Below are 57,671 nucleotides of genomic sequence, written 5' to 3' on the forward strand. Positions count from 1 at the left end.
GTCGAACGCCGCGGGGACCAGCGACCGGTCGGCGCGCACCTCGGCCGCGACGCCCGGGTGCCGGTCCAGGCACTCCACCGTGTTGGTGATCATCATGGTGGTGGTGATGAGCGCGGCCTCCAGCAGTACGCGGCCGAAGTTCATCGCCTCCCGATCGGTCAGCCGGTGCCCGTCCACGTCTGCCGTCACCAGCCGGCTCAGCAGGTCCCCGGCCGGTTCGGCGCGCCGCCGCCGGCAGTGCTCCAGCAGGTAGGCGTTCACCTCGCCGGACCCGGCCCCGACCCGCTTCATCGCGTCGGGGTCGGTGACCGGGTCCAGGACGAGGGCGGCCACCATCCGCGCGGCCCACATCTCGAACCGGCCGCGGTCGGACGTGGGGATGCCGAGGATCTCGGCGATGACGGTGATGGGCAGCGGCAGCGCCAGGTCCCGCACCAGCTCCAGTTCCGTGCGTCCCGCGGCCGCGTCCAGCAGCTCCACCGCGGTGCGGCGCACGCGCGGCTCCAGCTCGGCCACCGCCTTCGGGGTGAAGATCCTGCTGATCACGCGCCGCACCTTCTGGTGTTCGGGCGGGTCCAGCCACAGCATGCTGCCTCGGAACCGGGCCGTGCCCGGCAGCACCGGGGCCGGGTCGCTGGAGAACACGGCGTGGTCGGACACGACCCGCTGCACGTCGGCGTAGCGCAGCACGTGCCAGATGCCGTCCGGATCGCGCGCCACAGGCCGCTCGTCGCGCATCCGGCGCGCCCAGCCGAACAAGTCCGCACCCCCGTCCGACAGCCGGGGCGGTGCGACGGGCAAGGTCCGCGGGTCGGTGGTCACTGTGCCTCCTCACGGGCCGGCGCCGGACGCCGGCGACCACGGGACGGGTGGTCCTAGGCGGGCAGGTGGGCGGTCACGACGAGGTAGCCCCCGTAGCCGCCTTGGGCGACGATCTCGTCCCGGAAGGGCAGCACGTCGCGCTGCGCCTGCATGACCCGGGCCAGGTCAGGCGGGAACTCGGGGTCCTCGTCCAGGCCGGCGCGCATGCGCTCCATCAAGTGCGCCTGGGTCTTCTGGATGTTGACGCTGACATCGACGACCTCGTCGAGTTCCAGGCCCGCGCCGCGGACCAGCGGAGGGTAGTCCTCGATCGGGATGAGCGGCGAGCCGCCCATCCAGGCATCGAACACGGCGCGCGCGGCCCGCTCCGCCTCGGGGGACAGGGTCGCCTTGCGAAACGCCTCGCAGAAGGCGAGCCGGCCCCCCGGCCTCAGCACCCGCGCGATCTCGGCGAGCACCCGGGCCCGGTCGGGCATGTGCCCCATGGATTCCAGCGCGAGCACCGCGTCGAAGGAGTCCGTCGGAAACGGCGGGGCCATCGCGTCGGCGACCTCGAACCGGACCCGTTCGGCGAGCCCGGCCGCCGCCGCGCGCGCGGTGGCCGTCCGCACGTCCTCGGCGCTGACCGAGATGCCGATCACCTCGGCGCCGGTCGTCCGGGCCACCCGGATGGCGGGCTCGCCGGTACCGCATCCGAGGTCGAGGATCCGTCCCCCCGCCACGCCGAGCTTCTCGGCCATCAGGTCGGTGAAGCGCTCGGACGCCTCCTCCAGGCTGCTGTCGTCGTCGGGCCCGGTCCAGTAGCCGTAGTGCATGGCGCCGCCGAAGAAGCGGGTGAGGTGGCGTCCGGTCCGGTCGTAGAAGTGGCCGATCTCGCCCGGCGAGGGGAAGGCGGTGCTCGTCGTCTCTCCAGAGGCCATGGTGTCTCCATTGGGTCGCGGCGGGTTGCCGGTGGCGGGTGGTCAGTCGAGGTTGCGGCCGAGTTCCTTGTCGATGAAGTCCATGACCTCGTCGGCCGTGGTGGCCGCCTGCACTCCGGCGCCGTCCGGGGTCCCGGCGGTCCCGGCGTCCCTGGCCCAGCGGCCCAGCAGCGACTGCATCCGCAGCATCACGCGGGCGCGGTCGCCGTCCGGCAGGCCGGCCACGGACTCCTCCAGCCGGTCCAGGTCGCCGAAGACCGTCTCTGCCGGTTCGGGTTGCGGGCCGGTGAGCTGCTCGCGCACGTGGTCGGCGAGGGCGAGCGGGGTCGGGTAGTCGAACAGGACGGTCGCGGGCAGTTGCAGGCCGGTGGCGCCGTTCAACCGGTTGCGCAGCTCGATGCTGGTCAGAGAGTCGAACCCGAGCTCGTTGAACGGCCGGGCGGCGCCGACGCCGTCGGGGTCGGAATGCCCGAGGACGGTGGCGGCCTGCGCCTGTACCAGCTCCACGAGCCGCTGCCGCTGCTCGGGCTCGTCCAGCCCGTCCAACTGCGGCGCCACGGCCGTCCCGGCGTCGGGTCCGGCCGCGGCGGCCGGTCCCGCGTCCGGCAGGAGCCGGCGCAGCAGCGGCGAGGACGCCCCCGCGTTGCGCAGGGCGGCCAGGTCCAGACGGGCGGGCACCAGGTGGGCGTGCGGCAGGCCGAGCGCCATGTCGAGCATGTCCATCCCGTCCTCGGTGGAGATCGGGAGGGTGCCCGAGCGCGCCACCCGGGCCCGGTCCTGCCGGCCGAGCCCGCCGGTCATCCCCGTCTCCACCTCCCACAGCCCCCACGCGAGGCTGACCGCGGCCAAGCCCCGGGCGCGCCGGTGCTGCGCCAGGGCGTCGAGGAAGGCGTTGGCGGCGGCATAGTTCCCTTGGCCGAGGCCGCCGAGGCTGCCCGCCGACGAGGAGAACATCACGAGGGCCGCGCCGGTGTCCTCGGTGAGCCTGTGCAGGTTCCATGCGGCCGTCACCTTCGGCGCGAACACCTCGTCGATGTGCAGGCCGCTTTGCGAGGTGAGCACGGCGTCGTCGAGGACGCCCGCGGCGTGCACGACCGCCGTGAGAGGACTGTCGGCGGGCAGGTCCGCCACGAGCCGCCCCAGCGCGTCCGCGTCGGAGACGTCGCAGGACTCGATTCGGGGGTGCGCGCCCAGCTCGGTCAGCCGGGCGGCGAGGCCGTCGGCGCCCGGGGCGCCGGGACCACGGCGGCTGACCAGAACCAGGTCCCGGACGCCGTGCCGGGCCGCGAGGTGCTCCGCCACCAGACCGCCGAGGGTGCCGGTGCCGCCGGTCACCAGGACGGTCCCGCGGCCGTAGGGGGCGGGAGGCGCGTCCGCCGCGGCGCCGGTCGCCGTCCGCACCAGACGGGGCGCGCGGGCCGTGCCGGCGCGGAGCGCGAGCTGGGGTTCGTCCAGGGCGAGAGCGGTGGGCACCGCGTGCAGGGAGGCCGCGTGCCCGTCGAGGTCGATCAGCCCGAACCGTCCCGGGTGCTCGGCCCCGGCGGTGCGGACCAGGCCCCACAGCGTGCTGTGCGGGAGGTCGGCCACGGACTCTCCGGGTACCGCGGACACCGTCCCGGACGTGACGAAGGTGAGGCGCCCCTCGCCGCCGTCGGCGATCCGGCGCTGCATCGCCGACAGGGCACGATAGGCGGCGGCATGGGCGAGCGCCGCCGCGTCCTCGTTCTCCGGAGAGGTGACGGGGACAGAGGTGACGGGTACCAGGACATGGCCCTCGTTCTCGGAGCCGGGCAGCCCCAGGTCGTCGAGGTCCTCGACGGAGTCGCAGGGCAGGCCGGTCTCACGCAGGGCGTCCAGGACCGCAGCCGCGAGAGCGGGGGAGTGGCCGGTGACCACGGTGCACCGCCCGGCGGGCGGGGCGTCCGGCAGCGGCACCGGGTCCCACTCCAGGTGGAACAGGGCGTTGTGGTGGCGGCCGGCGGCCACGACGGCCGGGTCGAGGGGCCGCGACACCAGGCCGCCGACGGTGAGCAGCGGGGTCCCGTCCTCGGTGGTGATCCGGATCGTCACCGGGCCACCGTCCTCGGCCGACAGCACCACCCGCGCCGCCGCCCCGTCCGCCGGGTGCGGAAGACCCGCGTGGACCACGACATCGGTCCACGCGAACGGCACTCGCACGGACTCGCCGGGCTCCGCGTTCTCGCCGGTCTCGCCGCCGGTCGCGCCGGCGAGCATCAGCGGATGCAGGGCCGCGTCCAGGAAGGCCGGGTGCACCGTGTGGCCGGAGGCGTCGAGCCCTGCGGGCGGCCGGAGTTCGCCGTACAGGGTGCCCGAGGCGGTGTCGCGCCACGCGGCGGTGAGCGCCTGGAAGCGCGGGCCGTAGGTGATCCCCTCCTCCTCCAATCGGCTGTAGAGGTTCTCGGTGGGGAGCGGTTCGGCCTCGGGCGGCGGCCACGGCGCACCGGGACCGGCATCGGCTGCCCCGGCGCCGGCGGTCCCGGAGTCCGCCGTCAGCTCCCCGGTCGCATGGGTGGTCCACGGTTCGCCGGGTGCCGCCGGCTCCGGACGGGCGTGGATGCCGAACCCGCGCCGCCCCCGCTCGTCCGGCGCCTGGATCGAGACCTGGATCTCCATGGCGCCGTCGGAGGGCAGGCGAAGTGGCGCGACGATGGTCAACTCGTGCACGGCGGGCAGGCCGACGTGACGGCCGGCATGCAGCGCCAGGTCGGCGAATGCCGCGCCCGGCAGGAGGACGGCGCCGCCCACGGTGTGCTCGGCCAGCCACGGATGCGCGGCGGCATCGAGGCGTCCGGTGAGCAGCGGCGCGTCTCGGTCGGCGGGCGTGACGGCGGCGGTGAGCAGCGGGTGGCCCGTGGACGCGAGCCCGGTGCCGGTGAGCGCGGCGCGCGCCGGCCGGCGCTCCAGCCAGTAGCGGCGGTGCTGGAAGGCGTAGGTCGGCAGCGGCACCGTCGCGCCGTCCGGCACTAGCGCGGCCCAATCGGCGGTGTGCCCGCGGACGTGCAGGTGCGCGAGGGCGGTGAGGACCGCGTGCACCTCGGGCTCGCCGTCGCGCAGCGTCGGAACCGCCGCGGCCGCGGCGCCGTCGGGCAGTTCGCCGAGGACGCCGCGCGCGGCCGTGGTCAAGGCCGGGTGCGGTCCGATTTCGAGGTAGGTGGTGGTTCCGTGTTCATGGAGTGTGGCGATGGTGTCGGCGAAGTGGACGGTGTGGCGGATGTGCTGGGTCCAGTGCTGGGCTGTGGTGAGGGTGTCGGGGTCGGCGGTGGCGCCGGTGAGGTTGGTGATGAGTGGTGTGGTGGGGGGCCGGTAGTCCAGGTGGGCGATGGCCTGGTGGAAGTCGTCCAGGATCGGGTCCATGCGGGGTGAGTGGAATGCATGGCTCACCTTCAGCCGCTTGACCCGACGCCCCTCGGACCGCCACTGCTCGGCGCAGGTGGTCACCGCCTCCTCGTCGCCGGAGATGACGATCTGGTCGGGGGAGTTGACCGCCGCGACGACGACACCGGAGGCACCGTCGAGGCGGTCGCGGGCCTCCCCGGCGGTCGCCTGCACGGAGTACATGGCTCCGCCCGGCGGGAGGCTTTGCATCAGGGTGCCGCGGGCGGCGACCAGGGTGCAGGCGTGGGCCAGGGACAGCACCCCGGCCACGTGCGCGGCGGTGACCTCGCCGACCGAGTGGCCGGCGACGAAGTCGGGGCGCAGGCCCAGCCATTCCAGCAGCCGAAACAGTGCCGCCTCGACCGCGAACAGCCCCGCCTGGGCGAACACCGTCCGCTCCAGGACCTGCGCGTCCCCCTCGAACACCACCTCCCGCAGCGAGCACCCCAGCAGCGGATCCAGCAGCCCGCACACCTCGTCGAACACGCCCGCGAACACCGGGAACGCCTCGTACAGCTCCCGGCCCATCCCCACCCGCTGCGACCCCTGACCCGAGAACAGCACCGCCACCTTGCCCTCGGTCGCGGTGCCGACGACGGTGCCGGAGTGGTCCTCGCCGCGGGCGAGAGCGCGCAGCGCGTCCTGGAAGTCCTCGGGGGTGGAGCCGAGGACGACGGCGCGGTCCTCCAGGGAGCCGCGCGTCTTGACGAGTGATGCGGCCACGTCCGTGACCGATATGGGGGAGGAGTCCGCGATGTGGTTGCGGAGCCGCTCGGCCTGGGCGCGCAGCGCGCGATCGCCGCGCGCGGACAAGGCCCAGGCGGCGGTGCCGCCGACGGGGCGGCCGGTGGTGCCCCCGGCTTGCGCGGACGGCGTGTCCGCGGGCTCGGGCTCGGGTTCGGGTGCCTGTTCGAGGATGACGTGGGCGTTGGTGCCACTGATCCCGAACGAGGACACCCCCGCACGCCGCGCACGCCCCGTCTCCGGCCACGCCACCGCCTCGGTCAGCAACTCCACCCCACCCGAGGACCAATCCACATGCGGCGAGGGCTCATCGGCATGCAACGTCGGCGGCAACACCCCCTCCCGCAACGCCATCACCATCTTGATCACACCCGCCACCCCCGCCGCGGCCTGCGCATGCCCGATATTGGACTTCACCGACCCCAACCACAACGGACGACCCGCCACCCGATCCCGCCCATACGTCGCCAGCAACGCCTGCGCCTCGATCGGATCACCCAGCGCCGTCCCCGTCCCATGCGCCTCCACCGCATCCACATCCGAGGCCGCCAACCCCGCCGCACCCAGCGCCTGCCCGATCACCCGCCGCTGCGAGGGACCATTCGGAGCCGTCAGACCATTACTGGCACCGTCCTGATTCACCGCCGAACCACGCACCACCGCCAACACCCGCCGACCATGACGAACCGCATCCGACAACCGCTCCACCAACACCAGACCCACCCCCTCCGACCACCCCGTCCCATCCGCCGACGCCCCGAACGCCTTACACCGCCCATCCACCGCCAACCCCCGCTGACGACTGAAGACCACGAACGGCGACGGCGCGGCCATCACCGCCACGCCGCCCGCCAGGGCGAGCGAGCATTCGCCCGACCGCAGCGCCTGGCAGGCGAGGTGCAGAGCCACCAGGGAGGAGGAGCAGGCGGTGTCGACGGTGACGGCGGGGCCTTCCAGGCCGAAGGTGTAGGCGACCCGCCCGGACACGACGGCGCCTGAGCTGCCGGTGGTGAAGAAGCCTTCGAGCTCGTCGGGGGCCTCGGAGAGGTACTCGCCGGGTGAGGCGCCGGTGAACACCGCGGTCTGGGTGCCGCGCAGGGAGGCGGGGTCGATGCCGGCGCGTTCGAACGCCTCCCATGCCGCCTCCAGCAGCAGTCGCTGCTGCGGGTCGGTCGCCAGGGCCTCGCGCGGGCTCATGTTGAACAGCGCGGGGTCGAAGTCGCCCGCGTCGTAGACGAAGCCGCCCTCGCGGGCGTAACTGGTGCCGGCGTCGTCGGCCGTGCCGAACAGGCGGTCCAGGTCCCAGCCGCGGTCCTGCGGGAACGTGGAGATGGCGTCGGTGCCGTCGGCGACGAGCCGCCACAGGGCCTCGGGGGTCCGCGCGCCGCCCGGGTAGCGGCAGCTCATCGCCACGATGGCGATCGGCTCGTCGGCCGGGGCGGCGGCCGTGCCGCCGCTGGCCTGTGCCGGTTCCTCGGCTTCGCCGAGCAGGAGGGTGTGCAGGTGTCCGGCGAGGATCTCCGGGGTCGGGTGGTCGAACAGCAGCGTGGCCGGGAGCTGGAGCCCCGTGGCCGTGTTCAGCCGGTTGCGCAGCTCGATGCTGGTGAGGGAGTCGAACCCGGTCTCGTTGAACGGCCGGGCGGCGCTGATCGCGTCGGGGCCGTCATGGCCGAGGACGGTGGCGGCGTGCGCGCGGACGAGGACGAGGAGCCGTTCGAGGCGCTCGGCTCGCCCGAGCGAGGCCAGTTCCCCGGCCGGCCCGCCGGCCGGCGCGGGCCCGCGTGCCGCGGTGGCCGCGGCACGGCGGGAAGCCGGCAGCAGGCGCTTGAGCAGCGGCGGGGTCGGACGCATCTCCCGTAGCGCCGCCAGGTCGAGCCGGGCGGGCACCAGGTGCGGGTAGGGGTGGACGAGCGTGGCGTCCAGGAGCGCCAGGCCCTCCTCGGTACTGATCGGGATCATCCCCGCGCGGGCGAAGCGGGCCCGGTCGCCGTCGGTGAGGCCCCCGGTCAGGCCGCTCTCCTCGGCCCAGTAACCCCAGGCCAGGCTGGTGGCGGGCAGGCCGTCCGCGCGGCGCCGGTGGGCGAGGGCGTCCAGGTAGGCGTTGGCGGCGGCGTAGTTGGCCTGGCCGAGGCCGCCGAGCGTGCCGGCGGCGGAGGAGAACAGGACGAACGCGGCCAGGTCCATCCCGGCGGTGAGACGGTGCAGATTCCAGGCGGCGTCGGCCTTGGCGGCGAAGACGGCGTCGATCCGCTCGGCCGACTGCGCCGCGAGCGTCGCGTCGTCCAATGTCCCGGCGGCGTGCAGGACGGCGGTCAGCGGACGATCCTGGGGAATCGAGGCCACCAGGTCCCGCAGCGCCCCCTCGTCGGAGACGTCGCACGCGGCGATGACCGGTTCGGCGCCCAGCTCCGCCAGCTCGGCGGCCAGTTCGGCGGCGCCGGGGGCGTCCGGGCCGCGCCGGCCGGCCAGCAGCAGGTGCCGGACCCCGTGCCGGGCGGCCAGGTGCCGCGCCGCCAGGCCGCCCAGCGTGCCGGTGCCGCCGGTGATCAGGACGGTGCCGTCCGGGTCGAGTGGCGCCGGCAGTGTCAGCACGACCTTTCCGATGTTGTGGCCCTGGCTCAGGTGCCGGAACGCCTCGGGGGAGCGGCGCACGTCCCAGGCGGCGAGCGGCAGGGGGCGCAGCGTGCCCTGCTCGAAGAGTGCCAGCAGTTCGGTGAGGATTTCGTGGATGCGGTCCGGCCCGGCCTCTTCCAGGTCGAACGCCCGGTACAGCACGCCCGGGTGCAGCGCGGCCACCTCGTCAGGGTCGCGACGATCGGTCTTGCCCATCTCCAGGAACCGCCCGCCTCCCGGCAGCAGCCGCAGAGAGGCGTCGACGAACTCGTGTGCGAGCGCGTTGAGGACGATGTCGACGCCGCGGCCTCCGGTGGCGTCCAGGAACTTCTCCTCGAATCCCAGGGTCCGGGAGGAGGCGATGCGTTCTTCGGGCAGGCCCGCGGCACGCAGCGTCGCGTGCTTGCCGGGGCCGGCCGTCCCGTAGACCTCCAGGCCGAGGTGCCGGGCGAGCTGCAGCGCGGCGGAGCCGACGCCGCCGGCGGCCGCGTGCACCAGCAGCCGTTCGCCGGCCCTGGCCCCGGCGAGGTCCACCAGACCGAAGTAGGCGGTGAGGAACACGCTGGGCACGGACGCGGCCTCGGCGAAGGTCCAGCCGTCGGGCACCCGCGCGACCAGCCGCCGGTCGGCGGTGGTGACGGGTCCGGTCCCGGCGGTGAACAGGCCCATGACGCGGTCTCCGGGGGCCAGGTCGGTGACGGCGGAGCCCACGGCGGTGACGATGCCCGCTCCCTCTCCGCCGATCGGCCGCGGGTCGTCGAGCATCCCGAGGGCGACGACGACGTCCCGGAAGTTGACGCCGCCGGCGCGCAGGTCGACCTGGACGTCGCCAGGTGCCAGGCCGGAGGGCGCGGGAACCTCGGCCAGCGTCAGGTCCTCCAGTGTGCCGGTGGCCGCGGCGGCGAGCCGCCATGCGCCGCCCGCGGGTTCCGGCAGCAGCGTGTCGTCGCCCGCGGTGCGGGTCAGCCGCGGCGCGAGCGCCGTGCCCGCGCGGAAGGCGATCTGCGGTTCGCCCGCGGCGAGGGCCGCCGGGAGCGCGCGTCCGGACGCCGGATCGCCGTCCAGGTCGACGAGGGTGAACCGGGCGGGATGCTCGGACTGCGCGGACCGCACCAGACCCCAGACGGCGCTGTGCGCCGGCCCGGAGAGCGGATCGCCGGGCCCGGTCGCGATCGCACCGCACGTGACGACGGTGAGGTGGCTCGTCCCGTCGGGATCAGCGGTCAGATGCTCCTGGAGGAAGTGCAGGGCCTCCGCCGCGGCGGCACGAGCCTCCGCGGGCGTGTTCCGCTCGGGTGGAGCGAGGACGACGACGTTCTGTGCTCCTGGGGACCCCGTGATGAGCGCGCCGCCGGTCTGCACGAAGTGACCGGCGTCTTGCAGCGCGTCGGCCAGGAGCGGGTCCCCGGCGCCCAGGATGGAGAAGTCACCTGACGGCACGTCCTCGGGCAGGGCGATCGGTGCCCAGTCCACGTGGAAGAGCGAGTCGCGATGAGGCGCGCCAGGTGCCGCGAAGTCCGTGGACAGCGGGCGCGACACCAGGCCGTCGGCGGTCAGGACCGGTTCGCCGGCCGGATCGGTCAACACCACCGAGGCATGGTCGCCGTCGACGGTGAGGGTGGCGCGGACCTCGGTGGCGCCCGTCGCGTGGAGCGTGACGCCCGTCCACGCGAAGGGGAGCCGCACCGGCGCGTCGGGCTCGGTGTCCTCCATCGCCGTCAGCAGCAGCGGGTGGAGTGCGGCGTCCAGCAACGCCGGGTGGATGCCGTACCCGTCGGCCCCGATGTCCTCTGGGAGCCGGATGTCGCCGTGCACCTGGCCGCTGGCCCCTCGCCAGGCGCCGGCGAGGCCCTGGAAGGTAGGACCGTACAGGTAGCCGTGCTCGGCCAACTGCTCGTACAGGCCGCTGATGGCGAGTGGCTCCGAGCCCTCGGGCGGCCAGGCCGCCGGGTCGGCCGCGGCGGGTGCGGCCTGCGGCGCCTCGGTCAACTCCCCGGTCGCGTGCCGGGTCCACGGCGGCTCGTGCTCGTCGGTGTCCGGACGTGAGTGCACCGTGACCTGGCGGCTGCCCCGCTCGTCCGGCGGCTGCACCGCCACCTGCAGTTGGACGGCGTGGCCGTCGTCCAGGACGAGCGGCGTGTGCAGGGTCAGCTCGCGCACGTGCGACAGGCCGGTGTAATGCCCGGCGTGCAACGCCAGGTCCAGGAACGCGGTGCCGGGGAGCAGCACCGTCCCGGTGACGGTGTGCTCGGCCGTCCACGGATGGGTGCGCGCCGACAGCCGCCCGGTGAGCAGCACGGTGTCCTGGTCGGCGACGGTGACCGCCGCGGTCAGGACGGGGTGACCCCCCGGCGCCAGGCCACCGGCTCGCGCCCCGGCTGTGCCGGGGCCGGGCGCCAGCCAGTAGCGGCGGCGCTGGAACGCGTACGTCGGCAGGTCGACGGGCCGTCCGCCCGGAATCGCCGCCCCCCAGTCCACGGCTCGCCCATGGATCCATGCTTGCGCCGCCGACGTCAGGAACCGCGCCTGCCCGCCGTCGTCGCGGCGCAGGGTGCCGAGGGCCAGGGCGCCGCGGAAGCGGTCCGCGCCCGCGTCGAGGGTCTGCTGTACCGCGACGGTCAGCACCGGATGCGGGCTGACCTCGATGAAGGTACGGTGGCCGTCCTCGTGCAGCGCCGCGGTCGACCGTTCGAGCTCGACAGTGTGGCGCAGGTTGCGGTACCAGTACGAGGCGTCCAGTTCCGAACCGTCGATCCGGGCGCCGGTGACCGTCGAATAGAAGGCGGTATCGCAGGAGCGGGGGACGATGCCCGACAAGGCGGCGACCAGGTCGTCGCGGATCGACTCCACCTGGGCCGTGTGCGAGGCGTAGTCCACCGCGATCCGGCGTGCCTGCACGCCGTCGGCGGCGCAGGCGGCGAGCAGCTCCTCCAGCGCGCCGGGCTCTCCGGCGACGACGGTGGCCTCGGGCCCGTTGACCGCCGCGACGTCGACGCGTCCCGGCCAGTCCGTGATGCGCTCCCGGACGCGCGCGGCCGGAAGGGGCACCGACACCATCCCGCCGGCGCCGGCGAGAGCGCGGAGTGCGCGGCTGCGCAGGGCGACGACCATGGCGGCGTTGTCGAGTGTGAGTGCGCCGGCCGCCCAGGCCGCGACGATCTCGCCCTGGGAGTGGCCGAGCACCGCATCAGGGGCGACGCCCAAGGATCGCCACTGCTCGGTCAGGGCGACCATGACGGAGAACAGCGCCGGCTGGACGACGTCCACCTGGTCCAGGCCGGTGCCGGACCTCAGTGTCTCGGACAGGGACCAGTCCACGTGCGGAGCGAGCGCCTGCCCGCACCGTTCGATGGCCCGCGCGAACACCGGTGAGGCGTCCATCAACTCCACGCCCATGCCCGTCCACTGCGAGCCCTGGCCGGGATAGACGAAGACCGTCCGTCCCGGGTCGCCCGGCGTTCCGGTCACCACCGAGGGCGACGGAGCGCCCTCAGTGAGCGCCGCCAGGCCGGTCAGCGCGCTTGGCCGGTCCTCCGCGACCACCACCGCGCGGACGGGGAGCTGTGCCCGCGTGTTCGCGAGCGAGAACGCAGCGTCCGCAGGGGCCAGATCCGGTTGCTCTTCGGCGAACTCATGGAGCCGGGCGGCTTGAGCCCGTAGTGCGGTGTCCGTTGCTCCGGACAGGATCCATGGGATCGGGGTGGTGTCTGTGTTGTGGTCTTGGGTGGGTTCGGGTTCGGGTTCGGGGTCGGTTGGGGGTGCTTGTTCGAGGATGAGGTGGGCGTTGGTGCCGCTGATGCCGAAGGAGGACACTCCGGCGCGGCGGGGTCTGCCTGTCTCGGGCCATTGGACGGGTCCGGTCAGGAGCCGGACGGTGCCGGTGGACCAGTCGACGTGGGGGGAGGGTTCGTCGGCGTGCAGGGTCGGGGGCAGTACGCCGTGGCGGAGCGCTTGGACGGTTTTGATGACGCCGGCGATCCCGGCGGCGGCGGCGGGGTGCCCGATGTTGGATTTGATGGATCCGATCCAGAGGGGGTGTGCGGGGTCGCGGTGGTGTCCGTAGGTGGTGTGGAGGGCTTGGGCTTCGATGGGGTCGCCGAGGGTGGTGCCGGTGCCGTGGGTTTCGACGGTGTCGATGTCGTGGGGGGTGAGGTGGGCGTTGGTGAGGGCTTGGTGGATGACGCGTTGCTGGGAGGGTCCGTTGGGGGCCGACAGGCCGTTGCTGGCGCCGTCTTGGTTGGTGGCGGTGCCGCGGATGGTGGCCAGGATGGGGTGGTGGTTTTGTTGGGCTTGGGTGAGGGGTTCGATGAGGACGAGGCCGGCGCCTTCGGCCAGGCCGATGCCGTCGGCACCGGCCCCGAACGCCTTGCACCGCCCGTCGCGCGCGAGGCCGCGCTGGCGGCTGAACCCGAGGAACGGGTCCGCCGTCGCGAGGATCCCGACACCGCCGGCGAGGGCGAGCGTGCATTCGCCGTTGCGGATGGCCTGGGCGGCCAGGTGGAGGGCGACGAGGGAGGAGGAGCAGGCGGTGTCCACGGTCACGGCCGGGCCTTCCAGCCCGAAGGTGTAGGCCACCCGCCCCGACACCACGCTCGCGTTCGTTCCGGTGAGGAGGTGTCCTTCCAAGCCCGGAGGCACTCGGTCCAGGCCGCCTCCGTACTGCGGCTGGTTGCAGCCGACGAAGGTCCCGGTCGCGCTGCCGCGCAGCGACGCGGGATCGATCCGCGCGTTCTCGATCGCCTCCCAGGCGGTCTCCAGCAGGATCCGCTGCTGCGGGTCCATCGCGAGCGCCTCACGCGGCGAGATGCCGAAGAACCCCGCATCGAAGTCGCCCACGTCGTACAGGAACCCGCCGTGCTGGACGTAGCTCGTGCCGGGCCGGTCAGGATCCGGATCGAAGAGGCCCTCAAGGTCCCAGCCGCGGTCGGTGGGGAAGTCGGCGATGGCGTCGGTGCCGGACAGCACCAGCTCCCACAGCTCTTCCGGAGAACGGACCCCGCCCGGGAACCGGCACGCCATGCCGATGATCGCGAGCGGTTCGTCCGGTGCGGCCACGTGGGTGACCGTTGCCGTTGCGCCACCGGTGTCCGGGGCGTCCTCCAGCTCGGCGGCCAGCAGCCGTGCGATGCGCGTCGCCGTCGGGTGGTCGAACACCAGCGTCGCCGGCAGCCTCAACCCCGTCAGCGCGGCGAGCCGGTTTCGGAGTTCGACCGCCGTCAGCGAGTCGAAGCCGAGGTCGGTCAGGGCCCGTCCGGCGTCGATGGTGTCCGCCGATTGATGACCCAGCACGCCCGCGATGTTCGTGCGGACCAGCTCGGTCAGGGCGTCCGTCCGCTCCTGGCCGGCCAGCCCGCCCAGCCGCCGGCGGAGGCTGCTCGCTTCGTCGTCCGGTCGCTCGGCTCGCGCCTCGGCCAGCTTCCTGATCTCGGGAAGATCCTGCAGCAGCGCGCTCGGCCGCTCGGACGCGAAGATCGGTGAGAAGCGGTCCCACCTGATGTCGGCGATGAGCCGGAACGTCTCGTCGTGGTCGAGTACCTGCTGGAGCGCGGCGGTCGCCTCATCCGGGGCCATCTCGAACAGGCCGTGCGAGCGGGCGCGTTCGCCGACGCGCCCCTCGGCCATCCCGCCGCCCGCCCAGCTTCCCCACGCGATCGACGTGGCGGGCAGCCCTGCCGCGCGCCGCCGCGCCGCCAGCGCGTCCAGGAAGGCGTTGCCGGGCGCGTAGTTCGCGAGCCCGGGCGACCCGAACGTCGCGGAGAACGACGAGAACAGCACGAACGCCGACAGCTCCAGGCCCTCGGTCAGCTCGTGCAGATTCAGCGCGCCCTGCGCCTTCACCGCCAGCACGGGATCCATCCGCTCCGGCGACAGCGCGTCCACGACGCAGTCGTCCAGCACGGCCGCCGTGTGCACCACGGCGGACAGCGGATGCCCGTCCGGGATGGCCCGCAGCACCTCCGCCAGGGCCTCCCGGTCGGAGATGTCACACCGTGCGAAGGTCACGTCCGCGCCGTGGGCGGCCAATTCGTCCCGTAGGTCTTCGGCGCCTGGCGCCTCGCCACCCCGGCGGCTCACCAGCAGAAGGTGCGGAGCGCCGTGGGAGGCGAGGTACCGGGCCACGTGCGCGCCGAGCGTCCCGGTCCCGCCGGTGATGAGAACCGTGCCCTCCGGCCGCCATGTTCGTGAGGCTGGACGGCCGTGAAGTGGGGCATGCGACAGCCGGCGCACCCGGACCCCGGTCGGCCGGATGGCGAGCTGGTCCTCCGGCCCCGGATCGGCGAGGATGCCGCACAGCCGTTCCCAGGTCCGGTCGTCCGGTTCGCCTTCGCCGGGCAGGTCGATCAGCCCGCCCCACATGCCCGGGTGCTCCAACGCGGCCACCAGGCCCAATCCCCAGGTCACGGCCTGGAACGGGTCCGGCGGAGCGTCGTCCTCGCCGGTGCGGACGGCCCCGCGGGTGAGCGTCCAGAGCCTTCCCGTGAAGCCCGTGTCAAGGGCCGCCTGCACGAGGGCCGCCGATCCCGCCGCACCGGCCGGAACATGAGGTTCGCCGGGCACCCTGTCGCCGTCCAGCGAGAGCAGGGAGACGATCCCGTCGAACTCGCCGTCCTCCACCGCTTGCCGCAGCGCCTCGGCGAGGTCCGACCTGCCGTAGGCGGCGGCCTCCGCCACTCGTACTTCGGCGCCGTGTCCCGCTAGCGCGTCCGCGACCGCCCGCACCTCCGTGCTCTCGGGGCGGGTCAGGACGAGCCAGCGTCCCGGCACCCGGTCCGAACCCGGGGTGTACGGCTTCCAAACGATCTTGTAGCGCCGCTCGTCCAGGGCGCCGTCGCGCCGCAGGTTCTTGCGCCAGGTTGCCAGCGCGGGGACGACGTCGGTCAGCGCCTCCTGGCCCAGGTTCAGGGTCGCCGCGAGGGCCTGGAGATCGCCCTCGTCCACCGCATTCCAGAGACGGGTCTCCCCGGGTGCGTGCCTGTGCCCGTTCCCGTTTCCGTTGCCCGTGTGCGTGGGCGTGTCGAGCCAGTAGTGGTGGTGTTGGAAGGGGTAGGTGGGCAGGTGGGTGGCGGTGTGGTCGGGTTCGGGTGGTTCGGGGGGTTCGGGTTGGTTGGGTTGGGTGGGTGTGTAGGTGATGGGGTGGTGGGTGTGGGTGTGTAGGTGGGCGAGGTTGTGGAGGTAGTGGGTGTAGGTGTGGTGGTCGCGGGTGAGGGTGTGGTGGACGAGGGGTTCTGCGGGCGGGTTGTTTGTGGTGTCTGGGGTGTGGGTGTGGGTGTGGGTGTGGGTGAGGGTGTGGGTGAGGTCGGTGGTGAGGATGGGGTGGGGGCTGATTTCGAGGTAGGTGGTGTGGCCGGTGTGGTGGAGGTGTGTGGTGGTTTGGTGGAGTTGGACGGTGTGGCGGAGGTTGGTGTGCCAGTAGGCGGGGTCGGGGTGGGGGTTGGTTTGGCCGGTGCAGGTGGAGATCCAGGTGATGGTGGGTGGTTGGGGGGTGATGCCGGTCAGGGCGGTGAGGATGTGGGTTTGGAGGGTGTCGATGGCGGGGTGGTGGGAGGGGTAGTTGACGGGGAGGCGTTTGCTGCGGATGCCGTTGCGGGTGCAGTGCTCCAGGAGGCGGGTCAGGGCGGTGTCGGGTCCTGAGACGGTGGTGGAGTCGGGTCCGTTGACCGCGGCGATCGATATCTCTTCCAGGCCGTCCAACTCGTCGAGGGTGTGGGGGTGGGCGGCGATGTGGGCCATGCCGCCGGTGTGGTGCAGGCGGGTGAGGGCTTGGGAGCGCAGGGCGCTGATGCGGGCGGCGTCGTGCAGGGTGAGGGCGCCGGCGATGTGGGCGGCGGCGATTTCGCCTTGGGAGTGGCCGATGACGGTGTCGGGGTGGACGCCGTGGGCTTGCCAGAGCCGGGCCAGTGACACCATGATCGCGAACAGGGCGGGTTGGATTACCTCGGTGCGGTCCCATACCGGGCTGTCGGGGGGTTGGGTGAGGGTCTGGGTCAGGGACCAGTCCAGGTGTGGTGCCAGTGCCTGCTCGCATTCGGCCATGGATGCGGCGAACACCGGGGACTGCTGCAGCAGGGCCGCGCCCATGCCCGGCCACTGCGATCCCTGGCCGGGGAACACGAACACCGTCTTGCCGGCCGGGCGGGCCTGACCGGTCACCACCCCGCCGGTGTCGCGGCCGGCGGCGATCGCGTCCAGCCCGTCCAGTAGTTCGCTGGTGCTGGTGCCGATGATGACCGCGCGGTGGTCGAACAGGGTCCGGCCCGACCGCAGCGCGCGCGCGGTCCGAACCGCGAAACCAGTACCGGGATCGGTGCCGGTGCCGGTGCCGGTGCCGGTGTCGGTGGCGGGGTGGTTGGTGCGGGTCCAGGCGGCCAGCCGGCGGGCCTGGTCGCGCACCGCGCCCTGGCCGCGACCCGACACCACCCACACCACCGGACCATCCGAGCCGGCGGACTCGGCGCGCGGATCAGCCGCGGGCTCGGATTGGGAGGCCTGCTCCAAGATCACGTGGGCATTCGTGCCGCTTGCGCCGAAGGCCGAGACCGCCGCGCGCCGCGGCCGGTCCACCCGCGGCCACTCGGTGGCCTCGGTCAGCAGCCGCACCGCACCGGCCGACCAGTCCACCGCCCGCGACGGCTCGTCCACATGCAACGTCCGCGGCAATATGCCCTCTTGCAGCGCCATGATCGCCTTGATGACCCCGGCGACCCCGGCCGCCGCCTGGGCGTGGCCGATGTTCGACTTCACCGAACCCAGCCAGAGCGGACGATCGTGGGGACGGCTGCGCCCGTACGTGGCGAGGAGCGCCTGGGCTTCGATCGGGTCGCCCAGCGAGGTGCCGGTCCCATGGGCCTCCACCACGTCCACGTCCGCACCCGACAACCGCGCATTGGCCAGGGCCTGCTCGATGACGCGCTGCTGAGACAGCCCGTTGGGCGCCGTAAGGCCGTTGCTCGCGCCGTCCTGGTTGATCGCCGAACTGCGCATCACCGCCAGGACGCGGTGGCCGTTGCGTTCGGCGTCCGAGAGCCGCTCCAGCAGGAGGATGCCGACGCCCTCCGACCAGCCGGTCCCGTCGGCCGAGTCGGAGAACGCCTTGCAGCGGCCGTCCGGGGCCAGGCCGCCCTGCCGACTGAACTCGACGAAGGCTCCCGGTGTCGCGATCGCCACCGCGCCGCCGGCCAGGGCCAGGCCGCATTCGCCGCGGCGGAGCGCTTCTCCCGCGAGGTGCATCGCCACCAGAGAGGACGAGCACATGGTGTCCAGAGTGATCGCGGGACCGTGCAGGCCGAGTATGTAGGCGATGCGACCGGAGGCGATGGCGGGGGAGGCGCCTGTGAGCACATGGCCCTCGACGTTCTGCGGGGCCGCGTACACGCCGGGCCCGTAGCCCGCGTAGGCGGCGCCGACGAACACGCCGGTCTGCGTGCCGCGCAGGGAACCGGGCGCGATGCCCGCCCGCTCGATCGCCTCCCAGGACGTCTCCAGCAGGAGCCGCTGCTGCGGGTCCATGGCCAGGGCCTCGCGCGGCGAGATGCCGAAGAACTCCGCGTCGAAGCCCGGCATGTCGTCCAGGAATCCGCCGCGCTGTGTGGAGGACGTATGCGAGCCGTTGCCGTCCTTGCCGAAGAGCGCGTCCAGGTCCCAGCCGCGGTCGGCGGGGAAGTCACCGATGGCGTCGGTGCCGTCGATGACCAGCCGCCACAAGTCCTCGGGACTGCGCACGCCGCCGGGGTAACGGCATGCCATGCCGACGACCGCGATCGGCTCGTCCGCCTGCGCCTCCACCTCGCGCAGCCGCTCCCGCGCCTGGCGCAGCTCCGCGGTGACCCACTTCAGGTTGTCGAGCAGCTTCTGTTCCGTGGCCATGGCCGCAATGGCTCCTTCGGCTGAGGCGGTGGGGTCGGATGGACGGTCAGGACTTGCCGAGCTCTTCGCGGATGAGGTCGAGGACTTCGTCGGCGGACGCCGATTCCAGGTCCTGGTGGTGGTCGGCCGTGTTGCCGTGCCCGTTGGTGTCGCCCCACTTGGCGAGGAGCACCTGGAGGCGTCCGGCGACCTTGCGGCGGGTGGCGGCGTCGGGGGACAGGCCGGTCAGTTCGGCGTCCAGCCGGTCGAGTCCGGCGAGTACCGAGCCTTCGGTGACCGCCCCGTCCGCCATCAGTTCGGGCCGGAGCAGCTCGGCGATCGCGCGCGGTGTCGGGTAGTCGAAGGCGAGCGTCGCCGGCAGCCTTACCCCGGTCGCCGCGGTCAGGCGGTTGCGCAGGTCGACCGCGATCAGTGAATCGAAACCGAGATCCTTGAACGGCAGGTCCGGCTCGACCGCGTCGGGTGAGCCGTGCCCCAGGGCGACCGCCGCATGGGAGCGGACCACGCTCATGAGCTCGGCGAGCTGGTCGGCATCGGGAAGCGTGGCGAGCCTGGCGCGCAGCTCGTCGGCCGCTCCGGCGCCATCGATCGCGCCGATGTCCGCGGCCGGGTCTGTGGCGCGGAGGTCCGGCAGATCCGAGATGAGGGGGCTAGGGCGAGCCGTGGTGAACGCGGCGGCGAAGGTCTCCCACTCCACGTTGGCGATGGACACGGAGGTCTCGTCGTGGTCGAGCGTCTGCCACAGCGCCTCGAAGGCGGACTCGGGGGCCATCGGCAGTTGGCCGCGCCGCCGCAGGTACTCGGCCACCTCGTCCTCGGCGGCCAGTCCCGCGTCGCCCCAGGCGCCCCAGGACACTGACGTCGCCGTCCTCCCCTGCGCTCGCCGCTCCTCGGCCAGCGCGTCGAGGTAGGCGTTCGCCGCCGCGTAGGCGGCCTGGCCTCCGCTTCCCCAGGTCCCGGAGTTGGAGGAGAAGAGGACGAACGCCGCCAGGTCCAGATCGCGGGTGAGGTCGTCCAGCAGCGTGGCTCCAACGGTCTTCGACCGGATCACCGTGTCCAGCCGTTCGGTCGTGATCTCGTCGAATGGTTCGTAGTCGACGACTCCGGCGAGGTGGAAGACGGCGGACAGCGGCGCATCCCCGGGGACCTCGTCCAGCACGGACAGCAGCGCATCCCTGTCGGTGATGTCGCAGCCGGCGATCGTGACGCGGCTGCCGAGCGCGCCGAGCTGTTCGGCCAGATCCGCCGCGTCCGGTGCGTCTGGGCCCTGGCGGCTGACCAGAACGAGGTGCTCGGCGCCGCGGGCGGCCAGCTCCGTGGCCAGAAGACGCCCGAGTGCGCCCGTCCCGCCGGTGATCAGGGTCGTCCCGTCCGGTGTCCACTTCCGGCGGGGCGACCGTCCGACCAGGGGAGCCCGGACGAGCCTGCGTGTCAGCACCCCCGACGGCCGCAAGGCCAGTTGGTCCTCGCCAGAAGCGTTCGTCAAAGCCTGGCAGAGCTGGTCCCAGGTGCGTTCGTCCGGGACCGCGGGCAGGTCGATCAGTCCGCCCCAGCGCGCCGGATGCTCCAGTGCCGCGACCCGGCCCATACCCCACACGTGCGCCTGGAGCGGACGCGTAGGCGGGGCGCCCGGCCCCGTACCGACCGCTCCCTGTGTCAGGCACCAGATCGGCGCGGACGTCTCGCGCTGGGCCAGATGGAAAGACTTCGCCAGGCCGCTCGGGACCGCGTGATGGTTCTCGTCAGGGGTTTCGTCCATGGCCAGCAGCGACAGGATGCCTTCGGCCGCCTCGTCGGACATCTCCTCAACGGACTGGACGATCCGCGCATCCACTCCACGCCGGACCAGCGCGGTGGTCAGCTCGACCGTGAGCGCATCGTCCTCGTCGCCGACGACGAACCAGAGGCCGGACGGAGCGAAATCACCGTCCGTCTTGAGCGGAGGCCAAGCCACCCGGTACCGCCAGCCGTCCGCCGCCGCTTGTCGTCGCTGCCCGATCCGCCAGCTTGCGAGCGCCGGCACGACCTCCGCGAGCGCCTCTTGACGGACGTCCAATACGGCGGCCACGGCGGGAACGTCACCGTTATCGACCGCCTCCCACAAGGCGTCGTTCCCTGAGTCTTCGCCGCCGCTACTCGTCGGCGTGTCGAGCCAGTAGTGGTGGTGTTGGAAGGGGTAGGTGGGCAGGTGGGTGGCGGTGTGGTCGGGGTCGGGTGGTTCGGGGGGTTCGGGTTGGTTGGGTTGGGTGGGTGTGTAGGTGATGGGGTGGTGGGTGTGGGTGTGTAGGTGGGCGAGGTTGTGGAGGTAGTGGGTGTAGGTGTGGTGGTCGCGGGTGAGGGTGTGGTGGACGAGGGGTTCTGCGGGCGGGTTGTTTGTGGTGTCTGGGGTGTGGGTGTGGGTGTGGGTGTGGGTGAGGGTGTGGGTGAGGTCGGTGGTGAGGATGGGGTGGGGGCTGATTTCGAGGTAGGTGGTGTGGCCGGTGTGTTGGAGGTGTGTGGTGGTTTGGTGGAGTTGGACGGTGTGGCGGAGGTTGGTGTGCCAGTAGGCGGGGTCGGGGTGGGGGTTGGTTTGGCCGGTGCAGGTGGAGATCCAGGTGATGGTGGGTGGTTGGGGGGTGATGCCGGTCAGGGCGGTGAGGATGTGGGTTTGGAGGGTGTCGATGGCGGGGTGGTGGGAGGGGTAGTTGACGGGGAGGCGTTTGCTGCGGATGCCGTTGCGGGTGCAGTGCTCCAGGAGGCGGGTCAGGGCGGTGTCGGGTCCTGAGACGGTGGTGGAGTCGGGTCCGTTGACCGCGGCGATCGATATCTCTTCCAGGCCGTCCAACTCGTCGAGGGTGTGGGGGTGGGCGGCGATGTGGGCCATGCCGCCGGTGTGGTGCAGGCGGGTGAGGGCTTGGGAGCGCAGGGCGCTGATGCGGGCGGCGTCGTGCAGGGTGAGGGCGCCGGCGATGTGGGCGGCGGCGATTTCGCCTTGGGAGTGGCCGATGACGGTGTCGGGGTGGACGCCGTGGGCTTGCCAGAGCCGGGCCAGTGACACCATGATCGCGAACAGGGCGGGTTGGATTACCTCGGTGCGGTCCCATACCGGGCTGTCGGGGGGTTGGGTGAGGGTCTGGGTCAGGGACCAGTCCAGGTGTGGTGCCAGTGCCTGCTCGCATTCGGCCATGGATGCGGCGAACACCGGGGACTGCTGCAGCAGGGCCGCGCCCATGCCCGGCCACTGCGATCCCTGGCCGGGGAACACGAACACCGTCTTGCCGGCCGGGCGGGCCTGACCGGTCACCACCCCGCCGGTGTCGCGGCCGGCGGCGATCGCGTCCAGCCCGTCCAGTAGTTCGCTGGTGCTGGTGCCGATGATGACCGCGCGGTGGTCGAACAGGGTCCGGCCCGACCGCAGCGCGCGCGCGGTCCGAACCGCGAAACCAGTACCGGGATCGGTGCCGGTGCCGGTGCCGGTGCCGGTGTCGGTGGCGGGGTGGTTGGTGCGGGTCCAGGCGGCCAGCCGGCGGGCCTGGTCGCGCACCGCGCCCTGGCCGCGACCCGACACCACCCACACCACCGGACCATCCGAGCCGGCGGACTCGGCGGACTCGGCGGACTCGGCGGACTCGGTGCGCGGCTCACCCGCGGGCTCGGCGTGCGGCTCGGGTTGGGGGGCTTGTTCCAGGATGAGGTGGGCGTTGGTGCCGCTGATCCCGAACGAGGACACCCCGGCCCGGCGCGGCCGGTCCACCCGCGGCCACTCGGTGGCCTCGGTCAGCAGCCGCACCGCACCGGCCGACCAGTCCACCGCCCGCGACGGCTCGTCCACATGCAACGTCCGCGGCAATATGCCCTCTTGCAGCGCCATGATCGCCTTGATGACCCCGGCGACCCCGGCCGCCGTCTGCGCGTGGCCGATGTTCGACTTCACCGAACCCAGCCAGAGCGGACGGTCCTCTGGACGGTCCTGGCCGTAGGTCGCCAGCAACGCCTGGGCTTCGATCGGGTCGCCCAGCGAGGTGCCGGTCCCATGGGCCTCCACCACGTCCACGTCCGCACCCGACAACCGCGCATTGGCCAGCGCACGCCGGATCACCCGCTGCTGCGAAGGACCGTTCGGCGCCGCCATGCCGTTGCTCGCGCCGTCCTGGTTCATCGCCGAACCGCGGATCACCCCCCACACCCGCCGCCCATGACGCACCGCGTCCGACAACCGCTCCAACACCAGCACCCCGGCGCCCTCGGAGAGGGACATGCCGTCCGCCGCGGAGGCGAAGGGCTTGCAGCGTCCGTTCGCGGCGAGGGCGCGCTGCCCCGCGAAGCCGATGAAGGTGATGGGCGTGGCCATGACGGCGACGCCGCCGGCCAGGGCGAGGGAGCATTCCCCGGTGCGCAGTTCCTGGCAGGCGAGGTGGATCGCCACCAGCGACGACGAGCACGCGGTGTCCAGCGTCACCGCCGGGCCCTCCAAACCCAGCGTGTAAGACACCCGCCCCGACACCACGCTGGCCGTACTTCCTGTCGTGAAGTGGCCCTCCAGGCCTTCGGGCACTCGGTCGAGAGTGGTGCAGTAGTCCAGCAAATTGCAGCCGATGTAGTTGCCGACTGCCGTCCCCTTGAGCGAGCGCGGGTCGATTCCCGCCCGTTCGAAGCCCTCCCACGAGACCTCGAGCATGAGCCGCTGCTGCGGGGCCATGGCCAGCGCCTCACGGGGAGAGATCCCGAAGAACCCAGGGTCGAAATCCCCGGCCACTTCGAGGAAGCCCCCCTGCCGCACATAGGTCTTGCCGGGCTTGCCGGGCTCGGGGTCGTACAGGTCGGCGGCGTCCCAGCCCCGGTCCTCCGGAAACCCGGAAATGATGTCGGCGCCACCTGCGACCAGGTTCCACAGGTCCTCGGGAGACCGCACACCACCCGGATAACGGCAGGCCATCCCGACCACTGCGATCGGCTCGTGATGCTTCTCCTCGGCCCGCTTCAGCCTCGTGCGCGTCTGCCGCAGGTCAGCGGTGACGCGCTTCAGGTAGGCGAGAAGTCTTTCTTCAGAGGTCGCCATGGGTCGCCGTTCTCCTTGCAGGACGGGTTGGGGGACCATGGGAGAGGCCCGGTCGAGCGGCGGAGGTTCTGAGCTGGGCGTGGCCGCCGCCGCGTAAAGACGTTCCTCGGCCGCGTCGCCGGCGCGCGCCATCGCGAACGCCAGGACGGGCGGGGCCATCACCGACGTGATCACAGCGACGAGCACGACGATGGTGTAGGTGTCGGTGCTGAGAATGCCCAGCCGCAGCCCCACCATCGCCACGATCACTTCGATGACGCCGCGCGCGTTCATCCCCGCGCCGATCCCCAGGGCCTCCCAGCGGTTCAAGCCACCGCCTACGGCGCCCAAGGACGCGCCGAGGAACTTCCCGATCACGGCGATCGCCAGAATCGCCACGGCCGTCCAGAGGACGGTCGGGTCTGCGAGGCCGGTCAGGTCGATGCGCAGTCCCGCGGTAGCGAAGAAGAGCGGTGCCAGGAACGACAGCACGACCGTTCGCAGAGCCGAAAGGTCCTCGGGCGATACGGCCCCTGAGGCGCGCAGGACGATCCCGCAGAGGAACGCGCCGAACACGGCCTCCAGCGACATCGCGTGAGTACCGGCGGCGGCCAGCAGGATCAACACGACCACCGTGCCCACGATCGGTCGGTCGCGGTCCCGGCCCGCCGTTGCCGTCACGAACACCCTGGCCAACAGAGGTCCGGCCAGTGCGGCGAACAGCACCGTGCCGGCCAGGGAAGCCAGGGCGAGGGTGACGTTTCCCGCCCGGATTCCGGATGTCGCCATCGCTGAGAGGAGGGAGAGCAGGAACCAGCCCACGATGTCGTCGATGACGCCCGCGGTCAGGATCAGCTGGCCGACATTGCGATGCTGGAGCCGCATGTCGATGAGCGTCTTGGCGATGACCGGGATGGCGCTCACGCTCATCGCCAGCCCCAGGAAGAGCGCGAAAACCGTGGGATCAGCCGAATCGGGGACGACCTGCTCTGGCAGCAGGAAACCCGCCGCCACGCCGAGCGCCAAGGGGACCGCGAACCCGGCCAAGCTGATCTGGGCCGCCACCCGGCCACGACGGCGGAGCTTCCCGAGCTCGATCTCCATGCCGGTGAGCCCGACCAGCAGCACGAGGCCGAGCTGTCCGGCGGCGTCCAAGAGGTGCATCTGATTCGGGCCGCGGGGGAAGAGCCACGTGGAGAGGCCCGGGAGCAGGTGCGCCAGGACCGAAGGACCGAGAAGGATGCCCGTCGCCAACTCACCGACGATCGCCGGGAGGCCGGCCCGCCGCGCCAGGCGCCCGAGCAGGACCGCGACACCCAGCAGGATCGAGATCTGGAGCATGAAGATCTCAAGCTGGTGAGGCGGCAGAGGCGCGATCGGCGCCTGGGCGGGCATACGCACTCCCGGAGGTCCACGGGTACGGAGGGCGCTCGCGCGGCGCCCCTTCAGCGATGCAACCCGCCAACCCCCGGAGACGTCGCCCCCTAACCTCCGTGCACTGCCCCTAGAGGACGCCGCTGAGCACTGAGGCGAGCGGGCTCAGCGGTCATTGCTGAAAAAGGTGCGCCGGGAAGTCTGGTCGGCGTGGTTCCGCCCTTCCTGGGGACGCGCTTCACGCCGCACTGTTCTGACGTCCGCCGAGGTCGTCGCGACAGGTGTCCGGCGCAGACGCGGCCTGTGTTCCGGCCCGGCCACCAGCGGCCGCCGACCCCCTCTCGCGAATTCGTCTCCGTGGAGCACTCCCATGCCCGCATCCTCATCCGCTCAAGGGCCTGCCTCGCCCTTCGCCGGCCCTGACCAGGAAGCCAGAATCGACCTACTCAGGCTGCTCGCCGACTGCGCCGTCCAAGGAACCAACTGGTACGCCCCGCCGGACGATCGGTTCGCCGCCGTGATCGCCCGCATCGCCTCAAGCGACATCCTGTGGCTCCTGCGCTGTATCGGCTGGTTACGCAACACCCGCAATCTAGCTCCCGCGGCGATCGTCGCGTCCGCCGAATTGGTTCGGTTCCGAGTGTGCAACGGGGGACACCGGGAATCGCGGGATCATCAGTATGGTCCTGCGAAGCCCTGACGAACCCGGTGCCCTGCTCGGCTATTGGGTCACACAACACGGAAGGCTCGTGCCCAAGCCTGTCCAGCGCGGCGTCGCCGACGCGGTCAGGAAGCTGCAATCAACCCCTATTTCGACGGCAGACAGGTCAATGAAGAAAGAGGTGAATGTTCACCTGTCGCCTCATGTCGCCTCTGATCTGGTGTAATAAATTCCATTCTCTTCGATTACGTAATTTGAGGCCGGGAGGGCGTGCGCTTTCCTAGCTGACCAAACTTGCCGGATTTGTCGGACTCGCCGCCCTGGTCTTGTCGGTGCCGGCATCCGCCACTGAGGTGGCGGCGCCGGATGAGCGTCCGCTGGGATTCTGCTGACCAACGACGACGACTCCTACCGGGGGTGGTTCCACTGCACACCCGCCGGCGGCGACGTCTACAAGATCGAAGGGGACTGCCCGCAGACCCCTGAGCCGGTGCGCAATGCCGACAACACCGCGCTGAAGGCCGACTACGTCTCTGTCACTCCAATGGACGCGGATTGGTCGACCGCGACTCGCCTGGACTTCCTGACTGACTGAACGAGCCCGCATCGCAAAGCGCACGTCCCCGGATGCCGCACGATGCCGCTGATTCTCTACTCGGCGATTCGCGTGCGCATCGTCCAGCGGAAGATCCGCTGAGGCCGGGTGGCCGGGGTGGGGGAACCGTCGTCGAGTTCGAAGTGCTCGTACCCGCCCCGGTGCATGATCTTGATGATGCGGTCGGTGGATTCGGCCTGGCGTGTCCGGGCCGATTTCGGAAGGTCGTCCGGCCCTCCAATGAGCACGGCGTCCACACGAGATTTTGTCGAGTGACCCCTGGCGGCATCGTTCATCGAGTCGCTCTCCTTCATGGCCTCCTCTTGAGGATGAAGCTTCCCGGGAGAGGGCGACACCCCTAATCTGACCCCTACAAACGAAGGAACCCGGTGTCGCGACCGACACCGGACCGCCTGGGCGCTGGTGCCAGGTGTCGACCGCAGACGGTAAGCCAACCGCCTCGCGTCCATGCCGCTGCTCTCCCCGAACCGCTATAAGAGGTCATAACAAAATGTGCATGTGATGCGACATGGTGTGATGTCCGGGTGTGATGTAGGCGGGTGCGTAAGGGCGAGCAACCCCCATGGATCGTGCCCGACAGCCTGTGGGAGCGGATCGAGCCGCTGCTGCCGAAGGTCGAGCGCCGCAAGCACCACCCTGGGCGTAAGCGGTTGGACGACCGCAAGGTGCTGTGCGGGATCTTGTTCGTGCTGCACACCGGGATCCGGTGGGAGTTCCTGCCGCAGGAGCTGGGGTTCGGTTCGGGTATGACGTGCTGGCGGCGGCTGGCCGAGTGGCACCAGGCGGGCGTGTGGGAGCGGCTGCACCGGCTGCTGCTGGAGGAGTTGCACGCCGCCGGGCAGCTGGACTGGTCCAGGGCGCTGATCGACAGCTCGCATGTCCGCGCGCTCAAGGGCGGCCCAAAACCGGTCTGAGCCCGGTCGACCGCAGTCGGCCGGGCTCCAAGCACCATGTGTTGACCGAGGGGCGCGGCATCCCGCTCGCCCTGTCGCCGACCGGCGGAAACCGTAACGACGTCACCCAGTTGATGCCGCTGCTGGACAAGGTGCCGTCCGTCCGGGGCCGGGTCGGACGCCCTCGCAGCCGGCCCGAGCGGCTGCTGGCCGACCGCGGCTACGACCACGACAAATACCGCCGGCTGGTGTGGGCCAAGGGCATCAAGCCGGTTATCGCCCGCCGCGGCAGCCCCCACGGCTCCGGGCTGGGCGTCCACCGCTACGTCGTCGAGCGCACCATCGGCCTGCTGCACTGGTTCCGCCGCTTACGCATCCGCTGGGAGACCCGCGACGACATCCATGAAGCGTTCATGACCCTCGCCGCAGCCATCATCTGCTGGCGACGCCTCGTCCGCTGATTCTGTTACGACCTCTTAGCGCGGACTGGAAGTGGCTGACTCGGTGGTCAAGAGTGCGGTCTGCTGCGCCGCCCATTGGGCGGCGGCGTCAGCGACTGGAATCGTCGGGTTGACCAGCCACGCCGCCTCGAGGCCGTAGCAGAATGCGATGATCTCCATGGCTTTCAGCCGCGGGTCCACGTCGTCGCGCATCTCACCCCGCTTCTGGGCGGACCGCAACGTGGCCGCGACGCGGTCGATCGTCGTCCGGTAGCCCTCGGCCAGGCGGGGATGGAGGTCGGTGTCCTTGCCGACGTTCTCCGCGAGCACCACCGTGTTCAGGCCGATCAGGCTGTACACGCTGTCGTCATGCGGCTGGCTCGGCCAGTCGGCCATGTGCCTTGCGATGATCCACAGGATTTCGAGGCCGGGGTCGGGTCCGTCGCCCCACAGCCACTGCTCGGTGAACTCCAGGTAGCGATCGAGCACGGCATTGAGCAGCGCCTCCTTGCTGCCGAAGTGATACAGCAGCCCGGCCTGCGACACGCCTGCTTCGGCCGCGATGTCGCTGAGGCTGGTGCCCCGTGCTCCGTTGCGCGCGATGAACCGCACGGCGACCTCGACGATGCGCTCCCGAGTCTCGATGCCCTTGGCCGACGAAGTCTTTGGCCTGGGGGAAGGGGGCACGGCTGGTTCTCCCTCGCGCTGACGAAAGGTCGGCCCCAAGTATAGACAACTGACTGAGTACTCAGTAACCTCCCGGAAACAGACTGAGCGATCAGTCAGTATTGAGTCGACGCAGATGGGGGACCGAGTGAGCGCAGAGTTCGGGCAGCAGCGGCCGGACGTCCACGATGGGGAAGCGCCGCCTCAGCCGCACGAGCAGGTCCTCGGGTTTCTGGCGCGAGCGGCGCCGTCGCCCGACCCCTGGGCCGCCGACCTCGCCGCTCTGCGCAAGGACGCGCGGGAGCGTGTCCTGGCGGTGACGGGCGATCCACAACCCGTGGTGTCCGTCGAGGCGATCGACGCGGACGGAGTCGGGGGCCGGCTGTACCGGCCCACCGGTACGGAGCGGGCAGTGCTCATCTGGGCCCACGGAGGCGGCTGGATCCACGGCGACCTGGACACCGCCGACGGGGTCGCTCGGGCTCTCGCGAACCAGGGGGGCTGCGCCGTGCTCTCCGTCGACTACCGACTTGCGCCCGAGCATCCGTTTCCCGCCGGCTTCGACGACGTGTGGACCGCCGTCGATTGGGCGCGGCGCCTCTTCGACGGTGTCGCCGTCGGCGGGGACAGTTCAGGCGGCAACCTCGCGGCGGCCGTGGCCCTCAAGGCTCGTGACGACGGGGTCGAGATCGCGGCTCAGATGCTCGTGTACCCGGTGCTCGACAGCACGGAGGACACCGACTACAAGGTCGCGTTCAGGCGGCGATACGTCCGCTTCGCCGGTCAGCCGGGCTTCGGTCCCAACACCTACCGGCGCCTCAAACACATCTGGGGGGCCTACGTCCCCGACCCGGCGCTGCGGGCCTGTCCGTACGCGTCGCCGCTTCACGCACCGTCATTGGCAGGCATTGCACCCGCAGTGATCATCACCGCCGAACACGACTTTCTCCGCGGCGAGGCCGAGGACTACGCCGGGCGGCTGCAGGCCGAGGGCGTGCCCGTCGAGCTGCGCGAGTACGTCGGCCAGATCCACGGCTTCTTCGAGATGTTCAGCGTGATGACCGACTCGCACCACGCCGTCGGCGTCGCCGGGAATGCCCTGCGTCGCGCCTTTCGGCACCTAGACCCCATCTAGCCGCGAAGGAATTCCAGTGCGATCACTGACCCGCTACCGCAAGGCCGTCCGGATGGCCGCCGCCACGGCGGCCGGAGCGCTGCTCGTCTCCGCGTGCGCACCGGGCGCGACGTCCGAGGCGGACAAGTCGTCGAAGCCGGTGAGCACAGACATCGGCGCCAAGCCCGTCACGTTGAACCTGCTCGTCACAAGCGGCACGGACGTGCCGTTCTTCACGGCACTCGGCAAGCTGTTCCACGCCGAGCACGCCAACGTCACCGTCAAGGTGACCAGCCAGGACTACGGTGCGCTGACCACCAACATCGCGCACATCCTCTCCGGCAGCGACGTGCCCGACCTGGTCCGGGTCCCCCAGTTCGGCAACCTGATCAACAATCGCCTCCTGGCGAACCTCGACCCCTACGCGAAGGCCTACGGCTGGGCCGGCTGGCCCCAATCGCAGTTCGCCTCGACTCGTGTCGCGGCAGACGGCAGAAAGCGCGGAACGGGGTCGCTGTACGGCGCCGGCCCGGGCTTCGGCCTGACCGGCGTGTACTACGACAAGGCGCTCGCGCAGCGCATCGGGATGTCCCGGTCGCCGGCGACCGTGGCCGAGTTCGAGGAGCTCCTCGCCAAGGCCAAGAGTGCCGGGCTGCAGCCGATCATGATCAACGGCAAGGACGGGGGCACCGTGTACCCGTTGCAGAACCTGCAGATGGCCTATGCGGGCAACGCGCAGGGCGTCCAGGACTGGAACTTCGCCAAGCCCGGCGCGAACATCGACACGCCGGCCACGGTGAAGGCCGCCACCACGCTGCACCGGTGGGCGCAGGCGGGGTACCTGCCGACCGACGTGAACGCCATCGACCAGACGAAGGCGCCCGCCGAATTCATGAAGGGCAAGGCCGTCTTCTTCCCCAGCGGGAACTGGCAGGCCCCCGGACTGGACAAGGCCGGTCCGGGCAAGTTCGGCTTCTTCCTGTTTCCGCCCGGCGAAGCCGGCGGTCCCTCCTGGGCGATGACCGCCGCCGACACCCTGGGGATTCCGACGAAGTCGCCCCATGCCGACGTCGCGGCGGCATTCCTCGACTTCGTCCAGACCGACCCGCAGGCCCGGCAGGACACGGTGACACTGGGCGGCCTCGTCCCGGCCGGGCCGGCTGATGCCACCGTGCCTACCGCGCCGGCCGGATCGGCCGTCGCCGCGACCGTCGCGGCGTTCCAGATCCTGCTGAAGAGCGACGGGCTTGTGGGGTTCATGGCCGATGCCACCGCGTCGATCAACGTGAACACCCTGGTGCCGCAGACGCAGCTTCTTCTCAGCGGCAAGACGTCTCCGAAGGCGTTCGCGGCCAAGGTCCAGGACGACTATGAACGCGATCTCGGGCGCTGACGCCGCCCCTGGTGATCTGGTTCGGTCCCTGACGGGAGGCCCAATGTCGACGATCTCCAATCCGCTCGGGACGGGCGGGGCTTCGGTCGCGCCGGTTTCGCGGAGCACGACAGATGCCGACGAACATCCCGCACCCGGTGAGTCGGGTCGGCGTCCCCGGCGGGTCCGGGTCCGGCAGTGGAGCGCACTGCTCTGGGTGGCGCCGGGGTTCGGAATGTATGCGGTGTTCGTGCTGTACCCGATGGCCCAGTCGGTGCAGTACTCCTTCTACGACTGGGACGGCGTCGGCGCGGCCACGCCGGCGGGGCTGGACAACTGGAAGGCGCTCATCACCCAGTCGGAGCTTCTGCACTCCGTCGAGCACGCCTTCGTCCTAATCGTGTTTTACACGGTGCTCCCGGTCGGACTCGGTCTGGTCGCGGCGACGCTCATCCGGGAGCTCAAGCCGGGCCCGTTCAACACCGTCGCCCGGGTGGTGCTCTTCATTCCCCAGGTGTTGCCGCTCGTCGCGGCCGGCATCGCGTGGACGTGGATGTACTCCTCGGACGGGCTCGTCAATCAGGTCCTGCGGGCGTTCGGCCTCGGTGCGCACACACGGGCCTGGCTCGGTGACTTCACGTTCGCCCTCCCGGCCGTCGGCGTGATCGGCGTCTGGGTGATGCTCGGCTTCTGCACGGTCCTGATGCTCGCCGGCATCGGCAAGATCGACCCGTCCCTGTACGAGGCCGCCCGGTTGGACGGTGCGGGACGGTTCCGCGAGTTCTTCGCCGTGACGCTGCCCGGGCTGCGTCAGGAACTCGTCGTCTGCACGACCTTCACCATGATCGCCGCCCTGGCCAGCTTCGACGTGATCCAGATCTCGACCCAGGGAGGGCCCGGTTACCAGACCATGGTGCCCGGCGTGGAGATCTACCGGCTCACGTTCCTCCAGCAGCACGTCGGCCAGGCATCCGCGCTGGCGGTGTTCCTGGCGGTCCTCGTCCTCGTCGTCATCTGGCCGATCCAGCGTCTGGGGAGGGAAAAGTGAGGACGTCCGCCGCACAGCGACTCACCCGCACCGGCATCCTGCTCGCGCTGATGCTGTTCGCCGTCGTGCCGCTGCTCAGCATGTTCACCACCGCCCTTGCGGCACCGGGCAGCTCTCCGCAGGGACTCAGCTGGCCGGCGCATCCGCACTGGCACAACTTCGTCGACGCGTGGAGCTCCGCCAACTTCGTCGCCCTGTTCCGTTCCAGCGCATTGATCGTGCTGGGCGTCGTCCCGGCCACCGTGGCGATGGCCACCGCCGCCGGCTACGCACTCGCCCAGCTGAGAGTGCCCGGTGGAAAGGCGATATACGCCATATTGATCGTGGGTCTCACCTTGCCGATCGAGGCACTCATCACCCCGCTCTACTACAACATCCAGGGCATGGGCTTGCTGGGGACGCGGCTGGCGATCGTCCTGCCGCTGATCGGGCTGCTGATGCCGTTCGGCATCTTCTGGATGCGGGCTCACTTCCTCGGCGCCGAGACGGCGCTCACGGAGGCGGCGAAGATCGACGGCGCCGGCACCTGGCAGACCTTCCGCCGTATCCATCTGCCGCTGGCCACTCCGGCCCTGTCCGCGCTCTCGGTCTTGTTCTTCCTCGCCACGTGGAACCAGTACCTGCTGCCGCTCGTCCTCGTCGACGATGCGACGAAACGCACGGTGGCCGGGGGGCTCGGCGCCTTCCAGGGCCAGTACGGCACCGACACCGTGCTGCTCTGCGCCGGATCACTGCTGATCATCCTGCCCTCGCTGGTGATCTTCCTGTTCTTCCAGCGCAACTTCGTCAAGGCACTGCTGCAAGGGGCCGTCAAGTGATGGGGTCGGTCCCCTCTGGATGACAAGCCGTCGTCGGCTCCGGCGCGAAGTCGTCAACGCCCACGTCCGGGCCTGCAATCGTTCTCGCCGAGGCGACCCGGGCCGCGCTGCGTCTGATGGCCGCCGGCCGCCTGAGCGTCGCGCCGTTGCTCCGTGTACGCCCGCAATGGCCTACCAAGCCTCGACTCCATACCGCACGGTTTCGCGAAAGCCGCAGTCACTCTCTAGCATCCCCAGCGCTTCCTGAAGGTGGCTTGGACCTCCATTCACCTCTGCAGGAATTTCCTCCTGCACCCCATTCCCCATTGCGTCCTTCAGCTCTGTTCACCCTATTCGCATGACACCATCCGGAGGCAGCGCCGTATGAGCGCAACCTTGGACCCGAGGGGTCCCCACCACCCGCGTCTGCGGGAGCCGAGTGCGGTCGAGGACGGCCTGCGCGACCACGATCTGGCGTCCGCCGTGCATCGCGTCGCGCGCGTGCCGCGACTGCTGGTGGCCTGCACCTATGACGGCGTCCTCAGCAGCCCCGGCACCGATCAGGGCCAAGCCGTCGCGACCCCCGAGGCCGTCGCTGTCCTGCGGGAACTCGCGGCGCTGCCGGACACCTCGGTCGCGGTGTTGTCAGGCAGACCGCTGGGTGAGCTGGCCGCGCTGTCGCGGCTGCCCGCCGAGGTGCATCTCATCGCCGGCCACGGCGTCGAGCACACCCTCGGACCCGCACTGATCACTACGGACGCCGTCAGCGCGGTGGACGCCCTGCGCACCCGGACCTCGGCAGGGGCGGTGCTGTTCATCGGCGACGGCCAAGCCGACGCGCAGGTGTTCGCCCGGCTGAACGGCCCGGACCTGGGCATCGACACCGTCTTCGCCCCCGGTGAGCCCGCCGCCACGGCGGCCATCGCGCTGGCGCTGCTCGAGCGGACCCGCCGTCGGTGGCTGTACGGAGAGCCGACCGTCCCCATCGAACGTCACTCCCTGCTGTCCGACCAGCGTACGGTCGCACTTCTCACCCCCGACGCCACCGTCACATGGCTGTGCCATCCCCGCCCTGACTCGCCCACTCTGTTCGGGCACCTGATCGGCGGTGCCGCCGCCGGACGGCTGACCACGAGCCCCTACCGCGGCGGCCTGCCTCTGGGTCAGCGCTACCGGACCGGCACGATGACCCTGGAGACCCGGTGGCCCGGACTGACCGTCACCGACTGGCTGGAGTCCGGTGCCCCGACCGGCCCGGACAGTTCGGGCGGACACCCCGATGCGAGGGCCCCGCTCGCCGGCACCTCCACCCTTGTCCGGGTGCTGTCGGGCACGGGCACGGCCCAGCTGGAGTTCGCTCCGCGTCCGGAGTTCGGCCAGGTCGAGGTCCGGCTCGCGCCCCGTCCCGGCGGGCTGCTGGTGGCCGGTTCCGGCGAGCGGGCGGCCCTGTACTCGCCGCAGGTGGAATGGACCGTGCGGTCCGATGAGGACGGCCACGACACCGCGCGCGCGATCGTCGACCTCGCGGCGTGCGGTGGCGCCGTCACCCTCGAACTGCGCCTGGGCACACACGATCTCCACCACCCCCCGACCGACGTCGGGAGCCGGCAGGCGCTGGCCGAGCGGCCGTGGCGGGACTGGGCGGCGGGGTTGCGGCTGCCGACCTTCGCGCGCGCCGACGTGCTGCGCAGCGCCCTGACGCTGCGCGGGCTGTGCCACGCGCCGACCGGAGCCATCCTGGCCGCCGCCACCAGCTCCCTTCCAGAGGAGATCGGAGGAGTCCGCAACTGGGACTACCGGTACTGCTGGCTGCGCGACGCCGCGATGACGGCCCGCACCCTGGTCGACCTGGGAAGCCTCCACGAGGCCGAGGACCTGCTGCACTGGATCGGCGGCCTGGTCGCGGCCACCGGCGGCCACCCCGAACGCCTGCACCCGCTCTACACCCTGGACGGTCGGCACCTCGGCCCCGAAGCCGTCATCGACACCCTGCCCGGCTACGCCGGCTCACGGCCCGTCCGCGTCGGGAACCTCGCCGACCGCCAAGTGCAACTCGACATCTTCGGGCCCGTGACCGACCTGATCGCCGCGGTCGCCGATGCCCGCGGCGGCATCGGCGACGAGGAGTTCGGCATCGTCGAGGCGGCGGTCCAGGCCGTCCACCGACGCTGGCGCGAGCCCGACCACGGACTGTGGGAGGCCCGGCTGCCCCGGCGCCACCACGTCTACTCCAAAGTGATGTGCTGGCTGGCAGTGGACCGCGCCCTCCACATCGCGGCACAGCATCGCGGCCAGGACCGGCCCGAGTGGCGACGGTTGCGCGACCAGATCGCCTCCGACGTCACCGAACACGGCTGGCATCTCGACGCGAACGCCTACACCGTCGCCTACGGCCATCCTGACCTGGACGCTTCCTCGCTATGGGTCGGGCTGTCCGGCCTGCTCGCCCCCGACGACCCCCGGTTCCTGGCCACCGTCGAAAAAGTCGAAGCCGAACTGCGCAGCGGCCCCGTCGTCTACCGCTACCGCTGGGACGACGGCCTGCCAGGCCGAGAAGGCGGCTTCCACCTGTGCACCGCCTGGCTCATCGAGGCCTACCTGCGCACCGGCCGCCGAGACGACGCCGAAGAACTGTTCACCCAGATGCTCAACACCGCCGGCCCCACCGGCCTGCTCCCAGAGCAATACGACCCCCTCACCGAACGCGGCCTCGGCAACCACCCCCAGGCCTACACCCACCTCGGCCTCATCCGCTGCGCACTCCTGCTGAACACCTGACACACGACCACCACTCCCCACCCCGCACACCTGGCAGCAGCCCCCGCCACGACCGCGAACGCACGACGGCGGGGGCCGTGGGTCTACTCGGAGTGCGCGCTCACAGCCGCGATGCAGGCGAGCACATCCGGAGCAGGCTCGGTCTCTTCCTTCCCGGAAGAACTCAAGCCCCCCGGCGGGAGCGGCGAGAAACACATGTCGGTGGCCGGTTAACATCCTCACAATCGGCTCGCGGAAAGACATGGGTTTCTCGTGTGCAGTCAGGGAGCCACGGGAGCCAGTTTCGGGAGCCACCGTACGCTTCGCAGATTCCCGAAGCGCTCACCCAGACGGTCGATCATCATGAGGGTGCGGTTCTGCTCGGCCGAGTTCGGTGACGGAAGCTGCATTGGCCTTCTTGAGAACCTCGTTGGCCCGCTTGGAGTCGGCGTTCTCGGTGCGTAGCCGTCAGCTGCTGGCGCTTGACCGAGGAGCGTGATGACGGTCATGGGAGCACGGCCGCTGACATCGTCGGACCCGGTCTCGATGGTCATTGTCAGGGCCGACAGTTGCGAGCCTCACAGAGTTCGTCGCGCTTGACGATGCCCTCCGCGGCGAGCGTGCGCGCCCCCGGTCGAAACGCCCGTGACGGGCTGTGCCCGCGCTCCCGGCCGAATGGGTGTACGCGCAGGTCCAGGTAAGGGCTGTTGTGCCGCTGCGCGGCCCGGGTCGCCAGCATGGGGCATCCGAGGGTCGGGCTTTGCATCGAAAAGCTGCTGGCGTGTTGTGCTGCCGTCGAGTGCAGGGGTTGCGAACGTTTGCCGAGGTCGCGTCGCCTGGTCGGCCGTTACCGGCGGCTGCTAACGTATCAGTCTGTGGTGATGTCAGTCGGAACTGATGTGCTCAGGTTGTTGGCCGACCCGTTGCGCGCCCGGATCGTGTCGCTGCCGGCAGCGGAGGCGCTGTGCAACTGCCACCTCGTGGAGGAGACCGGCGCCAAGCAGACCAATATCTCCAACCACCTGCGGGTGCTGCGTGAAGCCGGCCTGGTGGACACCGAACCGTGCGGGCGTTTCACCTACTACCGGCTGCGCCCCGAGGCGCTGGAGCAGTTGGCCGCCGAACTCGGCGAGCTGGCCGCCGCCGCCCGCGAGGTCCAGACCCACCAGCGAAAGAGGCCCTGCGCGTGACCACCACGCAAGACTCCGGCACCGACCCCCGTCCCCCGGAGGACGGGGTGGTCGCCGGGCTGTCGATGCTCGACCGGTTCCTGCCCGTGTGGATCATCGCGGCCATGGTGCTCGGTCTCGGGCTGGGACGCGCAGTTCCAGGACTGGACGACGCCCTGGCCAAGGTCGAGGCGGGCGGGATCTCGTTGCCGATCGCTCTCGGCCTGCTGGTGATGATGTACCCGGTGCTGGCCAAGGTCCGTTACGACCGGCTGGACACCGTCACCGGGGACCGCCGGCTGATGGTCGCCTCGCTGCTGCTGAACTGGGTGATCGGCCCGGCGGTGATGTTCGCGCTGGCCTGGATGTTCCTGCCCGACCTGCCCGAGTACCGCACGGGGCTGATCATCGTCGGCCTGGCCCGGTGCATCGCGATGGTCATCATCTGGAACGACCTCGCCTGCGGTGACCGCGAGGCCGCGGCCGTCCTGGTCGCTCTCAACTCCGTCTTCCAGGTCATCGCGTTCGGTGCGCTCGGCTGGTTCTACCTCCAGGTCCTGCCCGGTTGGCTGGGACTGGCTACCGACGAGGCGGACTTCTCGATCGGCAAGATCGTGGTGAACGTGCTGGTGTTCCTGGGCATCCCGCTGGCGGCCGGATACCTCACTCGCCGCCTCGGTGAACGCGCCCGTGGCCGCGCGTGGTACGAGGAGCGGTTCCTGCCCCGGATCGGTCCCGTGGCGCTGTACGGGCTGCTGTTCACCGTCGTCATCCTGTTCGCCCTGCAAGGCGACACCATCACCAACCAGCCCGCTGACGTCGCCCGCATCGCCCTCCCGCTGCTGGCCTACTTCGCGGTGATGTGGGGTGGGGCCTTCGCCCTCGGCCGCGCCGTCCGGCTGTCCTATCCGCGCACCGCGACACTGGCGTTCACTGCTGCCGGGAACAACTTCGAGCTGGCCATCGCCGTGGCGATCGGAACCTTCGGCGTCACCTCCGGGCAGGCGCTGTCGGGCGTGGTCGGCCCGCTGATCGAGGTTCCGGTCCTCGTGGGGCTGGTGTACGTGTCGCTGTGGCTGCGTCGCCGATATCAGGTCGGCGGCGGTGACAGGAGATGACCAGCGCGGTTCCAGAGATCTGCCACGGAGGTCCGCAGTGATCACGACACCCGGAGAGGCGTTGTTCGATCGCATCGCCGCGCGGCTGGCCGGACGGTTCCACGGGCTGGTCTCCCCCGAGACCGCCCGCCGTCTGGTCGTCGACTCCTACGGGCAGCTGCGGGCCGCCTCCAATGTCGGCGCCCATCTGGTGGTGCTGGCCGAACGGTTCGCAGCCGAGCGGCTCACCGCGCTCGCCCAGGCCGAAGGACGGCTCGACAAGCCGGTCCCCGAGGTGCTGTTCGTCTGCGACGCCAACGCCGGCCGGTCCCAGATGGCCGCCGCGCTGGCCATTGCGCGTGGGCGCGGGCGGCTGCACGCCCGCTCGGCCGGCACCTCGCCGGCGGCCGAACTGGAGCTGGCCGTCGTCGAGGTCATGGCCGAGATCGGGGTGGACCTGTCGGCCGAGTTCCCCAAGCCGCTGACCGACGAACTCGTCGCCGCCGCCGACCTGGTGATCACCCTGGGCTGCGGCGGTGCCTGCCCGCTCCTGCCGCAGACCCGGTATCTGGACTGGGCCGTCCCCGACCCGGCCCACCAGCCGCTGAGCGAGATCCGCCGCATCCGCGACGAGCTCGACCTGCTCGTCACCGACCTGCTCGCCGCCCTCGGCCATCCCGGCCTCGACCAGCAACGGACCCCCGATGTCTGATCAGACTCTCTCCGGCAAGCCCAGCGTCCTGTTCGTCTGCGTTCACAACGCCGGACGCTCCCAGATGGCCGCCGCCTACCTCACCCACCTGGCCGGCGAAGAGATCGAAGTCCGCTCGGCGGGGTCGGCACCGGCCGACCAGGTCAACCCCGCGGTGGTGGCGGCGATGGCCGAGGAGGGCATCGACATCTCCGCCGAGATCCCCAAGGTCCTGACAGTCGACGCCGTCCAGGCCTCCGACGTCGTCATCACCATGGGCTGCGGGGACACCTGCCCGGTCTTCCCCGGCAAGCGCTACCTGGACTGGGCCCTCGACGACCCCGCCGGGCAGGGCGTCGACGGCGTGCGGCCGATCCGCGACGAGATCCGCAAGCGCGTCGAGAACCTTGTGAGCGAGCTGCGGCCGCAGGAGTGAGAACGCGGGGGCCGGAGCCGACGGTGCGGTGTCCTCGAACTTCCGCGCCGGTGTGCGGCACCGTCCTCGCTCTCCGGCTCCTGTCCTGCCCCTGGTCGATCCGCGGCCGTTTGCCGGGCACGGTAGGAGGGGCGAGCCAGGGCGGCGGGTTCAGTCCGCGGGCGGGCAGCAGGTGTGCAGGTAGTCGCGCAGTTCGGTGAGCGACCGGTCGATCGCGGCGGAATCGATGCGGTAGAGGACCTGCTTGCCGTCCCTGCGTGAGGTGAGCAGGCCGCCCCGCCGCAGCAGCGCGAGTTGCTGCGAGGCGTTGGACTGGCCGACGCCCAGACGCTCGGCGACGGCGCCGACGCTGAGTTCGATGCCGCCGGCGAACAGTTCGAGCATCTGCTGCCGCTGCTCGCTGGCCAGCGCCTTGAGGAACTCGTGTGCTCCGGCGCCGAGCGGAGCGGCCGGCGTCCCCTCGCAGCCTCCGCCGGGCGACCTCGTGGCCGTCCCGTCAACCGGTCCTTCCATCGACATCGACTGGCTGGTCACCGGCTCGGCCATCGCTGCTTGCTCCTCCATGGGACGGGCTTCCATCCTAGGTCACATATCAACACTTGGACATTTTATGAAATGTTGATATGTTCCCCGCATGCTCACCACCGCACCGCTGGTCGTCATCGGCGGCGGGCAGGCCGGTCTGGCCACCGCCCACACCGCTCGATCCCTCGGCTTGGCACCCATCGTCCTGGAGGCGGCCAAGCAGTCGGCCGGGTCCTGGCCGCACTACTACGACAGCCTCACCCTTTTCTCTCCGGCCCGCCGCAGCGCTCTGCCCGGGACGGTGTTCCCCGGTGATCCGGACGGCTACCCCGCGCGGGACGAGGTCGTGGCCTACCTGACCGACTACGCCGCCCGTCTGGACGCCGACATCCGCACCGGTCACCGGGTCACGGAGGTCGTGGCCGCGCAGGACGGTTCGCGAGGCGGATTCGAGGTGGTCACGGCGGGCGGCGAGGTCTTCGCCGCACCGCTGGTGATCGCCGCGACGGGCGGCTTCAGTCGCCCCTACCGCCCGGATCTGCCGGGTCTGGACGCCTTCCCCGGCGCGGTGCTGCACTCCTCCGACTACCGGCGCCCCGACCCGTTCACGGGCCGGCGAGTGGTGATCGTGGGCGGGGGGAACTCGGCGGTGCAGATCGCGATCGAGCTCGCCGGGGTCGCCGACGTCACGCTGGCCACCCGGCATCCCCTCCGCTTCATGGCGCAGCGCCTTCTGGGCGTCGACATGCACATCTGGTTGCAGCGCAGCGGGCTGGACACCGCGGGCTGGGCCCGCCCGCTGCTGACCGGCGGCAAGGGGACGCCGGTGATGGACACCGGCACTTACCGCGACGCCATCGCCACCGGCAACCCCGACCGCCGCCCGATGTTCACCCGCCTGGAGGGAGACCAGGTTGTGTGGAGCGATGGGACGCGCGAACACGTCGACGTGGTGTTGCTGGCCACCGGGTATCGGCCGGGCGTGGACTATCTCGCCGGGTTCGGTGCGCTGGACCAGGACGGGCAGCCGCGCCACCGCGGCGGTGCCTCGCTCACCCACCCAGGACTGGGGTACGTGGGGCTGGAATGGCAGCGCTCGTTCGCCTCGGCCACCCTGCGCGGGGTCGCCGCCGACGCCCGGCACGTCCTCACCCGGTTGCGCAAGCAGAGACGCACCACCGACCGTGCGTTGACGTCGTCCAAATGATGACGGCGTAGGGCCCCGCTGGAGACGCCGCCGCTCGCCCGAGGACCTGACGGGCGCGCCACATCCGAGGCGATCAGGATGGCGTCGCGGCCGGCGGGCCTGCGACGACACTGCCCTGCACCTCGCAGGTGGCGGCGAGGGTGTTGTAGACGGTGCCGTAGCGGCGCAGGTTGCGGTGCAGCAGATCGACCCGGTGTTCGGGTTCGTCGGTGTCCAGCCGCAGTTCATAGGTGAAGCGTGTGAAGGCCGGTGGGGAGTCTTGACGGTGGGCGGTCACCACGGCCTCGGCATGCCGGTACCGGAAGGGGAGGATCTGCCCGCACCGTTCGACGTTCTTGAGCAGGCAGGCGGCGAGCGCCGCGGCGAGAAGTTCGGCGGGGCCGGGCAGCCCGGACGGTGCGCTCGCCCAGGCGGTGTCGAGGGTGATCGCCTCGCTGCCGACGCTGACCAGGGCTCGGCCGGCCGAGGTGGTGGAAGCGGTGACCTGGTAGCTGGTGGGGGCCGGCTGGGTGATGGTGTCGTTCATAGCGGGCTCCGGGTGGAGTGCGGCGCTGCGAGAGCACAGCGACCGCGGGTAGGCCGTGCATGCATCGAAAGGACTGACGCTTTGATGCTCCACCGGGGACCCGCCCGTAAGGCAGGGGCCAAGGTCCCAAGGCGCCCGTCGGTCGGCCCGAGGCGGCGAGTCCGCACACCATGCCTGTCTGGTCGGGGCGTGGGGGACAGGGCGCGGGTCAGGCCGGTGCCAGGGCCGGCAGGGCGAACAGGCCTGACAGGCGGGTCAGCCTGTCCGGCACCACCCGGTAGTACACCCACGTGCCGCGCCGTTCACCCTCGATGAGCCCGGCCTGGCGCAACACCTTCAGGTGGTGGGAGATGGTCGGCGCGGTGAGCTCGAACGGGCCGGTCAGGTCGCACACGCACGCCTCGCCGCCCTCGACCGAGGCGATCAGGTTCAGCAGGCGCAACCGCACCGGGTCGGACAGCGCCTTGAACACCTTGGCCAGCCCGGCCGCCTCCGCCTCGCTCAACGTCGGCCCGCTCAACGGTGCGCAGCAGACGGGGTCGGTCACGTCCTCGAGCTCCAGCAACTTAGACATGTCTCTAATTTGACATCCATCTATCCAGCGATGCAAACTGGCGTCTGCTTAGACAAGCATCTAAACAGGGAGTCCGAGATGAGGACGTTGCTCTCCAAGATCACTGGCCGTCGCGTCAAGGCCGTCGCCTTCTGCGAGACCTGCGACCAGGTGTGCACGCCCACATGCCGCTCGTCCGCACACGTCGACCGCGTCACCACCGCCGCCTACCGCGCCCGCCTCTGAGCAGCTTCCCCGGCGCCGTCACCCATTACCGAACGGACAAGGAGTCATCGTGAACGACGAGACCGGACGACCCGAGCCTGCCGCGTCCCCGAACGCCTCCACCGGTGCGAGCAGCTGCTGTGGTGTCAGCGCCTGCTGCGCCGAGGCAGAGCAGAGCGTGAACCCGGACGTCACCGTCCAGCAGGCCAAGACCGACGCCGGCTGCGGCTGCGTCGAGGACGGGAACCCCGGCGGCCTTCCCGTCGTGGTGATCGGCGCGGGACCGGTCGGGCTCGCCGCCGCCGCCCACATCGCCGAACGCGACCAGGACTTCCTCGTCGTGGAGGCCGGGGGAGAAGTGGGCGCGGCGATCTCGGAGTGGGGGCACGTCCGGCTGTTCTCGCCCTGGCGGTACGACACCGACGCCGCCGCCCGGCGGCTGCTGGAGCCGACCGGGTGGCGTCTGCCCGACCCCGAGGCGCTGCCGACGGGCGCAGAACTCGTCCGCGACTACCTGGCTCCGCTCGCGGCGGTGCCCGCGCTGGCCGACCGGATCCGCACCGGCACCCGCGTGGTGGCGGTGACCCGGCAGGGAGCGGACGTGACCCGCACGGTCGGCCGCGAGGAGCGTCCGCTGCTGGTCCGCGCAGTGGGTCCTGACGGCGCAGTAGAGGACATCGCCGCCCGCGCGGTCATCGACGCGTCCGGTACCTGGGGCCGCGGCAACCCGCTCGGCCACTCGGGCCTGCCCGCCCCTGGCGAGGACCAGGCCGCCGATCACATCACGGGCCCGCTGCCGGACGTGCTGGGCCGCGACCGTGTCCGCTTCGCGGGCCGCCACACCCTGGTGGTCGGGATGGGGCACTCGGCGGCCAACACCCTGCTCGCCCTGGCCGAACTCGCCAAGAACGAGCAGGGCACCCGCGTCACCTGGGCGGTGCGCGGCGCATCGGTGGCCCGGCTCTACGGCGGCGGCGACGCCGACGGCCTCCCGGCCCGCGGCGCGCTCGGTACCCGCCTGAAGGCGGCCGTGGACAACGGTGAGATCGACCTGGTCCGCAGCTTCACCATCACCGGCCTGGCGATGCGGGACGATCGAGCCTCCGCCGGAGCTGTGCAGGTCACAGGCCAGACCCCGGACGGCGCTCGCGTCCTCCCGGCCGACATCGTGGTCGCCGCGACCGGATTCCGGCCCGACCTGGACATGCTGCGCGAGGTGAGGGTCGAGCTCGACCCCGCGACCGAGGCCCCGGTGAAGCTCGCCCCGATGATCGACCCGAACTTCCACAGCTGCGGGACCGTCCCACCCCACGGTGAACGCGACCTCGCCCACCCCGAGCCCGGCTTCTACCTGGCCGGGATGAAGAGCTACGGCCGCGCGCCCACGTTCCTGATGGCCACCGGGTACGAGCAGGTCCGCTCCATCGTCGCCGCGCTCGCCGGCGACCGCGAAGCCGCCGACTCCGTCCAGCTTGACCTTCCCGAGACCGGTGTCTGCTCCACAAACCTGGTCACCGAAGACCTGCTGCCTGCCGCCGCCGACCAGGACGGCGGCTGCGGGACGTCGTGCTCCACCGACGCCACGCCCGCCCCTGCCGCCCAGTCAGAATCCGTCGGCGGCTCGTGCTGCGGGCCCACGGCCCCGGAACCGGTCAGCATCGGCATCGGCGCACCCGCCGGCCTGGGGTTCGCGACCGGGCGCGTGCACGGCTACTCCGGCGAATCCGAACACGGCGACGCCTGACGGGGCACCGACGACCTGATGAGCCGTGGCATTCCCGCTCCGGTGCCGTCGGCGGACACCTCCGCCGCCGGCACCGCGGCGTCCCGCGTCCCGCTGCTCGCCCTCTGCGTCACCGAGATCACCAGCTGGGGCGTGCTCTACTACGCCTTCCCCGTCCTGGCGCAGGCCGTCACCCGCGACACCGGCTGGTCCATCGCGGCCATCACCGCCGCGTTCTCCGCTTCGCTGATCGCGGCCGCGCCGGGCGGCATCCCGGTCGGCCGTGCGCTGGGCCGGCACGGCCCCCGCGTCCTGATGACCGGCGGCTCGGTGCTGGCCGTGCTCGCCGTCCTGGCCGTGGCCGCCGCCCCGAACCTGTGGGCGTTCGCCGCAGCCTGGCTGCTGGCCGGCGTCGCGATGTACGCGGTGGTGATCAACCTCATCCCGCTGCTCACCTCCCGGGGCGCCGCCAGCGCCACTGCCGCCTGGGCGCTCGGGCTCGGCGGGATCGGCCAGGTCACCGGACGCCTCGGCTACCGGACGCTGGTCCACCGCACCAGCGTCCGCGCACGGACCGTCTGGATCCTCGCGCTGTCGGCCGCCACCACCGCGGCCCTCGCCGTCATCCCCGGCCCCGTGGCGCTGCTCATCGCCGTCGCCTTCCCGGCGGGGACGACCCACGGGATCGCCGCTCTCCTCCAGGCGACCGCCGTCTCCGACCGCTGGGGCACCGCGTCCTACGGCGCCCTGTCCGGAATCCTCGCCGCTCCCATCACCGTCGCCACCGCACCGGCCCCCACCACCGCACGCCACCGATCGGCCGCCCTGCCGGCAAGGCCCGCTGCGCGCCTGGCGCCGCGCAAAGACGAGGAGTAACCCATGAGTGCCGATGTTCTGGACGTCGCCGTCATCGGCGGCGGTCAGGCGGGTCTGGCGGCCGGCTTCTACCTGCGCCGCAGCGGCGCGGAGTTCGCCATCTTCGACGCCCAGGACGAGCCGGGCGGGGCCTGGCCGCACACGTGGGCGTCCCTCCGACTGTTCTCACCCGCCCGCTACAGCTCCCTGCCAGGCTGGCCTATGCCGCCATGGAACCGCGGCTACCCACCCGCCGCGCACGTCGTCGACTACCTGACCGCCTACGAGAAACGCTACGACCTGCCGATACACCGTCCGGTGCGCATCGAGGCGGTCCACCGCGACGGCGAACTGCTCCGCCTGGACAGCGCAACCGCGTCCTGGCGGGCCCGCCACGTCATCAGCGCGACGGGCACCTGGTGGCGCCCCTACCTGCCCTACTATCCCGGCCGCGGCGACTACCAAGGCCGCCAACTGCACACCGTGCAGTACCGCACGCCCGAGGACTTCCACGGGCAGCGGGTCGTCGTGGTGGGCACGGGCAACTCCGCCGCCCAGATCACGGCAGACCTGGCCTCGCAGGCGACGACGATCTGGACGACCCTGCGCCCGCCGCGATTCCTGCCCGACGACCTCGACGGGCGCGCCCTGTTCGAGCTGGCCACCCGCCGTATCCGCCGGCTCCGCGACGGGCACGCCGACTCCGGCGGCATCGGCGGGCTGGGCGACATCGTCGCCGTGCCCGCGGTACGCGACGCCCGGGACCGAGGCCTCCTGCGCGCACAGCCGATGTTCAACCGCCTCACTACCACCGGCGTGGCCTGGCCCGACGGCAGAACCGAGGACTGCGACGCGATCATCTGGTGCACCGGCTTCCGGCCGGCGCTGAGCCACCTCACGCCGCTCGGCCTGCGTGACGGGACGGGATACATACCGACCGGCGGCGGAACCCGGGCACTGGCCGAACCCCGGCTGCACCTGCTCGGCTACGGCGACTGGACCGGCCCCGGATCAGCCACCCTGGTCGGCGCAGGCAGAACCGCAAGAGACGCCGTCCGCGACATCACCGCCCAACTCGCCCCCGAGTAGACGCTGTCGCAGCTCGTACGCCAGGTTCCGTGTGGCTCCAGAATGTCGGCGACAGTTCACAATTACACAAGACAGTGTCATAGTGGAGTTGTGGAGGACGAGACACCCGAGTGTTGCCCCTCGGTACTGGAACCGGGACCCGCGCTGACCCTGCCGGCGCGGGCGGGCAAGCCGCCGCTGGCCGAACGGCCGCTGCTCGACCAACTCCAGGCGTCGCAGCTCGTGGTGTTGTTCAAGGTGCTGGGCAACGACACCCGCCTGAGATTGCTGCACGCGCTCCATCGCGACGGCGAGGTGCCGGTGGGGGAACTGGCCGAGCAGGTGGGGATGCGGCCGCAGGCGATCTCCAATCAACTGCAGCGACTGACCGACCGAGGCATGGTGGCGGCTCGCCGGGACGGCAACCGGATCTTCTATTCGATCGCCGACCCCTGCATCCCCGCCGTGCTGGACCTGGCCTTGTGCCTGACCGAGGAGACGGCGGTGGCCGGTGATGACCCGACATGAGCGGAACGGTCTGACCGGGCGGCGTCCCGCGGGGCCGAGGACATGGACATCCCGCCCCTCTGAGCCGAGCGACTGCGCCGCGACGTCGCCGGCAAGCGCGGGCACCCCGAATGCCTGGTGATCGTGCCGGGCGCCGACCATCTGCTGATGGAGAACTGCCCGCTCTGCTCGCCGGCCTGCTGGCCGTGTTCCTCACCGCGCGACCCGAAGGGTGAGACCCATGCTGCTGGACAGCGTGATCGTTGTGCACATTGCGGCCGGCCTTACCGCCGTCGTCACCGGGATCGTTGCGATGCGCGTGCCGAAAAGACCGGGTCGGCACCCGCGCAGCGGCCGGGTCTACCTCGGCGCCCTGGTCGTCGTCGCGGTCACCGCGTCCGGCATCGCCGCCGTCCGGCCCCGCACCACCTACCTGCTGATCTTCGGAGCCCTGGCGCTCACCTCCGCAGGCGCGGGGTACGCGGCCCGCCGGATGCGGTGGCACGGATGGCCGCGCCACCACATGGCCGCCATGGCGATCTCCTACATCACCTTGCTGACCGCCTTCTACGTTGACAACGGCCCCCGGCTCCCGCTCTGGAAGCTGCTGCCTCCGATCACCTTCTGGTTCCTGCCCACCGGGATCGGCCTGCCGCTGCTGCTACGGGCACTCCACCGGTACCCCTCATCGACTAGACCGGATCCCACCTTCCGTGAGGAGGCCGCCCCATGATCGATCCAGATGACACCGACATGGCCGCTCCGTCCGGATCAAAGGACGACAGCCAGGTGCGTGACCAGGTCCGAGCCCACTACGCTGCCGTCGCCCGAGCGGTCACCGCCCAAACCGGCGGCTGCTGCTCCGACTCGTCCCAGGGTGACGACTGCTGTACCGTCCCCACCGGACTGGACGAACAGGGGTTCGGGGCCGCCCGATACACCGAACACGACCGCTCACATCTGCCCAGAGAAGCGCTGGCCGCCAGTCTCGGTTGCGGAAATCCGCTCATGGTCGCCGAACTGGCCGACGGCGACACTGTCCTGGACCTGGGGTCGGGCGGCGGAATCGACGTCCTGCTGTCGGCCCGCCGGGTCGGTCCCGGCGGCAAGGTCTACGGCCTGGACATGACCGAGGAGATGCTCGAACTGGCCAGGCGCAACGCGCGCGAGGCCGGCGCCGCCAATGTGGAATTCCTCAAAGGCCACATGGAAGAGATACCGCTCCCCGACGACCACGTCGATGTGGTCATCTCCAATTGCGTGGTGAATCTGTCCACCGACAAGCCCGCGGTCTTTGCCGAAACCCATCGGGTCCTGCGGCCTGGCGGCCGTCTCGGCATCAGCGACGTCGTCGCCGAGAACCACCTGACTCCGGACGACCGTGCTGCGCGCGGCGGCCACACCGCCTGCATCGCGGGAGCCCTCACCTTCGCCGAGTACCGTGATCATCTGATCGCCGCCGGCTTCACCGATGTCACGATCACCCCCACACGGCAGCTCATCGACGGAACGCACTCGGCGATCGTTCAAGCCGCCAAACCCGAGAACTGACCTGCGTCTGGACCGAGGCCCGCTGACCGGGTGTCAACTTAACGGCTGGTCTTGGTTGGCAGCGGATGGGTGAGGTAAGGCGGCTCTCGAAGGCGATCTGAAACGCGTTCAGGGATGCCTTCCAGCTGGTCCATTGCTCGCGGAACGACACGGGTTCCTCTCCTGCAGCCAGGAAGCCACGGGAGCCGGTTTCGGGAGCCACCGTACGCTTCGCAGATTCCCGATGCGCTCACACGGGCGGTCGATCATCGTGAGTGCCCCGATCAAGGGGCGGTCGAGGTCGGTGGCGAACTGCAATTGGGCCGTTGCAGACCCGTCTGGTTGCCCGTGGAGGTCGCCGATCTCGTGGTGCTGCTGGTGTCGGGCCGGGCGAAACTGACAGGCGCTGTCTCCAGAATCGACGGCGGCAGGGTGTCGACGTGGTAGGGGGTCGCACCCGGCACGCCCGCCGTCTGATCCCGTCACGGCGGTGTGGCCAGTTCGGCCCGCCGAAGGGCAGCGCGGATCTCGGTTCCCTGCGGGTCGCTCTGGCGGACGAAGGCGGCGGGTGTGCCAAGCGGTGCGGGCACGATGAGTTGCACGGCCCGATCGCGGTCACCGTAGGCACGCCCGGTGAAGACGTTGATCCAGCGCCCCGCCGGCAGATGGACCGGTACCGTCGACGCGCCTGGCTTCAGGACGGGCGCCACCAGCAGGGCGGAGCCGAAGAAGAACTGGTCATCGGCTGCGGCGGCCGGGCTGCCGGGATGGACGAGCCAGGTGTGCCGGAGAGCGGGCAGTCCCCGGGTGGCGGCTTCGCGTTCCACGGTCGCGCGGTAGTCGGCGAGGGCTGCGTAGATGCGGCTGGCCCGGGCGAACGCGGCACGGCTCTGCTCCGTGTCGTAGACCTGCGCGTTCTTGGCGGGCTGGTTGCCCTCGTGCGTGCGGAAGAAGACTCCGAAGGCCGCCAGCTCGGCCCACCGTTGCAGGAGTTCCGCGGAACGGTGGTAGTTCCCGAGCGGAGTGTCCACGCCGGTGTAGCCGCCGATGTCGCTGTGGGTCAACGTCATGCCGGAAACCCCTCCCGACAGCATTCCGCGCAGGGCTGAGGCCAGGCCGTCCTGGGCATCCCAGTCGACGAGTTGGTCACCTGCCCAGAACAGCGGGGCCTGCCCGGCCGAGCCGGTATAGGCCGAGCGCATGAAGTAGACGCAGTCGGGCCGGTCAGCCAGCTCGCACGCGCGCCGGTTGACCTTCGCCCACTCCATCGGCCACCGGTTGTGCAGCTCGGCCGGGTCGCCGGAGTACAGCTTGGCGTCGAACGGCAGACCCTCGCCGAAATCGGCCATCCAGCCGTCCACTCCGGCCCCGGCGACCTCGGTGGCGATGGCCCGCGCGTACCAGAGGCGCGCGTGCGGATTGGTGAAGTCGACCAGCGCGGCCGAGAAACCGCCCTGATCGAGCATGTACGGAGATCCATCGGCCCTGGCGACCAGGTAACCGCGGTCCCGGGCCTCGGCGAGCAGGTTCCTTGGCGCGGCGCCTGATCCGCCGGGCGGGTCGACGAGGAACGGGTTGACGTAGGTCAGCACCTTGATGCCGCGTTCGTGCAGGTCCTTGACCAGGTCGTCCCACCCGGGATAGCGGTTCTTGTCGAGCTGCCAGGTCCACCACAGCCTGTCACCGAATGACGTCGTGCGCTGTCCGGACCAGTCCTGCAGCCAGACTGCGGCGATCTTGGTGCCGGACGCCGACATCTCGTCCACGATGCGGCGGACCCTGGCGGTACCGCCTTGCAGGCCGAGGACGGCGCCGTCCCGCGTCCATGCGGGAAGGGCGCCCATCCGTCCGGTCGAGGCGGTATGCGCGGCAAGCACCTCGGCGGGGGAGGCGCCGGCGTACAACTCGGCGCCCTGGCGTGGGCCCCAGGTCTGGGCGACCGCCAGGCCTGGCCGAGACAGGTCGAGCACCGAGTAACGGCCGCCGGTCAGCGCGAACCCACGGTTGGAGCTGGTCGCATAGAAGGGGATAGGGGCGTAGGTGGTGTCCCATGAACCGCCCTGGCCTGAGACCAGGTCCACCATCGCCGTCAGCGGCTGACGGCCCCGGCCGATGCCCTGTTCCCGGACGATGACCGGGATCCGCCGGCCGGCCAGGTCGAACGACGTGAACTGCTCGCCGAACCCGTGGAACCGCTCGCCGCTTCCCCGTTCGGAGGCCAGCGCCACCACATCGGGCCGGCGGTGCACTCCGGAGCCGGTCACCGTGCCGACCTCCAGGTGCATAGCGAGGCGCCCCTGCCCGGCAGCGGAGACACGCCACTGGTAGGGGGCCTTCAGAGGGCCGCCTGTGAGCGTTCCCCCGACCACCACGTCCCCACCTGAGCGGCCGACGCGGTCGATGCTCTGGTCGGCCAGCGTCCAGGCGATCAGCTCACTCGGCGTGAACATGCCGGTCCGATCGCGCCACGACAGCCGCCCCAGCCCAGCTGCGGCGAACGCTCGTCCGGGGACACCGGCCCAGACGGTGCGGCCGCCCGAGGTCACCGCCAGCCGAGCCTGCCCGCCGGGACGGCTCACCGTCACTCGGAACCCGCCTGCCGCGAGGCTTCCCGTAGTACCGGGCGCGAGTGTGAGCGAACCCGGCGACAGGGTGTCCAGTACGCCCGCCTCGGCCGTGGACGCCGTCAGCGGGAGAACAACGATCGGCAGCAGCAGGCCGGCCAGCCATCTGGAGCGCAACATCATCTCGATTCACCTTCCCGGCCGCCAGGCGCGAGGTAGCGGTCCAGCAGGTCGTGGAGCTGGTCGTCGAGCTCCGCCACCGTGACGCCGTCGGCCATCGTCGCCGCCGACAACACGAATGACTGCGCGGTGAGCAGCACCGTCCGGGCCATCACACCTGACGGCAGTCCCCGCACGGTTCCACCTCGGCGGCCCTCGGCAAGCATCGACTCGATCCGGTCGAGCATCACGTCCTGGCTGACGCCGCGCCGGTCGAACAGGTAAGGAACCAGCAACTCGGGATCGACCTCCACGATCCGCCTCAGAAGTGGATCGGAACGAAGCCCGGCGGCCACCGCGACCAGGACGTCCACGATCTCCGCACGGGCACCCGGGCGGTCACCGCCGTCCAGGACGGCGTCCACCACGGCCAGCCACTGTCCGGTCATGACCTCCGCCACCAGCGTCTGGACATCGGGCCAGCGGCGGTAGATCGTCTGCCGTGACGTCCCCGCCCGGCGTGCGATGTCGGCCATGGTGGTGCGGCGCATCCCGACGGTCAGCAGGCACTCGCGCGCCGCCTCCAGAACCGCTTTGTCACTGACCGGCCGCCGCGACCGGTTCTGCGACCCCGACCTCACCGGCTCATCTCCGCGAACACGAAGCGGACACTTTCACGTTGATTGTCACACCGTCAAGGATCTGTGGCCGACGGGCCGGCATCCCCGCGTCCGTCGATGAGGTCGCCCGCTCATCAAGGGGCCGTGCCGGTTCAGCCAACTCCAGCGACCCCTTGCCGACTGTGATGACGGCCGCTGCGATCGCCGGCCCGATGGCGCCCCGGCGGGCGCGACTCGCCGGCACCCGGTCGGTGATCCGGTCGCGGGCGAGGATCCCGATGACCGGCCCGACTGCGGTCACACGGCCCCGGCCGTGCTGAGCGGCGGCGAGCAGGTGGTTCGTGGCGGAGGCGATCGACAAGGTCCGGTGATGACGGTGAGGGGGCCGACGTGCCCGGCCAGCGGAGTGACGGCGCCGAAGCCAGCAAGACAGTGCAGGAAAACTGCAACTTTATGCTTGATTGACGGGCTTACCGTACACAAACCCCCAATCTGCCCGACGCTCCCTTGCCGTCTGAGCGATTGTGTTCTAAAGTGCCGCGCAACCTGCACAATCGAGCACGATCATCTGGAGGCGATCATGAGGCAGTCGAGCGGCCGCCGCATCACCGCGCTGTTCACCGGGGTCGTCCTCCTGGCCGGGTCCGGCTCGGGCTGCGGTTCCGGCGGCGAAAGCGCACACAAGATCACGTTCTGGCACGGGTACACCGACGCCCAGGCGGCCGCGATCACCAAGCTGGTCGGCGAGTGGAACGCCGCGCACCCCGGCCGGAAGGTGGAGCCGGTCTTCAGCAACAACGACAACACCCTGCAGAAGACGCTGGCGTCGTTCGTGTCCGGCAAGGCGCCGTCGGTCGCCTACCAGTACGGCTCGTCGATCACCGCGCTCACCGGCCGCCGGCAGACCCAGGACCTGACGCCGCTGGTCAACGGCAGCCCGGACTTCGCCTGGAACGACTTCTTCCCGGCGGCCCGTCAGGGGGCGACCGCGTCCGGCAAGATCTACGGGATCCCCGCCCTGGTGGACAACCTCGGCCTCGTCTACAACAAGAAGATGTTCGACGCGGCCGGCGTCGACTACCCCAAGCCTTCCTGGACCTGGGACGACTTCCGGGAGGCGGCCAGGAAGCTCTCCGGGGGGAACAAGTACGGCTGGGCCTACGTCAACGACGGTACCGAGGACACCGTGTGGCGGTTCCTGGCCCTGCTGTGGCAGGCGGGCGGCGACCTGCTCGACGCCGGGAACAAGAAGGCCGCGTTCGACTCCCCGGCCGGGCGGCAGGCGATGCGACTGCTGGCCGACATGGCGGTGACCGACAAGTCCGTGTACCTCGACACCGGCGACCAGCAGTACCTCAACCTGTTCAACTCTGGACGGATCGCCATGCTCTGGACCGGGCCGTGGGACCTCGGCTCGATCAACGAGGACGTCTCCTACGGCGTCCAGTACCTGCCGGGCAAGGTCACCCACGCCACCATCTCCGGCCCCGACAACTACATGGTGTTCGACAAGAAGGCCAAGGACGCCGCCTGGCCGTTCCTGAAGTGGCTGACCTCTCCGCAGGTCCACCTGCGGTACGCGGTGCAGACGGGAGACCTGCCGCTGCGCGCCTCGGAGCAGCGGCTGCCCGAGTACAAGGCCTACCTGGCGAAGTATCCGGACAACAAGGTCTTCATCGACAACCTCGAAAAGAACGTCACCAAGTCCCGTCCGAACATCGCCCAGTACCCGCAGATCTCGCAGGTTCTCGGGACGGCCGTCCAGGCGGTGCTGCTGGGCAAGAAGCAGCCGGAGGCGGCCCTGCGGGACGCGGCAGCCGAGGTCGACCGGATCCTGGCGGGCTCCTGATGGCGGCCACCACCCTGCCCGCGCACACCGCGCGAGAGGGACGCCCGCGCCGGGCTCGGCGGCGGCTGGGCGACCACCTGGCCGGCTGGGGGTTCGTCTCCCCGGCGATCCTGCTGATCGGGCTCTTCGGCATGCTGCCGGTGCTGTGGTCGTTCTGGCTGTCGTTCCAGGACACCGACCTGACCTCGCCGGGGACCTTCGCGGGCGGCGCCAAGTACGCGGAACTGGTGAAGGATCCGCTGATGTGGCAGGCCGCCAAGCGGTCGGCGGTCTACACCGTGCTGTTCGTGCCGCTGACGATGGCGCTGGCGCTGCCCATCGCGGTGCTGCTCAACCAGCGGATCCGCGGGATCACGCTGTACCGGATGGCGGTGTTCGTGCCGCTGGTCACCTCCACCGTCGCCACCGGGATCATCTTCAACTGGCTGCTCAACCCGCAGTTCGGCCCGGTCAACGCCGCGCTCGCCAAGGCCGGGATGCCGAAGCAGGGCTTCTTCCAGAGTCCAGGGGAGGCCCTGTACGCGCTGCTGGCCATGACGGTGTGGGGGTGGCTGGGCTTCGCGGTCATCATCTACCTCGCCGCGCTGCAGACCGTCCCGAAGGACCTGATGGAGGCGGCGTCGCTGGACGGCTGCGGCCGGCTGCGCGCGTTCCGGCACGTCGAGCTGCCGCTGCTGGCGCCCGCGTCCGGATTCCTGCTGGTCTGGCTGACGATCAACTCGCTGCAGCTGTTCGACGAGGTGTACGTCACGACGAAGGGCGGGCCGCTGCGCGCGACCACGGTCGTGGTCTACCACCTGTACAACAAGGCGTTCGTCGACTTCGACGGCGGCTACGCCGCGGCGGTCGGCTGCGTGCTGTTCCTGGTGATCCTCGCGGTGACCTTGCTGCAGCTCGCGATCAACCGCCGCTTCTCCCTCACTGAGGCCCGATGAGCATCACGACGATGGATCCCGCGAGGACGGGCGCCGCGACGGCGCGCCCGTCCGCGAAGTCCCGGTCGCGGCGGCCGAGCCCGCTGCACCTGGTCCTGCTGCCGCTCTCGCTGGTCATGGTGTCGCCGCTGCTGTGGATGGTGCTGCTGTCGATCTCCACCAGGGCCGAGACGCGGCGGTTCCCGCCCGGGCTGCCCTCGGGCGTGCGGTGGCAGAACTACACGGCGGCGCTGCGGGACGCCCCGCTGGAGCACTGGCTCGGCAACAGCGCGCTGGTGTCGGTCAGCTGCGTGGCCGGCAACCTGGTCTTCTGCTCGCTGGCCGGGTACGCCTTCGCGCGCATCCGGTTCCTCGGGAGCCGGGCCCTGTTCGTGGCGGTGCTGGCCACGCTGATGGTGCCGTTCCAGATCGTCATGCTGCCGATGCTGATCATGGTGCGGGCGGTCGGGCTCACCGACACGCTCGGCGCCCTGATCGTGCCCAACCTGGCGACCGCGTTCGGCGTCTTCCTGCTGCGGCAGTTCTTCACGACGGTGCCGCGGGAACTTGAGGAGGCGGCGCGGATCGACGGAGCGGGACGGCTGCGGATCCTGTTCCAGGTGATGCTGCCGCTGATGCGCCCCACCCTCGCGACGCTGGCGGTCCTGACGTTCCTGCAGACGTGGAACGACTTCCTCTGGCCGCTGATCGCGGTGCAGAGTCCCGAGCACATGACCGTCCAGCTCGGACTGCAGACCTTCCAGGGCGCGCACGCGACGGACTGGCCGCGGCTGATGGCCGGGACGGTGATCAGCCAGTTGCCGGTCTTCGTGCTGTTCTTCGTGGCCCAGCGCTTCTTCGTCCGGTCGGTGGCGACCGCGGGCCTGAAGTAGGAGCCGGAGGTGACCGCGGCTCAGGCCACGGTCACCTCGACGCCGGCCGCCTGGATCCGGTCGAGCTCCGCCCGATCGGCCCCGGAGTCAGTGATCAGCATGTCGACCTCCTCGATCGGGGCGATCCGGGAGAACGCGCGGTGTCCGATCTTGGAACCGTCGGCGAGGACCACGACCCGGCGGGTGGCGCGCATCAGGCAGTGGTCGGTGCGCGCCTCGATCTCGTCGTGGGTACTGATCCCGGCCTCGGCGTCGATGCCGTCCACGCCGAGGAAGACCAGGTCGAGGCTGATGTCGGCCAGGGTCTTGTCGGCGATCGGCCCGACCAGCTCGTACGACTCGGGCCGGACGCCGCCGCCGGTGACGACGAGGTCGATGGCGGGCCGCACCGACAGGTCGGCGGCGATGTTGAGGGCGTTGGTCACGACCTTGAGCGTCCGGCCGGTGGACAGCAGCCGGGCCAGCTCGGTGATGGTGGTGCCGCCGTTGAAGCCGACCGAGTGCACCGAGCCGTCGACGAGCCGCACCGCGGCCTGCGCGATGCGGCGCTTCTCCTCCTGGGAGCGGCCGCCGCGGTAGCGCATCGGCAGCTCGTAGATCACCTCGGCCGCCATCGCGCCGCCGTGCGTGCGCTTGAGGAGCTGCTGCTCCTCGAGGAGTTGCAGGTCGCGGCGGATGGAGGCGGGCGATGCCTCCAGCTCGGCCGCCAGGTCGACAACACTCACCGAGCCGTGCTGGGCGAGCTTGTCCAGGATGAGGGGCAGGCGGTTCTGCTGACGCATCCGATCATTTTAGAGTAGAAATGATGCGCGCAAATAAGTGTTTGACCGGAAAACGGTCACGCCATCTGTGCGAGTGCCTCGGGCAGGGTCGGCTGGCCGGCGGTTCCCCCGGCCGCCCGGGTGGACAGCGCCCCGCACGCCGCGCCGAGCCGCAGCGCGTGGCGCAGCTCCCCCCGGTCGAGCCAGCCCGCGAGGAAACCGGCGTCGAAGCTGTCCCCCGCCCCGACGGTGTCGACCGGCTCTGCGGCCGGAGCGTCCACGTGGACGGCCGTGCCGTCCCGCATCGCGACGGCGCCCATCGCGCCCCGCTTGACGACCGGGACGCAGCCGTCGCCCCCCAGCGAGGCGAGCGCCCCGGCCAGGTCGTCCGCACCGCTCAGCGCGAGCGCCTCCGCCTCGTTCGGCAGCAGGAAGGTGCACTCGGCGACCAGGCCGGGGGCCAGCTCCCACAGCCCCGCCGGATCGTCGTTCGTGTCCAGCGAGGTCGTCGCGCCGACCGCGCGGCGCTCCCGCAGCAGCGCCGGCAGCGCCCGCGCGAGCCTCGGCTGCAGGAAGTAGGACGCCGCGTGCACATGCCGGACCGCGAGGTCCGCGACGTCCGGGACGTGCTCGGGACCGTGCTCGACCAGGCACCCCGGGGCGGTGAGGATGGCCCGGTCGCCCCCGGGCCGGTTGAGGCACACGGTCAGCGCGGTCGGCAGCGCCGCGTGCCGGACGACGCAGGAGACGTCGACGCCCGCCGTGCTCAGCGCGTCCAGAACGAAGTCGCCCGCGGCGTCCCGGCCGACCAGCCCGGCGAAGGCGGTGGCCAGCCCGAGCCGGGCCGCGCCGTGCGCCGCGATCGCCGCGGACCCGCCGAGGGCGAGAACGCCGCCCCCGACGAGTGTCTCGGCCTGCCCGTACGGCGGCACCTCAGGCGCGCCGTGCACGAGGACGTCCGGGTTGGCGTCGCCGATGACCAGCAGGTCGAGCATCACGTCCTCCGCAGCGGGGCGGGCAGCGCGTCGCCGTGCGCGTCGGTGAGCGCGTCGCACAGCTCCCCGATGCGCTCGACGGGCAGCGCCGCGGCGGTCGCCGGGTCGCACATGGCGGCGTGCCGGACGTGCGCCGGGTCGCCCTCGACGGCGGCGGCGACGGTCAGTTCCACCACGTTGAGGAAGCTGCGGTTCAACGCCGCCAGCTGCGGGGGCAGCGCGCCGACGTGGTGGGGGTGGACGCCCATCCGGTCCACCGTAGCGGGGACCTCGACGGCCGCGCCCGCGGGCAGGTTGGTGATCAGGCCGGTGTTGGCGGTGGTGACCTGGATCGTCCGGCGCTCGCCGGTGGCGAGGCTGTGGATCACCTGCGGCGCGTACTCGACGGCGTCCTCGTCCTCGCGCGGCGCCGGGCGCTCACCGCGGGCCAGGCAGTCGCGGACCCGGGCGTACTCGGCCAGGTTCCCCGCGCTGATCCGGACGTACTCGCCGACCGGGATGCGCAGCCGCTCTATCTCGGCGTCGTCGCGCAGGTACCACGGGACGTACTCGGACGAGTGCTCGCTCGTCTCGGTCGGGTAGCGGCCGAGCCGCCGGTACATGTCGACGCGCACCCGCCTGGCGAGTCCGGGGTCGGCGGCGATCGCGGCGTCCAGCGCCGGGTACAGGTCCCGGCCCCGGTGCCGCCATTCCAGCACCCACGCCTGGTGGTTGACGCCCGCCGAGCGGAAGTCGACCTCCTCGAACGGCACCCCGACAAGCTCGGACAGGTCGCGGACCGTCCAGTACACGGAGTGGCACAGGCCGGCCGCCCTGACCTTCGGCGCGACGGCTGCGAGGTACTGCAGGTTCATCGCCATCGGGTTGGCGTAGTTGAGCAGCCAGGCGTCCGGGCAGACCGCGAGGATGTCGGCGGCCAGCCCGTCCAGCAGCGGGAAGGTGCGCAGCGCCCGGAAGATCCCACCGACGCCGAGAGTGTCGCCGATGGTCTGCCGGACGCCGAATCCGGCCGCGACCTCGAAGTCCTTCACCGTCGCGGCGTGCCCGCCGACCGCGACCATGTTGACGACGACGTCGGCGCCGTCCAGCGCGCGGCGGCGGTCCAGGGACGCGGTGATGGCGGGCGCGGCGCCGTGCTCCTCGGCGGTCAGCCTCGCCAGCCCCTCCGCCACCGCCAGCCGCTCGGGGTCGATGTCGTGCAGGGCGAGCCGGACGCCGCCGAGCTCCGGGAAGGACAGGATGTCGCGCAGCAGCTGCCGGGTGAACTCCACCGAGCCCGCGCCGACGAAGGCGATGTTCAGCATGCAGGGTGTCCAATGCTCTCGGAAGGACGGGACGAGACGACCTCCAGCAGGTGCGCCGCCTGGTCCCGCATGGCGTCGCGGGCGGGCGCGAGGTACCGGCGCGGGTCGACCTGCCCGTCCAGGGACGCGCGCACCGCCCCGGTGAACGCGATGTTGAGCGCCGTACCGATGTTGATCTTCAACATGCCGTGCCGCACCGCGCGGCGCAGCTCGTCGTCCCCGACCCCCGACGAGCCGTGCAGCACCAGCGGCACCGGCACGGCGTCGCGCAGCCGGGCGATCAGGTCGTGGTCGAGGACGGCGGTGCGCTCCGTCATGGCGTGCGAGCTGCCGACCGCGACCGCGAGGGCGTCCACACCGGTGGCGGCGGCGAACGCGGCGGCCTC

The 57,671-nt window shown here is 71.2% G+C and carries 36 protein-coding genes (2 of these 36 cut by a window edge); 21 read left to right on the forward strand and 15 right to left on the reverse strand.

From position 1 onward, the window contains the following. From K4S16_RS00405 to K4S16_RS00425, 5 genes are all read right to left on the reverse strand, one after another. Nucleotides 1-822, reverse strand: partial view of a cytochrome P450 gene (locus K4S16_RS00405; RefSeq protein WP_200841596.1) — the 5' portion only. Its footprint begins 375 nt before the window's first position; only the first 822 of its 1,197 coding nucleotides appear in the window; its start codon is at nt 820-822; its stop codon lies beyond the left edge, outside the window. A 53-nt stretch (nt 823-875) separates the two neighbouring features. After that, nucleotides 876-1,742: a cyclopropane-fatty-acyl-phospholipid synthase family protein gene (locus K4S16_RS00410; RefSeq protein WP_149256788.1), complete on the reverse strand. Its 867-nt coding sequence runs from the start codon at nt 1,740-1,742 to the stop codon at nt 876-878. Between the two features lie 42 nt (nt 1,743-1,784). Beyond that, entirely contained in the window at nt 1,785-18,359 is a 16,575-nt protein-coding gene (locus K4S16_RS00415) for a type I polyketide synthase (protein WP_149256789.1), read from the reverse strand. 46 nt (nt 18,360-18,405) lie between these two features. Further along, a complete protein-coding gene (locus K4S16_RS46700) occupies nt 18,406-24,771 on the reverse strand; it encodes a type I polyketide synthase (protein ID WP_149256790.1) in 6,366 nt (2,121 codons plus the stop codon). A gap of 1,291 nt (nt 24,772-26,062) precedes the next feature. Then, nucleotides 26,063-26,320: a DUF5988 family protein gene (locus K4S16_RS00425; RefSeq protein WP_200841597.1), complete on the reverse strand. Its 258-nt coding sequence runs from the start codon at nt 26,318-26,320 to the stop codon at nt 26,063-26,065. 273 nt (nt 26,321-26,593) lie between these two features. Here K4S16_RS00425 and K4S16_RS00430 point away from each other — a divergent pair. Then, a protein-coding gene (locus K4S16_RS00430; RefSeq protein WP_200841612.1) for an IS5 family transposase occupies nt 26,594-27,381 on the forward strand; the annotation gives its coding sequence in 2 pieces (ribosomal slippage) (nt 26,594-26,927 and nt 26,927-27,381; 789 coding nt in all). 15 nt (nt 27,382-27,396) lie between these two features. On the opposite strand, the gene K4S16_RS00435 is transcribed toward K4S16_RS00430, so the two are convergent. Beyond that, complete coding sequence (locus K4S16_RS00435) at nt 27,397-28,047, reverse strand: TetR/AcrR family transcriptional regulator (protein ID WP_149256791.1); 651 nt, start codon at nt 28,045-28,047, stop codon at nt 27,397-27,399. A gap of 127 nt (nt 28,048-28,174) precedes the next feature. Between K4S16_RS00435 and K4S16_RS00440 the strand changes: the two genes are divergently transcribed. From K4S16_RS00440 to K4S16_RS00480, 9 genes are all read left to right on the forward strand, one after another. Further along, nucleotides 28,175-29,161: an alpha/beta hydrolase gene (locus tag K4S16_RS00440; RefSeq protein WP_160160824.1), complete on the forward strand. Its 987-nt coding sequence runs from the start codon at nt 28,175-28,177 to the stop codon at nt 29,159-29,161. 52 nt (nt 29,162-29,213) lie between these two features. Next, nucleotides 29,214-30,533, forward strand: a complete 1,320-nt coding sequence (locus K4S16_RS00445) for an ABC transporter substrate-binding protein (RefSeq protein WP_149256793.1) — start codon at nt 29,214-29,216, stop codon at nt 30,531-30,533. A gap of 223 nt (nt 30,534-30,756) precedes the next feature. Further along, nucleotides 30,757-31,560, forward strand: coding sequence for a carbohydrate ABC transporter permease (locus tag K4S16_RS00450; RefSeq protein ID WP_200841598.1), 804 nt, complete (start codon nt 30,757-30,759; stop codon nt 31,558-31,560). Next, entirely contained in the window at nt 31,557-32,378 is an 822-nt protein-coding gene (locus K4S16_RS00455) for a carbohydrate ABC transporter permease (protein WP_235036475.1), read from the forward strand. The genes K4S16_RS00450 and K4S16_RS00455 overlap by 4 nt, the downstream gene beginning before the upstream one ends. 363 nt (nt 32,379-32,741) lie before the next feature. After that, nucleotides 32,742-35,135, forward strand: a complete 2,394-nt coding sequence (locus K4S16_RS00460) for a trehalase-like domain-containing protein (RefSeq protein ID WP_149256795.1) — start codon at nt 32,742-32,744, stop codon at nt 35,133-35,135. A gap of 860 nt (nt 35,136-35,995) precedes the next feature. Next, on the forward strand, nt 35,996-36,304 hold the full coding sequence (locus tag K4S16_RS00465; protein ID WP_200841599.1) for a helix-turn-helix transcriptional regulator: 309 nt from the start codon (nt 35,996-35,998) through the stop codon (nt 36,302-36,304). Between the two features lie 65 nt (nt 36,305-36,369). Further along, the gene (gene arsB / locus K4S16_RS00470) at nt 36,370-37,401 is read left to right on the forward strand and encodes an ACR3 family arsenite efflux transporter (protein WP_149256872.1); all 1,032 of its coding nucleotides are present in this window, start codon (nt 36,370-36,372) and stop codon (nt 37,399-37,401) included. Between the two features lie 37 nt (nt 37,402-37,438). Further along, nucleotides 37,439-38,092 carry an arsenate reductase ArsC gene (locus K4S16_RS00475; protein WP_200841600.1) on the forward strand — a complete coding sequence of 218 codons (654 nt, stop codon included), beginning with the start codon at nt 37,439-37,441 and terminating at the stop codon, nt 38,090-38,092. Then, nucleotides 38,085-38,507, forward strand: coding sequence for an arsenate reductase ArsC (locus K4S16_RS00480; RefSeq protein WP_149256797.1), 423 nt, complete (start codon nt 38,085-38,087; stop codon nt 38,505-38,507). The genes K4S16_RS00475 and K4S16_RS00480 overlap by 8 nt, the downstream gene beginning before the upstream one ends. Nucleotides 38,508-38,657: 150 nt before the next feature. On the opposite strand, the gene K4S16_RS00485 is transcribed toward K4S16_RS00480, so the two are convergent. Further along, the gene (locus tag K4S16_RS00485) at nt 38,658-39,071 is read right to left on the reverse strand and encodes a helix-turn-helix transcriptional regulator (RefSeq protein ID WP_235036476.1); all 414 of its coding nucleotides are present in this window, start codon (nt 39,069-39,071) and stop codon (nt 38,658-38,660) included. Between the two features lie 70 nt (nt 39,072-39,141). On the opposite strand from K4S16_RS00485, the gene K4S16_RS00490 reads away from it, so the two are divergent. After that, nucleotides 39,142-40,239 (forward strand): NAD(P)/FAD-dependent oxidoreductase, encoded by a 1,098-nt coding sequence (locus K4S16_RS00490; protein ID WP_149256798.1) that lies wholly within the window; start codon nt 39,142-39,144, stop codon nt 40,237-40,239. Nucleotides 40,240-40,312: 73 nt separating this feature from the next. Here the strand turns inward: K4S16_RS00490 and K4S16_RS00495 are convergent, their stop codons facing one another. Next, on the reverse strand, nt 40,313-40,765 hold the full coding sequence (locus K4S16_RS00495) for an OsmC family protein (protein ID WP_149256799.1): 453 nt from the start codon (nt 40,763-40,765) through the stop codon (nt 40,313-40,315). 208 nt (nt 40,766-40,973) lie between these two features. Then, complete coding sequence (locus K4S16_RS00500) at nt 40,974-41,339, reverse strand: metalloregulator ArsR/SmtB family transcription factor (protein WP_149256800.1); 366 nt, start codon at nt 41,337-41,339, stop codon at nt 40,974-40,976. Between the two features lie 78 nt (nt 41,340-41,417). Between K4S16_RS00500 and K4S16_RS44210 the strand changes: the two genes are divergently transcribed. The 7 genes from K4S16_RS44210 to arsM all read left to right on the forward strand — a co-directional run bounded on the left by K4S16_RS44210 (nt 41,418) and on the right by arsM (nt 47,247). Then, complete coding sequence (locus tag K4S16_RS44210; protein WP_160160825.1) at nt 41,418-41,564, forward strand: hypothetical protein; 147 nt, start codon at nt 41,418-41,420, stop codon at nt 41,562-41,564. Nucleotides 41,565-41,613: 49 nt separating this feature from the next. Next, nucleotides 41,614-43,287 (forward strand): FAD-dependent oxidoreductase, encoded by a 1,674-nt coding sequence (locus K4S16_RS00505; protein ID WP_235036477.1) that lies wholly within the window; start codon nt 41,614-41,616, stop codon nt 43,285-43,287. Nucleotides 43,288-43,305: 18 nt separating this feature from the next. Continuing rightward, a complete protein-coding gene (locus K4S16_RS00510) occupies nt 43,306-44,142 on the forward strand; it encodes an MFS transporter (protein ID WP_149256801.1) in 837 nt (278 codons plus the stop codon). A gap of 3 nt (nt 44,143-44,145) precedes the next feature. Beyond that, on the forward strand, nt 44,146-45,210 hold the full coding sequence (locus K4S16_RS00515; RefSeq protein ID WP_149256802.1) for an ArsO family NAD(P)H-dependent flavin-containing monooxygenase: 1,065 nt from the start codon (nt 44,146-44,148) through the stop codon (nt 45,208-45,210). A 90-nt stretch (nt 45,211-45,300) separates the two neighbouring features. Next, entirely contained in the window at nt 45,301-45,717 is a 417-nt protein-coding gene (locus tag K4S16_RS00520) for a metalloregulator ArsR/SmtB family transcription factor (RefSeq protein ID WP_200841601.1), read from the forward strand. Between the two features lie 220 nt (nt 45,718-45,937). After that, nucleotides 45,938-46,429: a DUF2306 domain-containing protein gene (locus K4S16_RS00525; RefSeq protein WP_149256804.1), complete on the forward strand. Its 492-nt coding sequence runs from the start codon at nt 45,938-45,940 to the stop codon at nt 46,427-46,429. Next, nucleotides 46,426-47,247, forward strand: a complete 822-nt coding sequence (arsM, locus tag K4S16_RS00530; RefSeq protein ID WP_200841602.1) for an arsenite methyltransferase — start codon at nt 46,426-46,428, stop codon at nt 47,245-47,247. The genes K4S16_RS00525 and arsM overlap by 4 nt, the downstream gene beginning before the upstream one ends. Nucleotides 47,248-47,708: 461 nt before the next feature. Here the strand turns inward: arsM and K4S16_RS00535 are convergent, their stop codons facing one another. Next, nucleotides 47,709-49,973 carry an alpha-glucosidase gene (locus K4S16_RS00535; protein ID WP_149256805.1) on the reverse strand — a complete coding sequence of 755 codons (2,265 nt, stop codon included), beginning with the start codon at nt 49,971-49,973 and terminating at the stop codon, nt 47,709-47,711. Beyond that, a complete protein-coding gene (locus tag K4S16_RS00540; RefSeq protein ID WP_235036478.1) occupies nt 49,970-50,590 on the reverse strand; it encodes a TetR/AcrR family transcriptional regulator in 621 nt (206 codons plus the stop codon). Before K4S16_RS00540 ends, K4S16_RS00535 begins: the two co-directional genes overlap by 4 nt. 559 nt (nt 50,591-51,149) lie before the next feature. Here K4S16_RS00540 and K4S16_RS00545 point away from each other — a divergent pair. The 3 genes from K4S16_RS00545 to K4S16_RS00555 are packed head-to-tail and all read left to right on the forward strand — an operon-like array spanning nt 51,150 to nt 54,225. Next, nucleotides 51,150-52,418 (forward strand): ABC transporter substrate-binding protein, encoded by a 1,269-nt coding sequence (locus tag K4S16_RS00545; RefSeq protein ID WP_149256806.1) that lies wholly within the window; start codon nt 51,150-51,152, stop codon nt 52,416-52,418. Next, nucleotides 52,418-53,353: a carbohydrate ABC transporter permease gene (locus K4S16_RS00550; RefSeq protein WP_149256807.1), complete on the forward strand. Its 936-nt coding sequence runs from the start codon at nt 52,418-52,420 to the stop codon at nt 53,351-53,353. The genes K4S16_RS00545 and K4S16_RS00550 overlap by 1 nt, the downstream gene beginning before the upstream one ends. Then, nucleotides 53,350-54,225 (forward strand): carbohydrate ABC transporter permease, encoded by an 876-nt coding sequence (locus tag K4S16_RS00555; RefSeq protein WP_149256808.1) that lies wholly within the window; start codon nt 53,350-53,352, stop codon nt 54,223-54,225. Before K4S16_RS00550 ends, K4S16_RS00555 begins: the two co-directional genes overlap by 4 nt. Nucleotides 54,226-54,245: 20 nt before the next feature. On the opposite strand, the gene K4S16_RS00560 is transcribed toward K4S16_RS00555, so the two are convergent. The 4 genes in view from K4S16_RS00560 to K4S16_RS00575 are tightly spaced (at most 56 nt apart) and all read right to left on the reverse strand, a layout consistent with a single transcriptional unit that may run on beyond the window. Then, on the reverse strand, nt 54,246-55,007 hold the full coding sequence (locus K4S16_RS00560) for a DeoR/GlpR family DNA-binding transcription regulator (RefSeq protein WP_149256809.1): 762 nt from the start codon (nt 55,005-55,007) through the stop codon (nt 54,246-54,248). A 56-nt stretch (nt 55,008-55,063) separates the two neighbouring features. After that, nucleotides 55,064-55,981 (reverse strand): carbohydrate kinase family protein, encoded by a 918-nt coding sequence (locus K4S16_RS00565; protein WP_149256810.1) that lies wholly within the window; start codon nt 55,979-55,981, stop codon nt 55,064-55,066. After that, the gene (locus tag K4S16_RS00570) at nt 55,981-57,285 is read right to left on the reverse strand and encodes an alpha-glucosidase/alpha-galactosidase (protein WP_149256811.1); all 1,305 of its coding nucleotides are present in this window, start codon (nt 57,283-57,285) and stop codon (nt 55,981-55,983) included. The genes K4S16_RS00565 and K4S16_RS00570 overlap by 1 nt, the downstream gene beginning before the upstream one ends. Next, nucleotides 57,279-57,671: the 3' end of a class II fructose-bisphosphate aldolase gene (locus K4S16_RS00575; protein ID WP_149256812.1), read on the reverse strand. Its footprint extends 456 nt past the window's final position; only the last 393 of its 849 coding nucleotides appear in the window; its start codon lies off the right edge, out of view; it ends in the stop codon at nt 57,279-57,281. The genes K4S16_RS00570 and K4S16_RS00575 overlap by 7 nt, the downstream gene beginning before the upstream one ends.

It is taken from the genome of Actinomadura sp. K4S16 (genome assembly GCF_008327685.1).
GTDB lineage: Bacteria > Actinomycetota > Actinomycetes > Streptosporangiales > Streptosporangiaceae > Spirillospora.

What these genes read in the sequence shown, in the direction of transcription:
- K4S16_RS00410 (WP_149256788.1), bottom strand. Translation starts at nt 1,742, where the DNA reads ATGGCCTCTGGAGAGACGACGAGCACCGCCTTCCCCTCGCCGGGCGAG.
- K4S16_RS00415 (WP_149256789.1), bottom strand. Translation starts at nt 18,359, where the DNA reads ATGGCCACGGAACAGAAGCTGCTCGACAACCTGAAGTGGGTCACCGCG.
- K4S16_RS46700 (WP_149256790.1), bottom strand. Translation starts at nt 24,771, where the DNA reads ATGCCCGCCCAGGCGCCGATCGCGCCTCTGCCGCCTCACCAGCTTGAG.
- K4S16_RS00425 (WP_200841597.1), bottom strand. Translation starts at nt 26,320, where the DNA reads ATGAAGGAGAGCGACTCGATGAACGATGCCGCCAGGGGTCACTCGACA.
- K4S16_RS00445 (WP_149256793.1), top strand. Translation starts at nt 29,214, where the DNA reads ATGGCCGCCGCCACGGCGGCCGGAGCGCTGCTCGTCTCCGCGTGCGCA.
- K4S16_RS00460 (WP_149256795.1), top strand. Translation starts at nt 32,742, where the DNA reads ATGAGCGCAACCTTGGACCCGAGGGGTCCCCACCACCCGCGTCTGCGG.
- K4S16_RS00465 (WP_200841599.1), top strand. Translation starts at nt 35,996, where the DNA reads ATGTCAGTCGGAACTGATGTGCTCAGGTTGTTGGCCGACCCGTTGCGC.
- arsB (WP_149256872.1), top strand. Translation starts at nt 36,370, where the DNA reads ATGCTCGACCGGTTCCTGCCCGTGTGGATCATCGCGGCCATGGTGCTC.
- K4S16_RS00480 (WP_149256797.1), top strand. Translation starts at nt 38,085, where the DNA reads ATGTCTGATCAGACTCTCTCCGGCAAGCCCAGCGTCCTGTTCGTCTGC.
- K4S16_RS00485 (WP_235036476.1), bottom strand. Translation starts at nt 39,071, where the DNA reads ATGGAGGAGCAAGCAGCGATGGCCGAGCCGGTGACCAGCCAGTCGATG.
- K4S16_RS00490 (WP_149256798.1), top strand. Translation starts at nt 39,142, where the DNA reads ATGCTCACCACCGCACCGCTGGTCGTCATCGGCGGCGGGCAGGCCGGT.
- K4S16_RS00495 (WP_149256799.1), bottom strand. Translation starts at nt 40,765, where the DNA reads ATGAACGACACCATCACCCAGCCGGCCCCCACCAGCTACCAGGTCACC.
- K4S16_RS00500 (WP_149256800.1), bottom strand. Translation starts at nt 41,339, where the DNA reads ATGTCTAAGTTGCTGGAGCTCGAGGACGTGACCGACCCCGTCTGCTGC.
- K4S16_RS44210 (WP_160160825.1), top strand. Translation starts at nt 41,418, where the DNA reads ATGAGGACGTTGCTCTCCAAGATCACTGGCCGTCGCGTCAAGGCCGTC.
- K4S16_RS00510 (WP_149256801.1), top strand. Translation starts at nt 43,306, where the DNA reads ATGAGCCGTGGCATTCCCGCTCCGGTGCCGTCGGCGGACACCTCCGCC.
- K4S16_RS00515 (WP_149256802.1), top strand. Translation starts at nt 44,146, where the DNA reads ATGAGTGCCGATGTTCTGGACGTCGCCGTCATCGGCGGCGGTCAGGCG.
- K4S16_RS00525 (WP_149256804.1), top strand. Translation starts at nt 45,938, where the DNA reads ATGCTGCTGGACAGCGTGATCGTTGTGCACATTGCGGCCGGCCTTACC.
- arsM (WP_200841602.1), top strand. Translation starts at nt 46,426, where the DNA reads ATGATCGATCCAGATGACACCGACATGGCCGCTCCGTCCGGATCAAAG.
- K4S16_RS00535 (WP_149256805.1), bottom strand. Translation starts at nt 49,973, where the DNA reads ATGATGTTGCGCTCCAGATGGCTGGCCGGCCTGCTGCTGCCGATCGTT.
- K4S16_RS00545 (WP_149256806.1), top strand. Translation starts at nt 51,150, where the DNA reads ATGAGGCAGTCGAGCGGCCGCCGCATCACCGCGCTGTTCACCGGGGTC.
- K4S16_RS00550 (WP_149256807.1), top strand. Translation starts at nt 52,418, where the DNA reads ATGGCGGCCACCACCCTGCCCGCGCACACCGCGCGAGAGGGACGCCCG.
- K4S16_RS00555 (WP_149256808.1), top strand. Translation starts at nt 53,350, where the DNA reads ATGAGCATCACGACGATGGATCCCGCGAGGACGGGCGCCGCGACGGCG.
- K4S16_RS00560 (WP_149256809.1), bottom strand. Translation starts at nt 55,007, where the DNA reads ATGCGTCAGCAGAACCGCCTGCCCCTCATCCTGGACAAGCTCGCCCAG.
- K4S16_RS00565 (WP_149256810.1), bottom strand. Translation starts at nt 55,981, where the DNA reads ATGCTCGACCTGCTGGTCATCGGCGACGCCAACCCGGACGTCCTCGTG.
- K4S16_RS00570 (WP_149256811.1), bottom strand. Translation starts at nt 57,285, where the DNA reads ATGCTGAACATCGCCTTCGTCGGCGCGGGCTCGGTGGAGTTCACCCGG.